The sequence below is a fragment of the Streptomyces sp. NPDC032822 genome (genome assembly GCF_055578825.1).
In genome coordinates this window covers 56239-113172 of record NZ_JBVIOL010000005.1, presented here as the reverse complement: position 1 = coordinate 113172, position 56934 = coordinate 56239, and the positions used below count along the sequence as shown (strand labels likewise).

The following is a 56934-nucleotide window of genomic DNA, read 5'->3' as shown; positions in this document are numbered from 1 at the left end:
CGCCGCCACCGCCGTTCCCACGGCCCTCACCGCACCCGCAGCGGCGGCCGCCGGCATCGTCAAACCGCTTCCCGACGAGTGGTTCACGGTCCGCGGCACCAATGCCGAAACGAGGTTCGCCTCCCTCGCCGGCACCGGCCACCACACGCCCGTCGACCACTTCTTCGTCCGCAACCACACCTCCACACCCGTGCTGGACGCCACCGACTGGGCCCTGACCGTCCACGGCGACGGGCTGACCCACGACCGGACCGTGGAGTTCACGCTCGACGACCTGAAGAGGCTGCCCGCCGTCACCCGCACCGCGTTCGTGGAGTGCGCCGGCAACGGCCGCAGCTTCTTCACCACCCAACAGGGCCGGACCGTCACCGGGACGGCCTGGACGCTCGGCGCGATCGGCACGGCGAGCTGGCGCGGCGTCCGTCTCGCCGACGTCCTCAGGCGCGCGGGCCTCGGGCGGCACGCCGTCGACGTGCTGCCCCGCGGACTCGACCCCGACTACGTCACCGCCGACGGCACCGACCTGGGCCGGGTCCGCCGCCCGCTGCCGCTGTCCAAAGCCCTCGACGACGTGCTGCTCGCCTACGAGATGAACGGCGAGCCGCTGCCGTACGACCACGGGCACCCCGTCCGTGTCCTCGTGCCCTCCTGGATCGGCATCGCGTCGATCAAGTGGGTCGGCGACATCGAGGTGTCGGCCCAGCCGCTGTACTCGCCCTGGAACACCGACTTCTACCGTCTGTTCGGCGACGCCCATCCCGCCGACGGGAGCGCCCCGCTGACCCGGCAGACGATCAAGAGCGCCTGGGAACTCGGCTGGGACGCACGCCTCGACGCCACCGGCGAGCACCGGCTCACCGGCCGTTCCTGGTCCGGGAGCGGCGGGATCGTCCGGGTCGACGTCAGCACCGACGGCGGGACGCACTGGAACCGGGCCAGACTCCACGACGCCCCGCGCCGGGGCGACTGGGTCCGCTGGTCCACCGACTGGCGACCGCCGGCGCCGGGGCCGTACACCCTGCTGGCGCGGGCCACCGACACCACGGGGCGCGTCCAGCCGGACACGACCACCCACAACACCCAGGGCTATCTCTTCGACGCCGTGGTGCGCCATCCCGTGCAGGCGGTGTGAGGGCGCCCCGCTGATGTGCGGGACGCACATGTGGGTGTCTCCCATGTGGCGCTCGCACAGGTGGAGATCGCACGCAGGCTCCCGCCGGTCGAGGTGTCGCCGGTGACGACGGGTGCCTCGAAGGCCGGCGGCGCCACAAAAGTGTGTGAAGCCGTCGGCCGAAGACCTTCGCGAAGCCACCACACCGGGGGACGGCTTGCACGGGGTTCCGACCCAAGCGCGTAGGAAATCGTGAGATGTGAGAGCGTGCAGCACGTGAGTGAGAGTGCGACGAACACCTTGCAATACCGGTTTGACGGGCCGGAAGAGGCTCCGGTCCTGATCCTGGGCCCCTCCCTGGGTACCACATGGCACATGTGGGACCGGCAGGTTCCCGAGCTGGTCAAGCAGTGGCGCGTCTTCCGGTACGACCTGCCGGGACACGGCGGCGCGCCCGCCTACCCGGCCGGCTCGGTCTCCGACCTGAGCGACCGGCTGCTGGCCACGCTCGACGCGCTCGGTGTGCAGCGCTTCGGCTACGCGGGCTGCGCCCTGGGCGGCGCGGTCGGTATCGAATTGGCCCTGCGCCACCCCGAGCGCGTCGCCTCCCTCGCGCTGATCGCCGCCTCACCGCGCTTCGGTACGGCCGACGAGTTCCGGCAGCGCGGCGTGATCGTGCGGACGAACGGGCTCGACCCCATCGCCCGCACCTCCCCCGACCGCTGGTTCACCAGCGGGTTCGCCGCCGCGCAGCCCGCGATCACCGAGTGGGCCGTGCAGATGGTGCGCACCACCGACCCCGGCTGCTACATCGCCGCCTGCGAGGCGCTCGCGTCGTTCGACGTACGGCCCGAACTCGGCCGTATCGGCGTCCCGACCCTCGTCCTGGTGGGCTCCGACGACCAGGTCACCGGGCCCGCCGAGGCCCGCACCCTGGTCGCGGGCATCCCGGACGCCCGGCTCGCCGTCGTCCCCGGCGCCTCCCACCTGGTGCCGGTCGAGCAGCCCGCCGCCGTCACCGACCTTCTGGTCAGACACTTCTCCACCGCCTGGCAGCCCGCCTTCGACTCCACCACCGGTCAGATGGCGGCGATCGTGGCGTCCCCGGTCAAGCCGGTGCTGTCCGCCGCTCCGCCGCAGCCGGCACCCCGTGCCGAGATCGCGCCCGCGAGCGCGGAACCCGAGATCCTGGGACGCCCCGACCCCTTCGACGCCGGCCTCAAGGTCCGCCGCGAGGTACTCGGCGACGCCCATGTCGACCGTGCCCTCGCGCAGGCCGACGAGTTCTCGGGCGACTTCCAGGAGTTCATCACCCGCTACGCCTGGGGCGAGATCTGGGACCGCCCAGGCCTCGACCGCCGCTCCCGCAGCTGTGTCACCCTCACCGCGCTGGTCGCCGGCGGACACCTGGAGGAGCTCGCCTTCCACGTCCGCGCCGCCCTGCGCAACGGCCTCACCCCGAGTGAGATCAAGGAGGTGCTCCTCCAGGCGGCCGTCTACTGCGGCGTCCCGGCGGCCAACAGCGCCTTCAAGGTGGCCCAGCAGGTCATCCGCGAGGAGACCACCCCGACGGAGTGAGGCGCTGATCCCCTTGCGACCCCCGTACGGCTCCGTTCCGGCTCCGGGGGGCAGGATGGAAGCCATGAAGCTCACCAAGAAGTCGCACGCCTGCGTCCGCCTGGAGAAGGACGGCCGCACGCTCGTCCTCGACCCCGGTGTGTTCACCGAGACGGACGCCGTGGCCGGCGCGGACGCCCTCCTGATCACGCACGAGCACCCCGACCACTTCGACGAGGCCAGGCTGCGGGCCGCCATGGACGCCAACCCGGCCGCCGAGATCTGGACCCTCGCGTCGGTCGCGGAGAAGCTCTCCGCCGCCTTCCCGGGACGCGTCCACACCGTCGGCCACGGCGACACCTTCACCGCCGCCGGCTTCGACGTCCAGGTGCACGGCGAACTGCACGCGGTGATCCACCCGGACATCCCGCGCATCACCAACGTCGGCTACCTCGTCGACGACGGCAGGGTCTTCCACCCCGGCGACGCCCTCACCGTCCCCGACCATGGCGTCGAGACGCTGATGCTCCCGGTGATGGCCCCCTGGAGCAAGATCTCCGAGGTCATCGACTACGTCCGCGAGGTGAGGCCGCAACGCGCCTACGACATCCACGACGCGCTCCTCACCGACCTCGCCCGCCCGATCTACGACAACCAGATCGGCGCCCTGGGCGGCACGGACCACCTGCGGCTCACGCCGGGGGAGTCGGCCGAGGTGTGAGCCCGGGGCGGCCAGGCCGCGTTGTCTGACCCGCCCGGTAGGTTGTCAGGCATGCGCATCGCGACCTGGAACGTGAACTCGATCACCGCCCGCCTGCCGAGGCTCCTGGCCTGGCTGGAGAGCAGCGGCACCGACGTGCTGTGCCTCCAGGAGGCCAAGGTCGCCGAGGAGCAGTTCCCGCTCGACCAGCTGCGCGAGCTGGGCTACGAGGCGGCGGTCCACGCCACCGGCCGGTGGAACGGCGTGGCAGTGCTCTCCCGCGTGGGCATCGAGGACGTCGTCAAGGGCCTGCCCGGGGACCCCGGCTACGACGGCGCCGCCGAGCCCCGTGCCATCGCGGCGACCTGCGGCCCGGTCCGCGTCTGGTCGGTGTACGTGCCGAACGGCCGCGAGGTGGACCACCCGCACTACGCGTACAAGCTCCAGTGGTTCGAGGCACTGAAGGCGGCCGTCGCAGGCGACGCGGCGGGCGGGCGCCCCTTCGCCGTCCTGGGCGACTACAACGTGGCACCGACCGACGACGACGTCTTCGACGTGGCCGCCTTCGAGGGCCTCACCCATGTCACCCCCGCCGAGCGCGCCGCCCTGGCGTCCCTGCGCGAGACGGGCCTGTCCGACGTCGTCCCGAGGCCCCTGAAGTACGCCCACCCGTTCACCTACTGGGACTACCGCCAGCTCGGCTTCCCCAAGAACCGCGGCATGCGCATCGACCTGGTGTACGGCAACGAGCCGTTCGCCAAGGCCGTCACCGACGCCTACGTGGACCGTGAGGAGCGCAAGGGCAAGGGCGCGTCCGACCACGCGCCGGTCGTGGTGGACCTGGACGTGTAGCGGCCGGGCCCCTCACCCGGCGAGCAGCCGCAGATCCACCGACCGCGCCAGCGCCGCCAGCCCGGTGTCCGAGGGATGCAGATGGTCGCCGCTGTCGTAGGAGGGCAGCAGCCGCGAGGGACGCGCGGGGTCACGCAGGACGCCGTCGAAGTCGAGTACGCCGTCGAAGTCGCCGCTGCCGCGCAGCCAGGCGTTCACCGCGACGCGCTCGGAGTCGACGGCGGCCGTGCAGCGGGCCTCGCCCTCGCACGGCAGGATCGTCGCCGCCAGCATCCGCAGCCCCCGCGCGTGTCCGCGCGCGGCGAGTTCCCGGAGCCCCGCGACCACCTGCTCCGCACTGGCACCCCATCGCACGTCGTTGACGCCCTCGAAGACGACCGCCGTGCGGGCGGAGGTCTGGGCGAGGACGTCCCGGTCGAACCGGTTCAGGGCGCTGACCCCGCCGGTGTCCGTGGAGACGCCGTCGCCGGGGTAGCGGTCGGCGACCACACGGTTCGCGGAGATTCCCTGGTTCAGGACCCCATAGCGCGGGACCACATGCTGGTTCCGGAGGCGGGCGGCCAGCACGTCGGGCCAGCGCCGGTTGGCGTCCACCGTGGACTTCTCCCCGTCGGTGATCGAGTCCCCGAGCAGCACCACGGACCCCGGCCCGCCCCCCACGTCCACCCCCGTCAGCAGCGGCCAGCTCGTCACCACGGAGGTGTACGCCGCCGCGGAGCCGACGCCCGTGTGGTCGCCCGGCTCGCTGACGTACGACCGCTGCGCCGCGAGCCGGTGCACGGGCGCCGCGGACACCGTGCCGGGCAGATGGAAGCTCACCAGCAGGTTGGCGTCGGCGGGCACCCTGAATGTGAGCGGATCGCTGAACGCCTGTGTCCCCGCCGGGATCCTGGCCCCCGCGGCGCCCCGGAAGGACAACGGCACCGGCACGTTCCGCGCCGCCGCGCCCTTCGCCTGCACCGCCACGGTCGCGCTCCCGATCCGCGCCGGTGCCGCCGCGAAGGTGTTGTCGAACCGCAGCCGTACCCGCGGCCCGCCCTTCGAGGTGTGCACCACGAGTCTGAGCGTCCGGTCCGACCACGGCCCCACGGCCGGATAGCCGGAGGTCGCCGCCGCCCAGCTGCCGGTCCAGCGGGTCGTGGCGGCCCGCACCGACAGCGCGAACACATGCAGGTCGGGTGCGTGCGGCAGCCCTACCGAGGCCACCCGGCGCCCCGGCTGGAGCGGCACGGTCACGACGTACAGCCGGGCCCGCTCGGTGAGTTGGCCGCCGGGGGTGTTGATGTGCGGCAGGGCCACCGCCTTGGTGGCGAGCGGGCCCACGCGCCAGTCGGGAGCGGCCAGTCGGTACGGGGAGCGGGTGCCGTCGGCGTAGGTGACCGTGCCCGTGCCGCTCACGGTGCCGCCCGCCGTGCCCGCGACCAGGAAGGCGAGCGCGTCACCGCGGCCGTCCAGCCGGACGTGCTGCCCGGCCGCCCGCACGTTGTCCGGCGTGCCCGCCTTCCGTTTCGGCCAGGTCAGCCGGGCACCCTGCACGGTGAGCGCACGGCCGGGCGTCCAGCCGGCGGCCGTGAGGTCCCGTGCGGAGAGGGAGGCGCCGTAGCCGTCGAAGTCCGCCGCGTCCGGGCGGGCGTCGGCGCTGACGGCCGTGTTGTCGAAGAGCCGCTCCAGCGGCAGCGGACCGGCATGCTCGGCGGCCCGCGCGGACGCGACCGGCACCAGCCCCGCGACCAGCGCGAGCACGACCCCCGTACCCCTGAGACCCATCCCCACGTCCCGCCCCTCTCCTGATGGAAGCTGACGTGATGTCAGGCGTGCCCGAAGGTAGGGACGGTACGGGCCGACGTCAACGAGGTTGGGGTGAACGCACCGCCAACTCACCCGTACGTGACGCCTCGCGACCTTGCCTCTTCGCGCATATCGATGGTCTGCGCGCCTGTGGTGCGCGCGGCGGTGTCAATGACACGCTGGGCATATGAAGATCCCTTTTCTGGGCAACCGGCGTGAGAAGCCCGGCGCCCCCGACCCCGAGGGCATCGCCGAACTCCTTTCCGAATGTGAGCTGCTGCGCTCCCAGGCGGCCCAGGAGGGTGTCCAACTCGACGACACCGCCGCCTCGTTGGAGGCCCTGGATCAACTGGTGCCGCGCTGGCGGGACGACGAGGAGATCCTGCCGTGGCTGGGCAACGACGCCGGGCTCTATCTCGGCACGGTCCTCGTGCGCACCGTTCCCGGCGCCGCGTGGGACCTGTGGCCCGGCGGCCAGCCCGTCATCCGGCTCGCCTCCGGCCGCGAGTTCGACGTCGTGACCTCGGGGCACGAGTGGGCCGTCAGCGGGGTGCCGGAACTCTCGCAGTTGTACGCCGAAGTCGCCGAGGCCTGACCCCAGTCGGGCCGCCCGCCCGGCCCTCCACTCCCCACCATCGCCTTAAATACGGCTAATGCCCGAAAAGTGCGTGTCGTGCCGTCGCTGCGATCTTGCCCGGATAGGTTGCGGCGACTACGACACCGTTGAGAGTGAGTAGGGCTGGGCATGGCCGTCGATCCGTTGATCGAACTGCGGGACGTCAACAAGTACTACGGGGAGTTGCATGTCCTCCAGGACATCGACCTCACCGTCGGCAAGGGGGAGGTGGTCGTGGTCATCGGGCCCTCGGGGTCCGGCAAGTCGACCCTGTGCAGGACGATCAACCGACTGGAGACCATCCACTCCGGTGCCATCACGCTGGACGGGCAGCCGCTGCCGCAGGAGGGCAAGGCCCTCGCCGGGCTCCGCGCCGAGGTCGGCATGGTCTTCCAGTCCTTCAACCTCTTCGCCCACAAGACGGTCCTGCAGAACGTCTCGCTGGCCCAGATCAAGGTCCGCAAGCGCAAGAAGGAGCAGGCCGACCGGCGCTCCCGCGAACTCCTGGACCGGGTCGGCCTCGCCGACCAGGCGGACAAGTTCCCCGCCCAGCTCTCCGGCGGCCAGCAGCAGCGCGTGGCCATCGCCCGCGCCCTGGCCATGGAGCCCAAGGCACTGCTGTTCGACGAGCCGACCTCGGCCCTCGACCCGGAGATGATCAACGAGGTCCTGGAGGTCATGCGGCAACTGGCCCACGAGGGCATGACCATGGTCGTCGTCACCCACGAGATGGGCTTCGCCCGCTCCGCAGCCAACCGCGTCGTGTTCATGGCCGACGGCCGCATCATCGAGGACCGCACCCCCGAGGAGTTCTTCACCGACCCGCGCAGCGACCGCGCCAAGGACTTCCTCTCCAAGATCCTCAAGCACTGAGCGGGGGAGTGCGACCGATGTTCCGAACCACCCGGGCGCGCCTCGCCCTGGCCGCGTTGCTGTGCACCGCGCTGCCCGCGACCGCCTGCGGCAAGGAGGGCAGCCCGCCCACCAAGGGACCGGCGGCCGACCGACTGCCCGACTACCGGGTGGCACGCGGCTTCGAACTGCCCGACTCGCCCACCTGGAAGCGGGCGAGGAGCCGCGGCCACTTCACCGTCGGCGCCAAGGAGGACCAGCCGTACCTGGGGGAGAAGGACCCGGCGGCCGGCACCTACTCGGGCTTCGACATCGAGATCGCCAGGATGATGTCGGCCTCCCTCGGCCTCGCCCCGAAGACGGTCCGCTTCCGCACCATCGCCTCCGCCAACCGCGAAACCGCCCTGCGGAACGGCCAGATCGACTACTACGTCGGCACGTACACCATCAACGACAACCGCAGGAGACTCGTCGGCTTCGCCGGCCCCTACTACCTGGCGGGCCAGTCCCTCCTGGTCCGCGCCGACGAGGACGACATCCACGGCCCTGAGGACCTGGCCGGCAAGCGCGTCTGCTCGGCGGCCGGCTCCACGCCGTACCAGCGCGTCAAGGCCGACCACCCCCGGGCCACGCTCGTCGCCTACGACACCTACTCGGTCTGCGTCGACAACCTGCTGACCTACCAGGTCGACGCCGTCACCACCGACGACGCCATCCTCATCGGCTACGCGGCGAAGGCCCCCGACGAACTCAAGGTCGTCGGCAGGCCGTTCTCCGAGGAGCCCTACGGCATCGGCGTCCCGCACGGCGACAACGCGCTGCGCCTCGCCCTCGACGACGCACTGGAGGCCCGCGAGAAGAACGGCGACTGGAAGAAGGCGTACGAGGCGACACTCGGTCTGTCCGGAGTGCCCGCCCCGAAGCCACCCGCGATCGACCGATACCGGGCCGGCTCATGAACGTACTGACCGACAACTTCTCCACCTACGGCGACGGCTTTCTCGGCACCCTCGAACTGACCGTGTACGCCTCACTGTTGGCGCTCGCGCTCGGATTCCTGATGGCGTCCTTCCGGGTCGCCCCGGTCGGCTCCCTGCGGGTCTTCGGCACGGCGTGGGTGACCGTCCTGCGCAACACCCCGCTCACCCTGCTGTTCTTCGCGGTGCTGCTCGGACTGCCGAGGTTCGGACTCGTCCTGCCCTTCGAGGTGTTCGCGGTCCTCGCCCTCGGCTGCTACACCTCGGCGTTCATCTGCGAGGCCCTGCGCTCCGGCATCAACACCGTGCCCACCGGGCAGGGCGAGGCGGCCCGTAGCCTCGGGATGACCTTCGGACAGACCCTCAGCCTGGTGGTGCTGCCCCAGGCGTTCAGGGCGGTGATCCCCCCGGTCGGCTCCACGCTCATCGCCCTCGCCAAGAACTCGGCCATCGCGGGCGCGTTCAGCGTCACCGAGCTGCTCGGTACGTACAAGACCCTCAGCGAACTCGGCTACGACATCGTCTGGACGTTCGTCTGGATCGCCCTCGGCTACCTGATCATCACCCTCGCCGTCAGCGCGCTGTTCCATGTGCTGGAGCGGAAGTGGGGAGTCGCCCGATGACCACCGCCACCGCGCTCTACGACCTTCCCGGTCCCAGGACCCGTCGGCGCCACCGCACGTACGGTGTCGTGTCCACCCTCGTGATCCTCGGAGTGCTCGGCTGGATCCTGTATCTCCTCTTCGACACCGGCCAGTTCACCGCCACGAAGTGGACGCCCTTCGCGTACGAGGGCATCCAGGAACTGCTGCTGCGCGGCCTCGGCAACACGCTCAAGGCGTTCGCCGTCGCGGCCGTGCTTTCGCTGGCCCTGGGCGGGATCCTCGCCGCGGGCAGGCTCTCGGACCACCGGGTGGTGCGCTGGTCGGCCACGCTGCTCGTCGAGTTCTTCCGTGCCATGCCCGTGCTGGTGATGATCTTCTTCATCTTCCTGGCGCTCAAGGTACAGCCGCTGCCCGCGCTGGTCGCGGGCCTGACGCTCTACAACGGCTCCGTGCTCGCCGAGGTGTTCCGCTCCGGCGTGAACAACGTCGATCGCGGTCAGAAGGAGGCCGCCCTCGCGCTCGGGATGCGCAAGACCCCCGTCATGGTCCACGTCCTGGCGCCCCAGGCCGTACGGGCCATGCTGCCCGCCATCATCAGCCAGTTGGTGGTGGCCCTTAAGGACACCTCCCTCGGCTATCTGATCACCTACGAGGAGTTCCTCCACGCCGGCAAGCTCATCGCGTCGAACCTCGACTACGATTTGCCGTTCATCCCCGTGGTGATGGTGATCTCACCGATCTACATCGGGATGTGCATGCTGCTCTCCTGGTTCGCCGGCTGGGTGTCCCGGCGGGAGCAGCGCAGTCCCAGGACCGGGGCCGCGTTCGTCGCCGCGGCGGAGCCGGGGACGCTGCTGCCGGGTGGGGATCCCCCCACGGCCCCGAAGAAACCGTAGGGGGGTAGCAGCCACAGAGCCATACCCGCCCGGCAGCAGCCGGAGATCACTGCTCGCGCAGCGGAATCGACACGTACGACGGGTCGGTGGCCGGCGAGGAGAAGGTCAGTTGCGCGCCGGACGGGTTGTGCTCGATGTAGAGCGGGTCGACCGTGTCGACCACCAGGGCCAGTCGATGCCCTGCCGGGACGTCGTAGGCCGTGGAGAACAGTTCCAGGTCGACGTCGAACGGCTTCCCGGGCGTCCGCCCGTGGAAGGTGTACGGCGCGTTGCTGACCAGCTTGCCGAGGCCGAGCGGCCCCACGTCGTACAACTGGGCGACGAGGGTGCCGCTCTCCTTGGTGGGAGTGAGTGTGGTGTGCAACTCGGCGGTGCCGCGCACCTGTTGGGTGGTGGCGTACTTCTCCGACTGCCATACGGCGGCCCAGCGGCGGGGCAGTAGCGGGATCGAGGCGACCGGGGGCAGGCGGGCGATCTGGTCGAGGATGCTGGACAGGAACACCACTCCGCCGTTCGCCCCCGAGTCGACGTTCGTGTGGATCGTGGTCGTGCCCGAGAGGGCCAGCTTCTTGCGCGTCGCACCGACCGACTTCCAGTCCGGATAGCCCTCGTAGCCGCCCGTGGAACGGGACTTGAGCCGGACCGGCTGTTCGCGGTCGACGCCGTTGTCGGCGCCCTTGAGGTAGTGGTCGAACCAGCGCTCGGTGTCCGTCCACACGTCGTTGGGAAGCCCGAGCAGGCCGGTGAGTTCGGCGGTCGCGTGGTCGCCGGGACGGAACTGCAGCCTCTTGGGGCCGGTCAGCCTCTCGTAGAAGTCCGCGTACTGGTTGGGCGCGAAGACCGTGTCGCCCCAGGTGTTGGCCATCATGACGGCGGCGCCGTTCTTGTTCAGCTGGTCGACATAGGTCGCGGCGGAACGTTTCTTCCCCCAGGCGATCATCTCCGGTTCCTTGCTCAGGTCGGAGGCGTAGAAGCCGTTGAAGACCTCCCGGAGTTCGGCGCTCTGGCGGCCGGTGACCAGGCTCGCTCCGTCCAGCAGCCCGGCGGCCTGGACGTGCTGGGTGCGGCCCGAGTAGATCGAGTCGATCAGGTCGGCCCAGCCGCTGAGGGCGGCGACCGCCTTCACGCGTTTGTCGTGCGCGGCGGTGATCAGACTGATCCCGGCGCCGTACGAGACGCCCGCCAGGCCGACCTTCTGGGCGTCGGCGGGGGTGTGGGCGAGCGCCCAGTCGATGACCTTGGAGGCGTCGGCCGTGTCGGGAGGGCCCGCCACTTCTATCTCGCCGCCGGACTGCCAGAAACCGCGCACGTTGTAACTGACCACGACATAGCCGGAGTTCGCGAGCTTCTGGGCCTGGGCGAGGTACTCGACCTGAGGCAGGCCCCAGCTCGTGGGCAGCACGAGCAGCGGGTAGCGGCGGGTGCCGTCGGCGCCGGCGGGTGTGACGACGTTGGCCTTGAGGACGGTACCGCCGTCGCCGAGGATGTCGACGAAACGGACGCCTGCCGACGCCGGAGCGGCCTGGGCGGCGGGGGCGAGCCCGAGGGCGCTGCCGGCGACCAGTGCCGCCGAGGCGGCACCCACGGCGGTCGTACGCAGGGCCTTGCGATGGTGTCCCACGGGCCACTCCTCGTCAGATCACTCGTGTCAGTGCAAAGTGACCAGACGGTAACCTCGACGCATTACCGGAAGTAACCCGTCGGTAAGTTACGTGGGAGTAACGATTGGTGGAATGTGCTGAAACCTAGGAGGCGCGGTGGGAGTTGCGCGGAACCGCCGAGGTGGGCAGGGGGGTTTGTGCCTCCCGGGTCACGTCCGCGATCAGTTCGACGACATCCGGGCCGTACGCCTGGGAGTTGACGACCTTCAGCAGTAGGACGAACGCGTTGGTGCCGTGCTTGCGGGACAGTCGTTCGTGGTGACGGGCGAGATAGCGGGTCGCCGCCTGGTTGGTGATGGCCCGCTGGCCGCAGAACAGGAACACCGGCCGCGCCAGGCCGGGTTGGCCGGCCGTCAGCCGGGCCAGCAGGACGTACTCGGCCAGCCCGGGCTCCATGCGGTAGCGCTCGCTGCCGATCTGGAACGCCAGCCGGTCCGGGCCCGGCTCCGAGTCCACGTTCACCCGCACCCCGGGCAGCATGGCGTGCATGTGGGCCGCCATGCGCCGGTTCGACCCCGGCCCGCCGACGCAGAACTCCGTCCGCTCCCCGAACCCCTGCCGCGCCTGGTCCTGGGTGATCACCTCGGCGTGCGCTCCGCAGTCCTTGATGAGTGCGGCGAGTTCGAGGAGCGCGAACACGTCGTAGCGGTGCACGGCGAGGTCCGGGCTGCTCGCGTCGCGGTTGACGACGAGCAGCGACTCGGAGTTGTCGGGCAGCCCGAAGAAGGCCTGCTTGCGGCGGAGCTTCCGCTTCCACAGATAGGTCCGGGCCAGCCAGCCGAGGGCGGCACTGATGCCGGCGGCCAGCACCCCCAGGACGATGTTGCGTACGTCGTCATTCATGGGCGCGCATGGTAGCGGGCGTACGCAAACCCGTGTTCGAGACGGGCCCGCCGAGGCCAGGCTGACGGGAGCATGGCGATCGCATAGGCTGCGCGAACGGTCTCTGACTGGAGGTTCGGATGCGTCGCCCTGTCGCACGGAAACTGTCGGTTCTGGCGGTCTCGGCCGCCGTGGTGTCGGTGGGGGCGGCAGCGCCACCCGCCGCTTCCGGCACAGCGGTCGCGAAGGTCCCCGTGGCGGTCGGCTACGGCGGTGCCGTAGCCAGCGTGGACGCGGACGCCTCCGCCGCCGGCATCGAGGTCCTGAGGAAGGGCGGCAACGCGGTGGACGCCGCCGTCGCCACGGCCGCCGCCCTCGGCGTCACCGAGCCCTACTCCTCCGGCATCGGAGGCGGCGGCTACTTCGTCTACTACGACGCCAAGTCCCGTACGGTGCACACCCTCGACGGCCGTGAGACCGCCCCGCTGACCGCCGACTCGGGACTCTTCCTGGAGAACGGCCAACCGCTCGCGTTCGCCGACGCCGTCACCAGCGGCCTCGCTGTCGGCACCCCGGGCACCCCCGCCACCTGGCAGAAGGCGCTCGACACCTGGGGCAGCAAGAGACTCGGCAGCGTCCTCAAACCCGCCGAGAAGCTCGCCCGCGACGGATTCGTCGTCGACGACACCTTCCGCTCGCAGACCGCCTCCAACGAGACCCGGTTCCGCTACTTCCCGGACACCGCGAAGCTGTTCCTCCCGAACGGACAGCTCCCCGTCGTCGGCTCGACCTTCAAGAACCCCGATCTCGCCCGCACCTACGCCGAGTTGGCGAAGAAGGGCGTCGGCGCGATCTACCGGGGCGACCTCGGCGAGGACATCGTCGACACCGTGAACGACCCGCCCGTGGACCCCGCTTCGGGCTGGAACGCCCGCCCCGGCGAGCTCTCGAAGAAGGACCTCGCGGCCTACCGCGCCAAGCTCCAGGCGCCCACGAAGACCTCGTACCGCGGCCTTGGCGTCTACTCCATCGCGCCCTCCTCCTCCGGCGGCACCACGGTCGGCGAGGCCCTCAACATCCTGGAGAACACGGACCTCTCGAAGGCGAGCGACGTCCAGTACCTGCACCGCTACATCGAGGCGAGCCGGATCGCGTTCGCGGACCGGGGGCGCTGGGTCGGCGACCCCGCCTTCGAGGACGTACCGACGAAGGAACTGCTGTCGCAGAAGTACGCCGACTCGCGGGCCTGCCTCATCAAGGACGACGCGGCACTCACCAGCCCCCTCGCGCCGGGCGACCCGCGGAACCCGGCGGCCTGCGCCACCGGGGGGACGGCGGCGCCGACGACGTACGAAGGGGAGAACACCACCCATCTGACGGCGGCCGACAGGTGGGGCAACGTCGTCTCCTACACGCTCACCATCGAGCAGACCGGCGGCAGCGGCATCACGGTCCCCGGCCGCGGGTTCATCCTCAACAACGAGCTGACGGACTTCTCCTTCGCCCCGGCCAACCCGGCCGTCCACGACCCGAACCTGCCCGGTCCCGGCAAGCGGCCGCGGTCGTCGATCTCCCCCACGATCGTGCTGGACCGGCACAACCAGCCGGTGGTGGCGCTCGGTTCGCCCGGCGGCGCGACCATCATCACCACCGTGCTGCAGACCCTCACCCAGTTCCTCGACCGCGGACTGCCCCTGGTCGACGCCATCGCCGCGCCGCGCGCCAGCCAGCGCAACGCCGCCCAGACCGAGGTCGAACCCGGCCTCTACGGCAGCGGGACGCAGAAGCGACTGGAGGCCCTCGGGCACTCCTTCAGGCTGAATCCGGAGATCGGCGCCGCGACGGCCGTACAGCGACTGTCGAACGGGAAGTGGCTGGCCGCCGCCGAGAAGGTACGACGCGGCGGTGGCTCGGCGATGGTCGTGCACCCGGCGCCGTAGTCAGTCCCGGGCGGGCGGCTCCGCGCGGAACGCGAGCCGCCCGTCCTCGACGTCCACCGACACTCCGCCGCCCCTCGGCGATCCGGCCGTCCGGGTGTCGAACTCGCGCCGGATGGTGCGGCGCGGGGTCGCGGCTGCGAGGCCGGTGGTTCCGCCGTCCGTGGTTCAGCGGGCGGTCAGGATGCGCGGTCCCGCGTCCGTGACGGCCACCGTGTGCTCCACGTGCGCCGCCCGGGAGCCGTCGTTCGTGCGCAGGGTCCAGCCGTCCGGGGCCTCGTGGTAGCCGTCCTTGCCGCCGGCGATCAGCATGGGTTCGAGCGCGAGGACCATGCCGTGCCGCAGCCGCATCCCGCGCCCGGGGCGGCCCTCGTTCGGCACCGGCGGGTCCTCGTGCATACGGCGGCCGATGCCGTGCCCGCCGAAGCCCTCCGGGATGCCGTACCCGGCCGCGCGGCACACCGTGCCGATCGCGTGCGCGATGTCGCCGATGCGGTTGCCCACCACCGCGGCCTCGACGCCCGCCGCGAGCGCCCGCTCGGCGGTCTCGATCAGCCGGAGGTCCTCCGGTCGCGGCGTGCCGACGACGAAGCTGATCGCGGAGTCGCCGGCCCAGCCGCCCAGTTCGGCGCCGAAGTCCATGGAGGCGAGGTCGCCGTCGCGCAGCCGGTACGAGGTCGGGATGCCGTGCACGATCGCGTCGTTCACGGAGGCGCACAGCACGGCCGGGAACGGGGTGGTCGCGAACGAGGGCCGGTAGCCGAGGAAGGGGGAGCCGGCGCCCGCCCCGCGCAGCACGTCGTGTGCCACCTCGTCCAGCTCCAGCAGGGAAACGCCGACGTCGGCGGCTTGCCGTACGGCTGTCAGGGCGCGCCCCACGACCTGGCCGGCCTCGTACATGGCGTCGATGTGTGTGTCCGTCTTCAGCTCTACCATGCCAATTACTATACCGGTATTACAATGACGGTATGGTGCGCACCCCTCTCACTCCCGAAGAACGCGAACGCGGTGAACGGTTCGGCCGGCTGCTGCGCGAGGCCCGCGGTGGCCGCAGCATGACGGAGGTCGCGGCCGAGGCCGGGATCTCCGCGGAAACCCTCCGCAAGATCGAGACCGGCCGGGCACCGACCCCGGCGTTCTTCACGGTGGCCGCGCTGGCCCGCGCGCTCGGTCTGTCGATGGACGAGCTGGCGGAGCGGTGCGCGTTGGCCGGGGTGTGACCCGGGTGCGCGGGGCGGGTCCGGGCGGTCGCCGCGCAGTGGCCCGCATCGCACAATGAGGTGCCCGCGCTGTCCCGGAAAACTCCCTGTAGCGTTCCCGTAACACGGTTGGTGTTGCCTACGGACCGGAGTGCTCCGGTCTGGCGGGAGTTGAGCGATGAGCCTGGATCAACTCCCCGGTCGTGTGCGGGAGTTCGCGAACTACCTGGACGGTCTGCTGGCGCGCCTGGAACAGGGCGCCGGCTGGTGCGGTGTGTTCTGGCAACGCGACCCCGACGGTATGCGGGCCTGCCTCGACGGCCGTGAGATACCGCCCTGGGACGTGGTCGAGGCGCTCCTCCAGGACCTCGCCACCGACTACGGCGCCGCCGTCGCCACCCCGGAGGCCGACCGGGCCCGCGCCCTGCACGCCGCCGCGCTCGTCGCCCACGACGCCCGGCCCGGCGGCCGGGACGCCCTCGGCGACCGCTTCGACGTGATGCTCCGCGAACAGCGCTACGCCGCCGAACGCCAGGCGGAGCTGGGCCGTCACCTCGCCTCCGCGGCCACCCGCGAGGAAGCCGACACCATCCGCCTCGACCTCGCCTGGGCCCGCGACGACCACGAACGCGCCACCCGGCGCTGCGCCGAACTCCGTGCACGGATGGCCGACTTGGACCGCCGGTCGGTGGACCGCCGGGCGGAGCCGATCCGGCCCGGCGACCGTGACGCGTACGGCAACGCATCGGGCGGCCAGGAGACCTACGGCAACTCCCCGGGCGGCCCTGAGCAGTACGGCACCGCGCCGGGCGGTCAGGAGGCGCACGCCTCCGCGCCGGGCGGACGTGATCAGTACCGGACGAGGTCGGGAGGCGCCGACCGGTACGGGGGGCAAGCGGCGAGCCGTGAGGCCAACGCCGCGCCCTCGGGCGGGGGCGGGTACGAGGAGTCGTACGGCACCGGATTCCCCGACATGCCGCGGCAGCGCCACGCGCGGTCCGGGAACGGGCAGGCCGGGCCCGCGGAGTACACCGCGTACGACCCCCGGCCCGCCGCCCCGGATCGGCCGGCCCCTGTCTCGCGGGAGCCACAGGAGCCGCGGGAGCACCCCGCCCCCGCCGCCAAGCAGCGCAAGCGCCGTCGCGGTGGTGCCCGCTTCGCAGGGATGGTCGAGGAGGAGGCCGCCCCCGTCGCCGTACCGCCGACCGCCGTACCGGACCTGCCCGCCGCACCCGTCGCCACCGGCCGTACCCGTCGCGGGGCGCGGTTCGCCGGGGTGGCGGAGGCTCCGGCGCGGCCGGAGCCGCAGCGTGAGGCGCTGGACGCGGAGGCGCGGCGCGAGGCCGCCGAGACCGTCGAGCGGCTGGTGCGGCTGCGCCGGGAGGGCCGTAGCGGCGACGCCCACGCGCTGCTCGCCGAGCTCGCGTACTGGCCGCCCGTCCGCTTCGCGGTGCTCGCCGCCGAGATGCGGCGCGCCGGCCTCGGCGCCGACTGGACGACCCTGCTGTGGGAGGCCGCCTCGCTGCCCCCCGACCGGCTGATCGCCGCGGCCGACGCCCTGGTCGGTGCGGGCCGGGTGGGCGACGGGGAGCAGATCCTCAGGCAGGGCGTGGTGCGCCCCGCCGCGGAGATGGGGCAGGCCGTGCTCGGACTGGTCACCGACGGGCGCCGCCGCGAGGCCCGCGCCCTCCTGGACGCCTACGTCCGGGTCCGTACCGCCGAAGAGGCCGCCCACAGCGTCGAGCCGGATCCGGTGACCCTCGTCCCGCTCCTGCTGGAGGCCGCGCGGGGCGTCTCGGAGCAGTGCCACCGGGAGCTGGTCCACGCCCTGAGGGTCGCAGGCCACAGCGCCTGAGAGGGCCCGGCCGGATGCGGCCGCTCACCCACAGGAGTGTGAAACGTGATCGACTCCGCGGGTTAACGACGATGGTCTTGGCAAGGCCGCCGGGGAGGCTTACGTTCGTGCCTCTACGGCCTGCGTCTACGGGCGTAGAGGCTCTGACGTCCCGCCGAAGGAGCAGCTCATGGCCAACGTCGTCCGCGCCGCCCTGGTCCAGGCCACCTGGACCGGCGACACCGACTCCATGGTGGCGAAACACGAGGAGCACGCCCGCGAGGCGGCCCGCCAGGGTGCCAAGATCATTGGTTTCCAGGAAGTCTTCAACGCCCCCTACTTCTGTCAGGTCCAGGATCCCGAGCACTACCGCTGGGCCGAACCGGTGCCCGACGGGCCGACCACCCGTCGTATGCAAGAACTCGCGCGCGAGACCGGCATGGTGATCGTCGTCCCCGTGTTCGAGATCGAGCAGTCCGGCTTCTACTACAACACCGCGGCCGTGATCGACGCCGACGGCAGCTTCCTCGGCAAGTACCGCAAGCACCACATCCCCCAGGTCAAGGGATTCTGGGAGAAGTACTACTTCAAACCGGGCAACGCCGGCTGGCCGGTCTTCGACACCGCCGTCGGCAGGATCGGCGTCTACATCTGCTACGACCGTCACTTCCCGGAGGGCTGGCGACAGCTCGGCCTGAACGGCGCCCAGCTCGTCTACAACCCGTCCGCCACCCACCGCGGCCTCTCCTCCCACCTGTGGCGCCTCGAACAGCCCGCCGCCGCGGTCGCCAACGAGTACTTCGTCGCCGCGATCAACCGGGTCGGCGTCGAGGAGTACGGCGACAACGACTTCTACGGGACCTCCTACTTCGTCGACCCGCGCGGCCAGTTCGTGGGCGACACCGCGAGCGACAAGGAAGAGGAACTCGTCGTCCGCGACCTGGACTTCGACCTCATCGACGAGGTGCGGCAGCAGTGGGCGTTCTACCGGGACCGCCGACCCGACGCGTACGAGGGGCTGGTGCGGCCGTGACCAAGGACCTGCTGGGCCGCCACCGCTCCGTCCTGCCCGACTGGCTCGCCCTCTACTACGAGGACCCGCTGGAGATCACCCACGGCGAGGGCCGGTACGTCTGGGACGCCGAGGGCAACAAGTACCTCGACTTCTTCGGCGGCATCCTGACGACGATGACCGCGCACGCCCTGCCCGAGGTCGCCAAGGCGGTGACCGAGCAGGCCGGCCGGATCATCCACTCGTCGACCCTGTACCTGAACCGGCCGATGGTCGAACTCGCCGAGCACGTCGCCCGGTTGAGCGGCATTCCGGACGCCCGCGTCTTCTTCACCACCTCCGGCACCGAGGCCAACGACACGGCCCTGATGCTGGCGACGACCTACCGCCGCAGCAACACGGTCCTGGCGATGCGCAACAGCTACCACGGCCGCTCCTTCAGCGCGGTCGGCATCACCGGCAACCGCGGCTGGTCCCCGACCTCGCTGTCACCGCTCCAGACGCTGTACGTCCACGGCGGCGTGCGCACGCGCGGCCCGTACGCCGCGCTGAGCGACGACGACTTCATCGCGGCCTGCGTCGACGACCTCGTCGACCTCCTCGGCCACACCCGTCCGCCCGCCGCCCTGATCGCCGAACCCGTCCAGGGCGTCGGCGGCTTCACCTCCCCGCCGGACGGCCTCTACGCCGCCTTCCGCGAGGTGCTCCAGGAGCGCGGCATCCTGTGGATCGCCGACGAGGTGCAGACCGGCTGGGGACGCACCGGCGACCACTTCTGGGGCTGGCAGGCACACGCGCGCAACGGCCCGCCGGACATCCTCACCTTCGCCAAGGGCATCGGCAACGGCATGTCCATCGGCGGGGTCGTCGCCCGCGGCGAGATCATGAACTGCCTCGACTCCCACAGCATTTCGACGTTCGGCGGCACCCAGATCACCATGGCGGCCGGTCTCGCCAACCTGACGTACCTGCTGGAACACGACCTCCAGGGCAACGCCCGGCGGGTCGGCGGACTGCTCATCGAGCGGCTGCGGGCCGTCGCGGCGCAGCTGCCGGGCGTCCGGGAGGTGCGCGGGCGCGGGCTGATGCTCGGCATCGAGCTGGTGAAACCCGGCACGGACGAAGCCGATCCGGCCGCCGCGTCCGCCGTGCTGGAGGCGGCCCGCGAGGGCGGCCTGCTCATCGGCAAGGGCGGCGGGCACGACACCAGCGCCCTGCGGGTGGCGCCACCCCTGTCCCTGACCGTCGCGGAGGCCGAGGAGGGCGCCGCGATTCTGGAGAACGCTCTGAGGAGCATTCGGTAGCAGCACGCTGAGCAAGGGAACACCGCCATGACCACCACCTCGGACCCCCTGGAACCGGCCCTCACGGTCCGTCAGGTCCTCACCCTGGAACGGGTTCTCGCCGGGGAGCCCGAGGTGGTGGCCGGCACCAGCCGGCTCGACCGTGCCGTGCGCTGGGTGCACGTGGCCGAGGCCGCCGACGTCGGTGTGATGCTCAGCGGCGGCGAGATGGTGCTCACCACCGGGGTGCTGCTCGCCGGTGACGAGGGCGCGCAGGTCGAGTACGTCCAGTCCCTGCACCGCGCGGAGGCGGCGGCCGTCGTCCTGGGCCTGGGCCGGGCGTTCCCGGCCACGCCGGACGCGATGCGCCGGGCCGCCGAGCGCTGCGGACTGCCGATGATCGTCCTGCACCGGCCCTTTCCCTTCGCCGAGCTGACCGAGGAGGTCCAAGCCCGGCTGGTGCGGCGGAAGTTCGCCGCCGTCAGCCTGTCCGAGTCGGTACGGACCGCGCTCACCGGGCTCATCACCGCGGGCGCGCCACTGCAACGCCTGCTCGACGAGGTCGCCCAGCACAGCGGCTGCCCCGTCGTCGTCACCAACCTCGCCCACCGCGTCCTCGCCACCGCGGGGGAGCGGCCCGCCGTCGACGACGTGCTGCGCGACTGGGAGCGCATCGCCCGCCAGGCCGGCGGCACCGAGGGGGACGGCTGGGTCCGCGCGGAACTCGTCGGACGGGGTGAGCGCTGGGGCCGGATCATGCTGTGCGGCCACCGCGGCGACACCACCACCGGCCGGCTGCTCGCCGACCGGGCCGCCGAGGCGCTGGTCCTGCACCGCATGCTCGGCGGGACCTCCGCGCACACCTGGGAGGAACAGTCCGCGGAGAGCCTGCTGACCGACCTCGTCAGCGGGGTCGTACCGGCCCGGCAGCTGCTGCCCCGGGCCCGCGCGGCCGGACTGCCCGTCAACCGGCGCACCTTCGTCCCGCTGGTGGTCCGTGACGGCGAACCGGCCCAACTCGACCGCGTGCTGCGGATGCTGGGCCTGCCCGGGATCGTCGCCGAACTCGCCGACGGGGCCGTCGCCGTCCTGCTGAGCCTGGCCCGCGACCAGGACGCCACCGCCCTCGCCGCCCACTTCGCCGCCCGGCTGCGGACCGAGTCGGGGTCCTCCAAGGCCGTGGTGGCCGCCGCCGACGAACGCACCGCCTGGGACGAGGTGCCCGCCGGGCTGCGCGAGGCCCAGCACGTCGCCGACGCCGTGGCGGACTCCTCCACCGTCCTGGACCTCCCGGCCGTCGTACGCCTCAAGGACGTCCATCTGCGCGGACTGATCCGGCTGCTGCGCGACGACCCGCATGTGCAGTCCTTCGCGGAACGCGAGCTGGACGGGCTGCTGTGCGCGTCCGGCGAGGACCTCCTCGCCGTCCTGCGCACCTATCTCGCCACCGGCCGCAACAAGTCCCGCACCGCCCAGCTCCACCACGTCTCCCGGCCCGCGCTCTACCGGCGCCTGGAGGCGATACAGACCCGGCTCGGCGTCGACCTCGACGACTTCGAGCAGGCCGCCTCGGTACACATCGCGCTCCTCGCGCACGACGCGCAACAGGGCTGAAACATGCCACGACCTGGGAAAACGGCGGTGAAACATGGTCCCACGACAGGGTGACACCGTGATACGCCACACGCCCGCAGACGTGACACCGTGCAACTCAAACCGGGCGGAAGGACTTCCTAGGCTCCTCGCACACCGAGTGACCGGAGGTCCCGATGAGCACAGTGGTCCGCGCCGCCATCTTCCAGACCGCCTGGACCGGCGACAAGGAGTCGATGATCCAGGTGCACGAGCAGGCGGCCCGAGACGCCGCCGCGCAGGGTGCCCAAGTCCTGTGCTTCCAGGAGCTGTTCTACGGACCGTACTTCTGCCAGGTGCAGGACAAGGCGTTCTACGAGTACGCCGAGCAGATCCCGAACGGCCCGATCGTCAAGCGCTTCCAGGCGCTCGCCAAGGAACTCGGCCTCGTTCTCGTGCTGCCGATGTACGAGGAGGAGCAGCCCGGCGTCCTCTACAACACGGCCGCCGTGATCGACGCGGACGGCTCGTACCTCGGCAAGTACCGCAAGCACCACATCCCGCAGGTCAACGGCTTCTGGGAGAAGTTCTACTTCCGCCCGGGGAACGCCGGCTGGCCGGTCTTCGACACCGCCGTCGGCAAGATCGGCGTGTACATCTGCTACGACCGGCACTTCCCGGAGGGCTGGCGGGCGCTGGGCCTCGAAGGCGCCGAGATCGTCTTCAACCCGTCGGCCACCTCGCGGGGCCTGTCGGCCTACCTGTGGCAGCTGGAGCAGCCGGCGGCGGCCGTCGCCAACGAGTACTTCGTCGGCGCGATCAACCGGGTGGGCGTCGAGGAGTTGGGCGACAACGACTTCTACGGCACCTCCTACTTCGTCGACCCGGAGGCCCAGTTCGTCGGCGAGGTGGCGAGCGACAAGGAGACCGAACTGGTCGTCCGCGATCTCGACCTGGCCAAGCTGCGCGAGGTCCGCGACCGCTGGCAGTTCTTCCGCGACCGCCGTCCCGACGCGTACGGCCCGCTGACCGCTCCGTAGCCGGGGCGGCACGTCCGCCGGTCCGGCGCACGGGGGGCCGGACCGGCGGCACCGACCGACCCGCACCAGTGTTGAACACGGTAGGAGAGGGAGCATGAGCAGCAGCCGTACCGTCATCCGTGGCGGTCTCGTCATCACCGCGTCCGACGAGATCCACGCCGACGTCCTGATCGAGGACGGCCGTATCGCCGCCCTCGCCGCCTCCGGCACGGCAGCCGCCGAGGCCTGGACGGCGGAGCGCACCATCGACGCCACCGGGAGGTACGTCATCCCGGGCGGCGTGGACGCCCACACCCACATGGAGCTGCCGTTCGGCGGCACCTTCGCCGCCGACACCTTCGAGACCGGCACCCGGGCCGCCGCCTGGGGCGGTACGACGACCATCGTCGACTTCGCCGTGCAGAGCGTCGGCCACTCCCTGCGCGAGGGCCTCGACACCTGGCACGCCAAGGCCGAGGGCAACTGCGCGATCGACTACGCCTTCCACATGATCGTCTCCGACGTGAACCAGGACACGCTCAAGGAGATGGACCTGCTGGTCGAGGAGGGCGTCACCTCCTTCAAGCAGTTCATGGCCTACCCCGGCGTCTTCTACAGCGACGACGGGCAGATCCTGCGCGCCATGCAGCGCTCCGCCGAGAACGGCGGCCTGATCATGATGCACGCCGAGAACGGCATCGCGATCGACGTGCTGGTCGAGCAGGCGCTGGCCCGCGGCGAGACCGACCCCCGCTACCACGGCGAGGTTCGCAAGGCCCTCCTGGAGGCCGAGGCGACCCACCGCGCCATCAAGCTCGCCCAGGTCGCGGGTGCCCCCCTGTACGTCGTGCACGTCTCGGCGATGGAGGCCGTCGCCGAGCTGGCCAGGGCGCGCGACGAGGGCCTCAACGTCTTCGGCGAGACCTGCCCGCAGTACCTGTTCCTGTCCACGGACAACCTCGCCGAGCCCGACTTCGAGGGCTCCAAGTACGTCTGCTCGACGCCGCTGCGGCCCAAGGAGCACCAGGCCCACCTGTGGCGGGGCCTGCGCACCAACGACCTCCAGGTCGTCTCCACGGACCACTGCCCCTTCTGCTTCGTGGGCCAGAAGGAGCTCGGCCGCGGCGACTTCTCCAAGATCCCCAACGGTCTGCCCGGCGTCGAGAACCGCATGGACCTCCTCCACCAGGCCGTCGTCGAGGGCCGCATCTCTCGCCGCCGCTGGATCGAGATCGCCTGCGCGACCCCGGCCCGGATGTTCGGCATGTACCCGAAGAAGGGCACCATCGCCCCCGGCGCCGACGCGGACGTCGTGATCTACGACCCGCTCGCCGAGCAGATCGTCTCCGCCGAGACGCACCACATGAACGTCGACTACTCGGCGTACGAGGGCAAGCGCCTCACCGGCCGCGTCGAGACCGTCCTCTCGCGCGGCGAACTCGTCATCACCGAGCGGGAGTACACCGGGCACGCCGGGCACGGCGTCTACACCCCCCGCTCCACCTGTCAGTACCTCAACTAGGAGTGGCGCCCATGGACTTCGGACTCGTCCTGCAGACGGACCCGCCGGCCTCGAAGGTCATCAGCCTGATGAAGCGGGCCGAGCGCAACGGCTTCACGTACGGCTGGACCTTCGACTCCGCCGTGCTCTGGCAGGAGCCGTTCGTGATCTACAGTCAGATCCTGTCGAACACCAGCAAGTTGACGGTCGGCCCGATGGTCACCAACCCGGGCACCCGTACCTGGGAGGTCACCGCCTCCACCTTCGCCACCCTCAACGACATGTTCGGCAACCGCACGGTCTGCGGCATCGGCCGCGGCGACTCCGCGATGCGCGTCGCGGGCCGTACCCCCAACACGCTGGCGCGCATCAGCGAGGCCATGAAGGTCATCAGGGCGCTCGGCTCGGGCAAGGAGGCCGACCTCGGCGGAACGGTCGTCAAGTTCCCCTGGATCAGGGAAGGCGCCGAACTCCCCGTCTGGATGGCCGCGTACGGCCCCAAGGCGCTCAAGATGACCGGCGAGGAGGCCGACGGCTTCATCCTCCAGCTCGCCGACCTCTACCTCACCGAGTACATGGTGAAGGCCGTCAAGGACGCGGCCGTCGCCGCCGGACGCGACCCGTCCGAGGTGAAGATCTGCGTCGCCGCCCCCGCCTACGTCACCGAGGACGACTCGCCCGAGGCGCTCGCCCACGCCCGCGAGCAGTGCCGCTGGTTCGGCGGGATGGTCGGCAACCACGTCGCCGACCTGGTGTCCAAGTACGGCGAGCACTCCGCCGCCGTCCCCGACGAACTCACCGACTACATCAAGGCCCGTGAGGGATACGACTACTCCCACCACGGGCGGGCCGACAACCCCGACACCGCGTTCGTGCCCGACGAGATCGTCGACCGGTTCTGCCTCATCGGCCCGGTCGAGAAGCACATCGAGAAGCTGAACGCCCTGCGCGAGCTGGGCGTCGACCAGTTCGCCGTCTACGACATGCACGACGCGCAGGAAGCCACCATCGACGCGTACGGCACGAAGGTCATCCCGGCCCTCAACGGCTAGCAGCACCGGGGCATGCGAAGCCCCGCCCCCCTTGAACGTCCCCTTCCCGCCGTCCCGGGGAGGGGGCCCGGGGCGCTCCCCGCGCTTCCCCCACCGGCACACCCGCCCGCACGGCCTTTCCCGTCCCACCTCCCTCTGATTGGCCTGCCCATGACCGACACCGCTCCCACGGCCATACCGCCGTCCACCCAAGTCACCCTCGCCGACGGCCGGGTGGAGCTCGCCCCGGGCGCCCCCGCCCCGAGCGGCCCCTACGCCAACGAGGACCTGCTGCCGGTTCCGGTGGAGAAGCGCACCTGGACCACGTACAACTTCTCCGCCCTGTGGGTCGGCATGGCCCACAACACGGCCTCCTGGACCCTGGCCTCGGGTCTGATCGCCGTCGGCATGGACTGGAAGCAGGCGGTGTTCACCATCGCCCTGGCCAATGTGATCGTGCTGGTCCCGATGCTGCTCACCGGGCACGCGGGACCGAAGTACGGCATTCCCTTCCCGGTCTTCGCCCGCGCCTCCTTCGGTATCCGCGGCGCCAACCTCCCCGCCGTCGTCCGGGCGTTGGTGGCCTGCGGCTGGTTCGGCATCCAGACCTGGATCGGCGGCGAGGCGATCTACTTCCTCGCCGGGAAGCTCATCGGGAACGGCTGGACGGAGGCCGGCCAGATCGGCGGGTACGCCTGGACGATGTGGCTGTCGTTCGCGATCTTCTGGGCGCTCCAGGTCGCGATCATCTACCGGGGCATGGAGACGATCCGCCGCTTCGAGAACTGGGCGGCGCCCTTCGTGATCGTCGGCGCCCTCGTGATGCTGATCTGGATGAGCAACAAGGCAGGCGGCTTCGGTCCGCTGCTCGACCAGCCCTCCAAGCTCGGCTGGGGCGGCGACTTCTGGAAGCTCTTCTGGCCGGCCCTCATGGGCATGATCGGCTTCTGGTCCACGCTGTCCCTGAACATCCCGGACTTCACCCGGTACGGCAAGAGCCAGAAGGCCCAGACATGGGGCCAGGCCCTCGGTCTGCCCACCACCATGACGCTGTTCGCCCTGCTGTCGGTGATGGTCACCTCCGGTTCGCAGGCGGTCTACGGCGAGACGATCTGGGACCCGGTACAGCTCGCCGCCAAGACGGACAACGTCGTGGGCCTGCTCTTCGCGCTGGTCACCGTGCTGGTGGCGACCCTGTCCGTGAACGTCGCGGCCAACCTGGTCTCCCCGGCCTTCGACTTCTCCAACATCGCGCCCCGGAAGATCACCTTCCGTACCGGTGCCCTCGTCACCTGCGTCCTCGGTGTGCTGATCTTCCCGTGGAAGCTGTACTCCGACCCGCAGGGCTACATCTTCACCTGGCTCGGCCTGGTCGGCGGACTCCTCGGCACGGTCGCCGGCATCCTCATCGCCGACTACTGGATCCTGCGCCGCGGCAAGCTCGACCTGACCGACCTCTACCGCACGGGCGGCCGTTACTGGTACGAGGGCGGCTGGAACTGGCGGGCCGTCGTGGCCTTCGTCACCGGTGGTGTCCTCGCCGTCGGCGGCGCCAACTTCAGCCCGCTGATCGACGGACGCCCCGTCCCGGCACTGGAGCCGCTGGCCGACTACGGCTGGGCGGTGGGCCTGGGCACGTCGATGGTCCTGTACGTGGTGCTCATGCTGGCGCGCGGACGGGACCGTCTCGAAGTGTGATCCATCCGGACCACCCGGTCCACCTCGGTCCTCGGAGGACGGTCAGCCCTGCCGGCCGTCCTCCAGCGCCGCGACCGCCTCCTTGGCGGCCTTGATGGCACCCTTGTTGATCTCGTCCGTACCGGGCGCCTTCTTCGACTCGAAGTCACTGCCGTTGTACGTGATCGTCACCAGCGCGTTGGACGCCCGCACCAGCACCACACCCTCGCGGGTCTGCTGCTTGTCCTCGGTGGTGAGGTTCACCACCGAGTACGCCGAGTCGCCGAGACCCGGCACGTCCCCGCCGCCGCTCTTCTCCTTGGTGTTCTCCTGGTACGACTCCCGCGCCGACTCGTCCGAGTCCGTGATCTCGAAGGACACGTCGAGCCAGCGGTAGTCGTACCCCTTCAGCGCGTTCCAGGAGCAGGTGCGACGCAGCTTCGTGTCCGTCGAGGGGATCTCCTTGCCGGCCGTCTTGGCACCCGGCACGAGCGACGTGATCGTCTTCTTGGCGACGCTGCCGCACGGCGAGGGCGCGTCGGCGTACGCCTTCGACGCGGCGGCCGTCGCCGGAGCCGAGGCCGACTGCGTGCCGGTCTTCTGCCCCTCCTTGTCCGCGGCGGCCGGCGAGGCGGCGGGACCGGAGGAGAGCGCCCAGCCCGCTGCGGCGAGCACGACGACGGGCGACAGACGCGCGGTGAGGGCGAGCGGCAGGGAGAGAGAACGCACGGCGCACTTTTCGTGGGGGACGGTGCGGAGAGGGTCCGCACAGCGGACGGGGCGCCAGTTTCACACGACTCCCTGTGCGACGGAAGTGCCAACTCGCTCCGTACCGGTGCGGTCACAGCGCCCCACGGTCGATACGTCATGTATCCCGCTATGTCCGGGCGATGGGCCGGTTGAGCGCCGATTCCACCCGGTCCACGGCAACGAACGCGCCGTACGCCACGAGCCGCACCAGACAGCGGTCGGTGTGCTCCGGCCGCCGCCAGGCCGCCACGTCCTCGTCCGTGATGCGATACGGCGCCAGCGCGGCCAGCAGCGCGAGGCGCGCCCCGGGCCGCTCCCGCCGGTCGGGGAACCCGCCGAGGGAGAGCGACGGATGCGTCCCGTCCCAGTCCTGAAGGGTCTGCTCGACGAGGTCGTGGTCGTCGGCGTCGAGGAGACCGGCACCCGTCATGGCCGCCCTGAGCAGCGCCGCGTACGCGAGGCCGACGGCCGTGCCGCCCGCCCACGCGGGGGCCTCGCCCGGGTCGACGCCGTCGAGCAGCCCGAGGGACTCGCCGGGCCGGGCGGGACGGCGTACGGTCCGGGCGAGCGCGCGGCCGGCGAGGCTGCGTACCGGCCGGAACCGCTGGGCGTTGCCCGGCAGCAGGTTCTCGGTCACCAGGGCGGACACGATCCGGTTGATGAAGTGGAAGGCGAACGCGGTGCCGAGGTAACCGGGGGCGTGCTCCCGCGGGAAGGGACAGGACTCGGTGTCGAGGGCGCCCGGTACACGGGTGCGCCTGCCCCACTCCAGCACGCGCGCGTGCTGCTCGTTCTCCGGCCGCTCCCCTCTCGCCAGACGTTCCGCGAGTGCGTGGTCGCCGGTGGCGTGCAGCAGCATGGTGTGCGCGTCCACACAGAACGGGCAGTTGTTGGCGAGCGACACCCCGAGCGCCGCCAGCTCCTTGCCGGTCCGGCTGCCGGGGCCCGCGATCAGCGACTCGCGCATCAGCGCCCAGGCGGGCGCGAGGATCTCGGGCGCGGAGGAGAGGACCACGAAGGTGACGGGCCGGTCGATTCCGAAGTCCCGGGAGAGCTGCGCGTAGACGTCGGCGACGCGACCGGTGGCCGCCTTCGGCGGCGGAGGTTCGGTGTAGCGGAAAGGTGTGGGCATGGGCAGCAGCGTGCGCCTCGGGGGCGGGCCCGGTCGTCGTACGGCCGAAGACAGTCGGCGCTGCGCCGACGGGGCGGCTCGGGCCCCGCGACTACCGCGTCGGGAGTAGTCCCGGAGTTGTCCACAGGGCTGACGCGGGCGTCGGCGCCCGAAGCTACTGTGCCTGCATGAGCGGGCACTCGACTGCACGGAGGACACTCGCCGACGCGGCCCTCGCGGTCGTGATCGGCGCCCTCGTCGTGACCACGGCCGCGTTCGACGTGGACACCACGGGCGCCGACTACGCGTTGATCGCGCTGGGTTCGGCCGCCCTGGCCTTCTACCGCCCCTTCCCGCTGCCGGTCCTGGCCGTGTCCACGGCGGCCGGCGCGGCCTACGTCCTGCACGCCCACCCCGGCCTGCTCGCCGCCCTCCCCGTCCTCGCCGCCGTGCACACCGCGGCCCGGGTGGGACATCGCGGTCTGGCCGGCGCGGCGAGCGCGGTCTACCTGGGGGCGTACGTGGCGACGGGCCCGACGACGGGGGAGGTGGTGGAGAAGGCCGCGCTGCTCACCGGCTGGTTCCTGTGCGCCGTCGTGACCGGCCTCGCCGACCGCAACTGGCAGGCCTACCTGCGCCAGACCGAACAGCGCGCCCTGGAGGCCGAACGCACCCGCGAGGAAGCGGCCCTGCGCCGCGCCGGCGAGGAACGCCTGCGCATCGCGAGGGAGTTGCACGACTCCCTCACCCACAGCATCTCGATCGTCAAGCTCCAGGCGGGCGTCGCGGTCCACCTCGCCCGCAAACGCGGCGAGGAGGTGCCACCCGCCCTGCTCGCCATCCAGGAGGCCGGCGGCGAGGCGATGCGCGAACTCCGCGCCACCCTGGAGATCCTGCGCACCGACGAACCGACCGGCACGCCCGCCGTGCTCGTGGAACGCGCGCGGGCCGCCGGTCTCGCGGTCGAACTGACCGTGACCGGCGAGGAGCGCCCCCTGCCCGCGACCCTCGACCGCGCCCTGTACCGCATCGTCCAGGAGGCGCTGACGAACGCCGCCCGGCACGCGGGTCCGGCGAGGATCGACGTCCGACTCGGCTACCGCGCGCGGGAGTTGGTGGTAGAGGTGGACGACGACGGCACGGCGACACCGGAGCGCCCCGCGCCCCCCGGCATCGGCCTCACCGGGATGCGCGAACGCGTCACGGCCCTCGGCGGCGCCCTGCACACGGGCCCGCGCGCGGAGGGCGGCTTCTCGGTGCGGGCCGAACTGCCCCTGGAGGTCGCCGGATGATCCGGGTGGCACTCGTCGACGACCAGGCGCTGATGCGCGCGGGGTTCCGCGCCCTGCTCGACGCGGAGGACGGCATCGAGGTGGTGGGGGAGGCGGCGGACGGCGAACAGGGCCTGGCCCTGGTGCGCGCCCGCAGACCCGACATCGCGCTGATCGACGTACAGATGCCGGTGATGACGGGCATCGAGGCGACCCGCCACATCGCCGCCGACCCGTCCCTGGCCGCCGTACGCGTCGTCATCCTCACCAACTACGGCTTCGACGCATATGTCTTCGAGGCCCTGCGTGCGGGCGCCAGCGGCTTCCTCCTGAAGGACACCGAACCGGCCGACCTCCTCCAGGGCATCGAGGTGGTGGCGCGGGGCGAGGCCCTGCTCTCCCCCTCGGTGACCCGCACCCTGATCGGCGAGTTCGTCTCCCGCCCACCCGACCGCGCCACCGCCCCCGGCCTCGAACACCTCACCCGCCGCGAACGCGAGGTCACCGCCCTCGCCGCCCGCGGCCTCACCAACGAGGAGATCGCCGCACACATGGTCATCAGCCCGTTCACGGCGAAGACGCATGTGAGCCGGGCGATGGGGAAGCTGGGGGCGCGGGACCGGGCGCAGTTGGTGGTGTTCGCGTACGAGTCCGGGCTGGTGGCGGCACGCGGCACCTGACCGACGCGGTCACATTCCGTTGCGGGCCCTGCCCTGCCCGCCGCGGACGCCGCCTACGACGTGGTGCTGCTGCTCGGCCCGCTGTACCACCTTCCCGAACGGCCGGACCGGGTACGGGCACTGGCCGAGGCGCACCGGTGGTCCGGCCGGCCGGGCTGATCGTCGCGGCCACCGTCAACCGCTTCGCCGGACTGCACGACCCGGAGCGTCGCGAAGCCGTCCTGGCGGCGACCAGGTGTGTCGAGTCCGAGCCGACGCTCCTCGGAGCGGGCGGGCACCTGGTCACGGCGGGCAGGCGTCCGCGCCGACTGCGTACGATCGACCGACCCGCAGCCGTGCACCGAGGAGCCCACCCGTGTTCACCACCCGTCCCACCCTCCAGGGCACTTTCGGCATGGTGTCGTCCACCCACTGGCTGGCCTCGCAGTCGGCGATGGCGGTGCTGGAGGACGGGGGGAACGCGTACGACGCGGCGGTGGCCGGGGCGTTCGTGCTGCATGTCGTCGAGCCGCATCTCAACGGGCCCGCGGGCGAGGTGCCGATCCTGCTCGCGCCGGCCGGGGGCGAGGTGCGGGTGCTGTGCGGGCAGGGCGTCGCACCGGGCGGGGCGACCGTGGCGCACTACCGGGGCCTCGGGCTCGACCTCGTGCCCGGTACCGGACCGCTCGCCGCCGCCGTCCCCGGTGCCTTCGACGCCTGGATGCTGCTGCTGCGGGACCACGGGACCAGATCCCTCGCCGAGGTGCTGAAGTACGCCATCGGGTACGCCGAACACGGGCACGCGCCCGTGGAGAACATCGGGGCGACCGTCGAGTCCGTGCGGGAGTTGTTCGAGACGGAGTGGACGTCGTCGGCCGAGGTGTACCTGCCGGGCGGACAGCCGCCCCGGCCGGGGCGCCTCTTCCGCAACCCCACGCTCGCCGCCACCTGGCTGCGCCTCCTCGAAGAGGTCGCCGGCGCCGGCGACCGGGTCGCCGAGATCGACGCGGCCCGGGAGGTGTGGCGGTCCGGGTTCATCGCCGAGGCCCTCGTGCGGCAGGCCGGGCGGCCCACCATGGACACCAGCGGCGAACGGCACACCGGTACGCTCACGGCCGCCGACCTCGCCGGCTGGTCCGCGACCTACGAGGCGCCGGCGACGTACGACTGGAACGGCTGGACCCTCTGCAAGGCCGGCCCCTGGAGCCAGGGCCCGGTGCTGCTGCAACAGCTCGCCCTGCTGCCTCCCGAACTGCCCCGCTACGGGTCCGCCGCCTACGTCCACCTGCTCATCGAGGGCTGCAAGCTCGCCATGGCCGACCGGGAGGCCTGGTACGGCGACGCCGCCGAGGTGCCGCTGGGCGCGCTGCTGTCGGACGAGTACAACGAGGGGCGGCGCAAGCTCGTCGGGGACCGGGCCTCCTGGGAGCTGCGGCCCGGCAGTCCGCAGGGCCGTGCACCGCGGCTGTACGCCCACCCGGGGACGCGGGAGGAGCCGGGGTTCGCGGCGCCGGGCGCCGGCGAGCCCACGGTCGCCCAGCACTCCACCTCCCCGATGCCCGGCGAGCCCGAGGTCCGTCCCGACGGGCTCACCCGCGGCGACACCTGCCACCTCGACATCGTCGACCGGTGGGGCAACATGGTCGCCGCCACCCCCAGCGGGGGCTGGCTGCAGTCCAACCCCGTCGTGGCCGAACTGGGCTTTCCGCTCGGTACGCGGCTCCAGATGGCCTGGCTGGAGGAGGGGCTGCCGAACTCCCTCACCCCGGGCCGCCGCCCCCGCACCACCCTCACACCCTCGATCGCGCTGCGCGAGGGGGTACCCGTCATGGCGTTCGGGACACCCGGCGGGGACCAGCAGGACCAGTGGCAGCTGCACTTCTTCCTCGCGGTCGCGCTGAAGGAGCAGGTCAGAGGCGGGTTCGACCTTCAGGGTGCGATCGACGCCCCGAACTGGCACAACGACAGCTTCCCCAGCTCCTTCTACCCGCGCGGCACGCTCCCCGGCAGCGTCACCGTCGAGGGCGGGACGGACGAGGACGTGGTGGCGGAGCTGCGGCGACGGGGGCACGACGTGACCGTCGGCGGCCCCTGGTCGGAGGGGCGGCTGTGCGCGGTCGCACGGGATCCCCAGACCGGGATCCTGTCGGCGGCGGCGAATCCGCGGGGCATGCAGGGGTACGCGGTGGGGCGCTGACCCCTCCCGTACGCCGCGCACCCCACGCACCCCGCGCACGCCTCCCGCGTTCGGGACATCCCGGTATTCAGGCCGAATCCACCCGGGATACACCGGCCCGGTGGGGATTGTCAGTGGCGCGTGCTCTCATGGAGTCATGATCGAACACATGGAAACCATCGACGAGTTTCTCGCCCGGCACGCGGCCGACGTGGAAGAAGCGGTACGCAAGGCGGCCTCGGCCGAGATCATGCCCCGCTTCCGTCGCCTCGCCGCGCACGAGGTCGACGAGAAGAGCGGGCCGCACGACCTCGTCACGGACGCCGACCGCAAGGCCGAGCTGTACCTCACCGAGGCGCTCGGCGCCCTGCTGCCCGGCTCGGTCGTGGTCGGCGAGGAGGCGGTGCACGCCAACCCGGCGTCGTACGAGGCGATACAGGGCGACACCCCGGTCTGGATCGTCGACCCGGTCGACGGGACACGGCAGTTCGTGCACGGCGACCCCGGATTCTGCACGCTGGTCGCGCTCGCGCAGGGCGGCGTCCTGCGCGCCTCGTGGACCTACGCGCCCGTCCCCGACCGGCTGGCCACGGCCGTGCGCGGCCAGGGAGCCTTCCTCGACGGCGAGCGACTGCGCTCCGGCGCCCCGGAACAGGGCCGCGACCTGCGCATAGCCACCTCGCACCCGGACTACACGACCGACGAGCAGAAGCGCGAGCTGCTGGGGCTGTGGACCGAGGGCGTCGCACCGCGCCCCTGCGGATCGGCCGGACTGGAGTATCTCGCCGTCGCCCGCGGCGAGTTGGACGCCACGGCCTTCTCCTGGGAGGCGGCCTGGGACCACGCGGCGGGCCTGCTCCTGGTCGAGGAGGCGGGCGGCGCGCACCTGACCCTCAGCGGCGAGCCGTTCCGCGTCACCGGCCACAACGCGCTCCCGTTCACCGCGGCCCGGGACGCGGCCACGGCCCGTCGGGTGGTGGGGCTGCTGGGGGCCTCGTAGCCCCGGGGACCCGATGGATCGCCGCGGGGGTCCGTGGCCGTCGCGGCGCCCCGCACACGGGCACCGCGGCCTCGCACACCGGCTCTGTCGCCCCGCGCATCGGCGCTGTCGGTCCTGCGTCCTATCCTGATCCCACAGGCCACCGGCTGACGAAGGGGTCCGAAGGTGCCGTCGATGCTCGATGTCGTTGTGGTGGGTGCGGGACCGAACGGACTGACCGCCGCCGTGGAGTTGGCCCGCCGCGGCTTCTCGGTGGCCCTTTTCGAGGCCCGGGACACCGTCGGCGGGGGAGCCAGGACCGAGGAACTCACCCTCCCCGGCTTCCGGCACGACCCGTGCTCCGCGGCCCATCCCCTGGGAATCAACTCACCCGCGTTCCGCGCCCTGCCCCTGGAGCGCTACGGCCTTCAGTGGCTGCACTCCGACCTGGCCATGGCGAACCCGTTCACCGACGGCACCGCCGCCGTGCTGGCGCGGTCGGTCGGCGAGACGGCCGCCTCCCTCGGACCGCGTGACGCGGGGACGTACCGCAGGCTCGTCGAGCCCTTCCTGCCCCGGTGGGACACCCTGGTCCGCGACTTCATGTCGCTGCCGCTCACCGCACTGCCCCGCGACCCGGTCACCCTCGCCCGGTTCGGCCTGGCGGGCCTGCCCCCGTCGACCTGGCTGCTGCGCCGCTTCCGGGACGAGCGGGCCAGGACCCTGTTCGCCGGCCTGGTCGCCCATGTGATGGCCCCGCTCGGCGGCTTCGCCACCAGCGCGATCGGCCTGGTCTTCGCCCTCGCCGCCCACGCCCGCGGCTGGCCGGTGGCCCGCGGCGGCTCCCAGTCGATCTCCGACGCGCTGGCCGCGTACCTGAAGGACCTCGGCGGCACCATCCACACGGACTTCGAGGTCAAGCGGCTCGACGACCTGCCGCCCGCGCGCGCGTACGTCTTCGACACCTCGCCCACCGCCCTGGCCCGTATCGCGGGCCTCGGCCGCTTCTACGAGGGCTATCGGTACGGCCCGGGGGTCTTCAAGATCGACTACGCCCTGGACGGCCCCGTCCCGTGGACCGCGCCGGAGGCACGCCGCGCCACCACCGTGCAGATCGGCGCGGACAGCACGGAGATCGGCGCCGCCCTGCGCGCCGCGTCGCGGGAGGGCCGCGCACCCGAGCGACCTTTCATGATCACCGTGCAGCCCAGCCTCGTCGACCCCACCCGGGCCCCGGCCGGCCGGCACGTCTTCTGGGCGTACGGCCATGTCCCCAGCGGCTGGACCGGCGACCTCACCGACGCCATGGAGCGCCAACTGGAGCGCTTCGCCCCGGGATTCCGCGACCGCGTGCTGGCCCGCGCGATGGCGGGCCCGGCCGAACTCGCCGCCCGCAACGCCAACTACGTGGGCGGTGACATCGGCTCCGGCGCGGTCACCGGACTCCAGATCCTGCTGCGGCCCAAGCTGTCCCTGTCCCCGTACGGCACCCCGCACCCGGCCGTCTTCCTCTGCTCCTCGTCCACCCCGCCGGGTCCCGGCGTGCACGGCATGTCGGGACACAACGCGGCGAAGGCGGTGTGGCGGAGGCTGCGGCAGGCGTGATCACGGCCGTGGCCCCGAGGGGGCGCGACAGCCATGGCAGCGCCCCTCGGTGCCCCTGTGCCCGGTTCGAAAGGAGACCCCGCCGGACATGACCACCATCCACCTCGTCCAGGGCGACATCACCCGGCAGCGCGTCGACGCGATCGTCAACGCGGCCAACTCCTCGCTGCTGGGCGGCAGCGGGGTCGACGGTGCCATCCACCGCCGCGGCGGCCCCGCGATCCTGGAGGACTGCCGCAGACTCCGCGCCTCGCACTACGGCAAGGGCCTGGCGACCGGCCAGGCCGTCGCGACGACCGCCGGTGAGCTGGACGCGCGCTGGGTGATCCACACCGTGGGCCCGCGGTACTCCGCCGAGGAGGACCGGTCGTCGCTGCTGGCCTCCTGCTACCGGGAATCGCTTCGGGTCGCCGACGAGTTGGACGCCCGCACGGTGGCCTTCCCGGCGGTTTCCGCGGGCATCTACGGATGGCCGATGGACGACGCGGCCCGGATCGCGGTGGAGACCGTCCGTGCGACGGACACGGCGGTCACCGAGGTCGGGTTCGTCCTCTTCGACGAGCCGGCCTACACGGCGTTCGCCGCGCGACTCGGCTGACGGTTCCACGGCCGCTCACTCGGAGACCGGCACTTCCTGTCCCCCATGGTCGAACCACCGCTCGTCCGACGGGTTGCCGTTCTCGTCGTAGGCGAAGGTCTTGCGGCTGTAGGGAAAGCCGCGATCGGGTGTGCGCCCGGCGTCGGTGACGATTTCCTCGACCGTCGCCCGGCCCAGTGAGTCGTAGTGCACCACGCGGGCCGTCGCCTCACCGGGATATCGCATCGTCTTCGTCGCGCGCACACCGGTCCGGGGATCGTAGGCGTAATACCAGACGTCATCGACGACAGCCCAGCCTCCGGAGCCGTCCGGAGAGTACATCCTGTTCGCGACGACTCGACCCTGCTCGTCGTACTCGAATTCCTTGTAGTGGGCCAGGACGCCATTGTTGTGGACATCGACGCGCGAGACGGTTCCCGCCGTCCACGCCATGTGGTAGCTCATTCCGAGCGACGCCTTCTGGGAGGTCGGCCCGACGCCGACGGGCTGGCCCAGGTTGGAGATATTGAGCCCCTTGTACCAGCGGGAACCGTCGTAGCCGCCGTCCACCCCGCGGACCTTGTCCACCAGGTGCTTCACATTCCGCGCGTAGGTATTTCTCCTGGTGAAGTCGAGGCGGTGCAGGTGGGCGATGCGGCCCGGCACCTCCTCCGTCAGCGACTGTACGACGACCGGGAGGACATAACTCTCGCGCTGGTCGAGCACCATGCGGGAGAATGCCTGCTCGAATTCGATCTCCCGCACGTAATACGAGGCCAGGGCGGCTGGCGACAGCGCAATGCAGAAGAATCGGCTGTCCTTGATGCCCTGCTCGATGGACTTGTGAACCGAATCGCCGACGGTGAGTTCGATGGTGTCGAGCCAGACGTCGAGGCCGTGGTCCATGAGATCACCGGCCAGGCGGTTGACGAATCGCGCGTTGCGCCTGGAATAGGAAAGGAAGAGATCGTGCACTGACGGCATCCTCTGTCTCGCGGACAAGCCCCGGGTCACGCGTGAGTTCCTGGCCGGAGCCTACTGGCGGGGACCGGCCGGTGTGGGCCATCGGTCGTCGCCGCCGCCCGCCGGGCAGGCTCAGCCGGACGCCTTCAACAGGACCCAACAAAGTCCGACAGGGATATTGCTTCGATTGTGTGCGAGTCCTAGGGTTCCCCTGGCCCGGTAGTTGCCTTTGTCGCCAGTAGTCACGTTCTGCCCCACTGCCCCTGACCTCCTGCCCCCTGACGCACCCTCAGTCCGCGCACCCCACAGTCGCACCGAGGAAGGCCAAGGTCATGCCGCACCCGCACCAGCCCTCGCACCAGCCCCCGCACGTGTTCAGTCGCCGCCGGCTCCTGGAAGGGGGAGCGGCCGTTCTCGGCGCGCTCACCCTGTCCGCCACGTCGCGCGGCGCGGCGGCGGCCGACCTGCCGGCCGAACTGCCTCAGTGGAACGGCAACATGGCCGTCTTCCGGCTGGGCACCGAGCCCCCGCACACCACCCTCATGCCGTACGCCGACGTCAGGCAGGCCCTGACCGGCGACCGCACGCGCTCGCCGTACCGGCAGAGCCTCGACGGCAGGTGGCGCTTCGCCCACGTGGACCGGCCCGACGACCGGGACGTCGACTTCCACCGCACCGACCTCGACGACAGCGACTGGGCCACCCTCCCCGTCCCCTCGGCCTGGCAACTGCACGGCTACGACAGCCCGATCTACGTCAACATCACCTACCCCTGGTGGGGGCCCAACGGGCAGGGCCAGGACGCACAGCCACCGGCCGCACCCACCCGGTACAACCCCGTCGGCCAGTACCGCCGTACCTTCACCGTCCCCCGCGACTGGTCGGGCCGGCTCACGTTCCTGCACTTCGAGGGCGTCAAGTCGGCCCACTACGTGTGGATCAACGGGAAGTTGGTGGGCTACCACGAGGACTCCTACGTCCCCGCCGAGTACGACATCACCGAACACCTCAAACCCGGCACCAACCAGATCGCCGTCGAGGTGTACCGCTACTCGGACGGCGACTGGCTGGAGGACCAGGACATGATCCGGCTGAGCGGCATCTTCCGCTCGGTCTACCTCTACTCCACCCCGGCCGTGCACCTGCGGGACTTCAAGCTCGACACCCCGCTGAGCGACGACCACACGGCCGCCGAACTGTCCGTCACCGCGAGCGTGCGGGACTACGGGGGCGACGACGCCGGCCAGTACGCCGTGGAGACCCAGCTTTACGACGCGCGTGGCCACGCCGTCTGGTCACGCCCGCTGCGCCGGAGCGTGACCGTCGGCGCCGGCCAGGAGGCGACCGTACAGGCCGCCAGAGCCGTACCCGATCCCGAGCTGTGGTCGGCGGAGAAGCCCACGCTCTACACCGCCGTGCTGCGGCTGCGCGACCCGGCGGGCAAGGTGATCGAGACCCTCTCGCACCGGGTCGGCCTGCGGGAATTCGCGATCACGGACGGGCTGATGCGGATCAACGGCCGGCCCGTCTCGCTGCGCGGCACCAACCGGCACGAGATGCACCCCGACCGCGGCACCGCGCTCACCCGCGCGGACCTGGTCGAGGACATCGGGATCATCAAGCGACTCAACATCAACACCGTCCGCACCTCGCACTACCCCAACAACCCGCTCTGGTACGAACTCGCCGACGAGTACGGCCTCTACCTCGTCGACGAGACCGACCTCGAAACGCACGGCATCCGGGACGAGTACCCGGGCGACCACGCCGACTGGAGCCAGGCGTGCGTGGCCCGCGCACAGAACATGGTCCACCGCGACAAGAACCACGCCTCGGTGGTCATCTGGTCGCTCGGCAACGAGGCGGGCGGCGGCAGCACGTTCGTCGCCATGCACGACTGGATCCGCTCCTACGACCCGACCCGCGTCATCCAGTACGAAGGCGACGACCGGCCCACGATCAGCGACATCCGCTCCGAGATGTACGAGAGCCCCGCACGCGTCGAACAGCGCGCCAGGGACACCGCCGACACGCGCCCCTACGTGATGATCGAGTACTCCCACGCGATGGGGAACTCCAGCGGCAACTTCCGCACGTACTGGGACGTCATCCGGCGCCACGACGTCCTCCAGGGCGGCTGGATATGGGACTTCGTCGACCAGGCCCTCACCTGGCCCACCCCGGCCCGCACCCTGCTCACCGAGTCGGGACCCGCCGGACTGCGCGGCGAACTCGTCGCCCCCAGCGGCTCCTTCGACCGCACGGAAGGCGTGTCCGGCGGCACGGTCTTCGCCCGCGACCCGAGCCTCGACCTCACCGGCTCGCTGACCCTGGAAGCGTGGATCACCCCGCACTTCACGGGCAACCACCAGCCGATCATCGCCAAGGGCGACACCCAGTACGCCCTGAAACAGTCCGACCGGAACCTGGAGTTCTTCCTCTACGGCGGCGGCCAGTGGATCGCCACCACCTGGGCCCTGCCGGACGACTGGACCGGCAGCGAACACCACGTCGCGGGTGTCTTCGACGCCGCCGCCGGCACCCTCACCCTGCACGTCGACGGCGTCGCACGGGCCACCCGGACCACCACCCGGCGGCCCGACACCAACACCGCGCCCCTCGCTCTCGCCACCGACGTCGACAACCCGACCCGGGAGTTCAGCGGCACGATCCGGCGGGCCCGGGTCTACGCCCGCGCCCTGAGCGCGACCGAACTGGCCTCGGCGGGCCGCGGCCCGGGCGACGACGGCGTGCGGTTCTGGTTCGACGCCTCCTCCGTCGGGCTCACCAGGAAACGGCCCCGCGACCGGACGTTCCTCGCCTACGGCGGCGACTGGGGCGACAACCCCAACGACGGGGCCTTCTCCGGCGACGGCATCGTCACCGCCGACCGCGGCAGCACCGGCAAGGCCGTGGAGGTGAAGCAGGTCTATCAGGCGATCAACGCCGCCCCGGCCTCCGGCAGCGCCGTCACCTCGGGACGCGTCACCCTCACCAACGAGTACCTGTTCACCAACCTCCGCGCCTTCGACGGCCGTTGGACCCTCGTCGCCGACGGCAAGGCCGTACGGCAGGGCACGCTCGGCCGCGACCAGCTGGACGTCGCGCCGCTGAGCGCCAAGGACATCACCGTGCCCGTACGGCTGCCGGACCGCCCGGCGCCCGGCACGGAGTACTTCCTGCGGCTCTCCTTCACCACCAGGGAATCCACGAAGTGGGCGAAGGCCGGCTTCGAGGTCGCCCGGCAGCAACTCCCCGTCGCCGCGGCCGGCCCCGCCGTGACGCCCCGGCCGCTGAAGAGCGTGCCGACCCTGCGGCACCAGGACGGCGAGGACACCGTCACCGTCCGGGGCGACGGCTTCTCCGTCACCGTCGACAAGAGCAGCGGGACCATCACGTCGTACCGGGCCGAAGGCGTCCGTCTGATCACCTCGGGGCCGGTGCCCAACTTCTGGCGGGCGCCGACCGACAACGACCGGGGCAACGGCCAGCACACCCGCAACCAGACCTGGCGCGACGCCGGGACCCGCCGCAAGGTGACGGACGTGAGCGTGCGCGTCCTGCGGGACCGGGCCGTCGAGATCAAGGTCGCGGGCACGCTCCCCACCACCGTCGAGTCCACGTACACCACCACGTACACGGTCTTCGGCAACGCCGAGATCAAGGTCGACAACACCCTGCACCCGGGGGCGGCGAGCCTGCCCTACCTCCCCGAGGTCGGCACCCTGCTGCTGTTGCCCGGCCGCCTGGAACACCTGCACTACTACGGCCGCGGCCCCGACGAGAACCACTGGGACCGCAACAACGGCACCGACGTGGGCCTGTACTCCGGCACCGTGTCCGGGCAGTGGACCCCCTACCTGCGCCCCCAGGAGAACGGCAACAGGACCGACATCCGGTGGGTCGCCCTGACCGACCGCCACGGCACCGGCCTGCTGGTCTCCGCGGAACCCCTCCTGGAGGTCAACGCCTCCCACTTCACCCCCGAGGACCTGTCGGTCGGGGCACGCCACGACTACCAGCTCACCCCGCGCGAGGAGATCGTCCTGCGCCTCAACCACCGGCAGATGGGCGTGGGCGGCGACAACAGCTGGGGCGCGCACACCCACGACGAGTACAAGCTCTTCGCCGACCGCGACTACACGTACACCTACCGGCTGCGCCCCCTGACGGACCCCGACGAGGCGACGGCGGCCTCCCGGAGGCCGACAGCCACGGAATGACGCGGTAGCGGGCCGGTCCGGGGCAGCTGAGGTCGATGTCGGATTCTCGCCAGCCCCGGTCCGGCCGGTGGACGATGCTGGACCCATGCAGATGGGGATGCACACCGACACCGAGCGCTGTGTGCGGGCCGTCCGGTCCAAGGACGCCCGCTTCGACGGCTGGTTCTTCACCGCCGTCCTGACCACCCGGATCTACTGCCGGCCGAGCTGCCCGGTGGTGCCGCCCAAGCCCGAGAACATGGTCTTCCACCCGAGCGCGGCGGCCTGCCAGCAGGCGGGGTTCCGGGCCTGCAAGCGGTGCCGGCCGGACACCAGCCCCGGCTCCCCGGAGTGGAACCGGCGCGCCGACCTCGTCGCCCGGGCCATGCGTCTGGTCGCCGACGGCGTCGTCGACCGCGAGGGCGTGCCGGGGCTCGCCGCCCGGCTCGGCTACAGCACCCGGCAGGTCGAACGCCAGCTGCTCGCCGAGCTGGGCGCGGGTCCGCTGGCCCTCGCCCGCGCGCAGCGCGCCCAGACGGCCCGGATCCTCATCGAGACGACCCCGCTCCCGATGGCGGAGATCGCCTTCGCGTCCGGTTTCGCGTCGATCCGTACCTTCAACGACACCGTGCGTGAGGTCTTCGCCCTGTCGCCCGGCGAACTGCGCGCCCGGCTCCCGAAACGGGCCCGGCCCGCCGCCGGGAGCCGGGGCGGCGGCGACTCCGGGGCGCGTCCCTCGGACACCCCCGGTGCCCTCACCCTCCGCCTCCCCTTCCGTACCCCCCTCAACCCCGACAACCTCTTCGGACACCTGGCCGCGACCGCCGTACCGGGCGTCGAGGAGTGGCGGGACGGCGCCTACCGCCGCACGCTGCGACTGCCGTACGGCCACGGCATCGTGGCCCTCGCCCCGCGCCCCGACCACATCGCCTGCCGGCTCACCCTCACCGATCTGCGCGACCTGACCGTCGCCATCAGCCGCTGCCGTCGCCTGCTCGACCTGGACGCCGACCCCGTCGCCGTGGACGACCAGCTGCGCACGGATCCGTTGCTCGCGGCCCTGGTGGACAAGGCCCCCGGCCGGCGCGTCCCGCGGACCGTCGACGAGGCCGAGTTCGCCGTCCGCGCGGTCCTGGGCCAGCAGGTCTCCACGGCGGCGGCCCGTACCCACGCGGCCCGCCTGGTGACCGCGCACGGCGACCCGGTCGACGACCCCGAGGGCGGCCTCACCCACCTCTTCCCGACCCCCGAGGCGCTCGCCGCGGTGGACCCCGCCACGCTGGCCATGCCCCGCACCCGCCGCGCGACCTTCACCACCCTCGTCGGTCAACTCGCCGACGGCACCCTCAATATGGGCGTCGAGAGCGACTGGTCCCAGACCCGCGCCCGGCTGCTCGCGCTGCCCGGATTCGGCCCCTGGACCGTCGACGTCATCGCGATGCGCGCCCTCGGCGACCCCGACGCGTTTCTCCCCACGGACCTCGGAATCCGGCGCGCCGCCCAGGAGTTGGGCCTGCCGTCCACCCCGGCGGCACTCACCGCCCGCGCTGCGGCCTGGCGCCCCTGGCGGGCGTACGCGGTCCAATACCTGTGGGCGACCGACAGTCACCCGATCAACTTCCTCCCCGCATGAGGAAGTTCACACGCCGATCCAAGGACATCGAAGGACATCGGATGAAGCGGCACACCCTGATCGACAGCCCCTACGGCCCTCTCACCCTCGTCGCCGACGACGGCATCCTGTGCGGTCTCTACATGACCGGCCAACGCCACCGCCCACCGGAGGAGTCCTTCGGCGAGCGTGCCGACCTGCCGGCCTTCGGCGAGGCCACCGACCAGCTGAAGGCCTACTTCGCGGGCGAGTTGAAGGAGTTCACCCTCGAACTCCGCCTGCACGGAACCCCGTTCCGGCGCACGGTCTGGGAACAGCTCCAGAGGATCCCGTACGGCGAGACCCGCTCCTACGGCGAACTGGCCGACGCCCTCGGCAACCCCGCCGCCTCCCGCGCGGTCGGCCTGGCCAACGGCAGGAACCCGGTCGGCATCATCGTGCCGTGCCACCGCGTCGTCGGCGCGAACGGCGGCCTCACCGGGTACGGCGGCGGCCTGGACCGCAAACAGCGGCTCCTGGACTTCGAGAGCGGCCCGGCGCTCTTCTAGATCCGCCCGCTCAGCCGGCCAGCTCCGCCGCGCTGCGCTCCACACAGAACTCGTTGCCCTCCGGGTCGGCGAGGACCACCCAGCCCGTGCCGTCCGGCCTCCGACGGTCGTCGACGAGTGTGGCGCCGACGGCGAGGAGGCGCTCGACCTCCTCCTCCCGGGTACGGTCCTGCGGCTGGAGGTCGAGATGCACCCGGTTCTTCACCGTCTTGGGCTCGTCGACGGTGACGAACAACAGCCCGGCGGCCTGGATCAGTGCCTCCGGGTCACCGGGCTGGTCGTCGTCGTGCAGGGGGTGGCCCAGTACCTCGGCCCAGAAGCTGCCGAGTCGGTAGGCGTCGGCGGAGTCGATGGTCGTATGGCGAATCGCTGAGGTCATGGCAGGGATTGTGATCCAGTCGCCGACTTCCCGCACCAGGTTTTCCGGCGCGGCGCCGACGGGTTCCCGCATCACCCGACCTGCCGGTTCGCCGCGCTTCCGCCGTACACCGCCGCCCGCCGACAGCCGTCGACCCACATGCCCGACCGCTGACGCCCCGGAGCGTCGGCCTTCAGCCGCCCCGTCCCTCTTCGAGGGGTGGGGCGGCCTGCCGCTCGGCCGACGCCCCCTGCGCCGTCGGCGAAGCGGCACTCTCAGTCGGTGCGCTCCGCGCAACCGAACCCGGCCGGTCGGCCGTCCCCTTCGCCCCTCAGCTCCTGGAGGAGCTTCGGCAGCGCGGTGCCGATGGGCTCCCGGACGACCTGATCGGCCCGTTCGTCGTACGGCGTCGGCTCGGCGTTCACGATGACCAGGCGGGCCCCGTGGTCGGCGGCGACACCGGCCAGCCCGGCGGCGGGCTGCACCTGGAGACTGCTGCCGACGGCGATGAACACCTGGCAGGCCTTGGTGACGGCGACCGCCTCACCGAGCACCACGGGATCGAGCCGCTCGCCGAACATCACCGTCGCCGACTTCAGGATCCCGCCGCACTCCCGACACCGCGGATCGCTCTCCCCGGCCTCGACCCGCGCCAGCGCGTCCTCCATCGGCCCCCGCACACGGCACCGGGTGCACACCACACTCCGGGCGCTCCCGTGCAGCTCCAGCACCTTGCGGGCCGGCATCCCGGCGAGCTGGTGCAGCCCGTCCACGTTCTGTGTGATCACCCTGACCGGCACCCCGGACCGCTCCAACTCGACCACCGCCAGGTGCGCGGGGTTCGGTTCGGCCCGCAGCGTGCGGTTCTCCCGCCGCATCTGCCAGGAGCGCCGCCGGATCTCCGGATCACCCATGTAGTACTCGTAGGTCACCAGCTTCTCGGCCTCGGGATCGCGCCGCCACAGCCCGTTCGGCCCGCGGTAGTCGGGGATCCCGGAATCGGTCGAGATGCCTGCGCCACTGAGCAGGGCGACGAGCGGCTTGTTCATGCGGCCGAGGGTAGGTCGCCACGGTGCCGTGGGCCAACGGAATTGCGGGCGAGGGGGAGGAGAGGGAGGAAGGCGCCGGAAAACCAGGGGGACGGTCACCGGCCCGGCTGACAGGCTGGGGCGCATGACCACGCCCATGACCGCGGCACAACGACTGGCCGCGCTGCACCGCCACGCGGCCGTGCGCGGTGAGGACTTCACCGGCCTGAACCTGTCCTCCGCTCGTGCGTCACACCTGTGGTTCACCCGCTGCTCGTTCGCCGGCGCCGATCTGCGCCACGCCACCCTGGACGGATGCCGGTTCAAGCTCTGCGACCTCAGCGGCGCGAACCTGCGGGGGGCCTCACTGCGCGGGATCAGCCTGGCCGGATGCGATCTCCGGGGTGCCGACCTGCGCGACACCGACCTGACCGACGCCGGGTTCGGAAGCGTGAACACGGGCACACCCCTGCTGGGTCCGACCGACGTCACCGGCGCCCGGTTCGAGGGAGCGTCCCTGCGCCACGTTCAGGCGGACGGCGTCATCGGATGGCCACCCGGGCGGGCCGCTACCCTTCCCGCGTGTACGCGTACGAGGAACTGACGTCGGCCGAGCGGGAGTTGTGGGACGCGTTTCCCACCGGGCGCACCGCGGACCTGCGGACCGGCGATGACGACGACCTGGCGGACGGGGCCCACTGGGATGCTGGGCGGAGCGTCCGCGCGGGTGTCGTGGCCGCTCTGTTGCTCGGCGGAAACCCGGGACAGGCGGGGGCCGTTCCCGCGCTGCGGCTCACGGGGGCCCGGATCAGCGGCGCGCTCGATCTCGGCGGCGCCGAGATCGGACACGGCATGTGGTTCGAGCGATGCTGGTTCGAGCAACCGGTCGGCCTCTACGGCGCCGCCACCCGAACGGTGTCGATCAAGGGCAGCAGCGTTCCGGGCGTCGACCTGACCATGGCCCGGGTGGAGGGCCGCGTCGAGCTGCGCAGGTCGGTGGTGCGGGGCAGGCTGTCGCTGCTGAACGCCCGCATCACGGGGGAGCTGGGCCTCACCGACGCGGCGCTGTCCCACCCCGGCGACTGGGCGGTCTTCGCGGGCGGGCTCGTGGTGGAAGGCGGAGTCTTCTGCCGCCGGGCCACGGTGGACGGAGGGATCCGCCTCCTGGGAGCGCACCTGTCCGGCGGCCTCCACATGGAGGGCGCGCGGCTGCACCATCCCGACGCCGTCGCCCTCCTCGCCGATCACACGTCCGTGACCAGCGTGGCGTTGACGCGGGGCTTCACCGCGCACGGGACGATCAGCCTGCGCGGCGCGCAGATATCGGATCAGCTGTCCCTCGACGGGGCCGTCCTCACCGCCCGGGACACGGCCCTTGACTGCGCCCGGATGCAGGCGGGCGTCTTCGTCTTCACACCGGCCGGGGCGCCGTCCGGACTGGTGGACCTCCAGGACGCCCAGGCGGTGTCGCTCCACGACCGGGAGGGCGTCTGGCCGGACGCCGTCCGGCTGCAGGGATTCACCTACGGCTCCCTGCACGCGAAGGACGCGTTCCCGGCGAGCTCCGTGGCGTCCCGAGTGGCCTGGGTCGAGCGCGATCCCGGCTATGCCGCGCAGCCGTACGAGCAACTGGCGGGCTGGTACCGGAAGATCGGCCACGACGACGACGTACGCCGGGTGCTGCTCGCCAAGCAGCGCCGCCGCAGGAGAACCCTGGGCCTGCCCGCCCGGCTGTGGGGCCACCTGCTCGACGCCACCGTCGGCTACGGCTACCGCCCCTGGCTCGCCGGCGTATGGCTCGCGGCCCTCGTCCTGCTCGGATCGACCGTCTTCGGCACCCACACCCCCCGGGCGACCGACCCCGGCCGGGTGCCGCCGTTCAACGCCTTCGTGTACACCCTCGACCTGCTGGTCCCCATCGGCGGCTTCGGCCAACGCACGTCCTGGTACTGGCAGGGCGGCCCGGTCGCCTGGCTGGCCTACGCGCTCGTCGCGGCGGGCTGGATCCTGACGACGGCGGTGCTGGCGGGCATCACACGAACCCTGAACAGGAACTGAGCCGGAACCGGACGGGAACGGTTCGGACCTCGGACATCGGGCCGCGGACCTCGGCGTCGGGTTCCCCGAGGGCCGTACTCCGTACTCCGCACCGCGCGCGGGAGCCGCGTCAGGCCACCCGGTGGCCGTTCTCCAGCTCCGCCGTCCCCGCGCCCTGCGCGATCACGTCGAGGGCGGTCAGGACCCGGTGACCCAGCGAGCCGGGCAGGTACTCGGCGAGTTCCTCGCGCGGGACCATCCGCCAGGACAGCAACTCCTCCTCCTGGAGACGGATCGCCTTGAAGTCGTCCTCGCCGAGGACACCGCCGTCGTAGAGATACGCCACCAGCGGCGGGCGGGCCGTCCCGTGCACCCAGTCCACCGTGAGCAGCCGGCCGAGTTCACGGTCCAGCCCGATCTCCTCGAAGGTCTCCCGGCGCGCGCCCTGGCGCGGGGTCTCACCCTCGTCCGACTCGATCGTGCCGCCCGGCAGCGCCCAGCCCTCCCGGTAGTTGGGCTCGACGAGCAGCACCCGCCCCTCCGCGTCGCGGAAGAGGGCGGCGGCGCCGGCGAGGACACGGGGGAGACCCGCGATGTACGTGGCGAAGTCTTCACTGGTGGTCATCAAGGAAGCCTAACCAGCTCTCGCGACCTCACTCCCCCCTTCACCGCCGCCCCGGCCCCCGAGGCAGCGGTGGGGAACCCGCGCTCGGTGCCCACAGGGGCCATGGCCGCCGAGGTACCCGATTCCGGGCGGTACCCGTGCGGCGGCGGTCCGCACAGGGACCGCCCAGGGTTGTCCCAGGGTCCGGTCGGGGCATGACGGCGGAGGCGTCCGCCGGTTAAGGTCGCAGCGGCGCGACTGGCCTTGACGTGCGTGGGGCCTGGAGAGCAAGGGGTTGACAAGGTGGCGGACGCTGCAGGCAACGATGGCCGGGCGAGGGCGCGGGTACTCATCGCCGCGGACAAGTTCAAGGGCTCGCTGACGGCCGTACAGGTCGCGGAGCGGGTGACGGCAGGGCTGCGCCGGGTCGTACCGGACCTCGACGTGGAGTCGCTGCCCGTGGCCGACGGCGGCGACGGGACGGTGGACGCGGCGGTCGCGGCCGGATTCGAACGCCGGGAGGTGCGGGTCGCCGGCCCGCTCGGGCAGGAGGTGACGGCCGCGTTCGCGCTGCGCGGCGACACCGCGGTCGTGGAGATGGCGGAGGCGAGCGGGCTGCAGCGGCTGCCCGCGGGCGTCTTCGCACCGCTCTCGGCGTCCACGTACGGCTCCGGGGAGCTGCTGCGGGCCGCGCTGGACGCGGGGGCCGCCACGATCGTGTTCGGGGTCGGCGGCAGCGCCACCACGGACGGCGGCGCCGGCATGCTGTCGGCGCTCGGCGCGCGGTTCACGGACGCGGCGGGGGAGCCGGTCGCCCCGGGCGGCGGCGGCCTCGCCGAGCTGGACTCGGCCGATCTGACCGGCCTGGACCCACGGCTCGCCTCCGTCGACCTCGTCCTCGCGAGCGACGTCGACAACCCGCTCACCGGCCCGAAGGGCGCACCGGCCGTCTACGGCCCGCAGAAGGGCGCCGCCCCGGACGACGTGGCGACGCTGGACGCGGCGCTCGCGCACTACGCGAAGGTGCTGGAGCGGGCGGTCGGCGCGAAGGCCGCCGAGTACGCGGCCTCGCCGGGTGCGGGCGCGGCCGGCGGCATCGGCTACGGGGCGCTGCTCCTGGGAGCCCGTTTCCGCCCCGGCATCGAGGTCATGCTCGACGTCCTCGGTTTCGGGCCCGCCCTGGCGAAGGCCACCCTGGTGATCACCGGCGAGGGCTCCCTCGACGAGCAGACCCTGCACGGCAAGGCCCCGGCGGGCGTCGCGGCGGCGGCCCGCGCGGCGGACAAGGAGGTCATCGCGGTGTGCGGCCGGCTCGCCCTGCAGCCGGAGGCGCTGGGTCGGGCCGGCATCCGCCGCGCCTACCCGTTGACGGCGGCGGAGCCGGACGTGGCGAAGTGCATCGCCGAGGCGGGTCCGATCCTGGAGCGGGTGGCGGAGTCCATCGCCCGGGACTTCCTGACCTGACCTGACCTGAGCCGGTTTCCCGGACTTCCGGAGCAACGTCGAAGGGCCCCGAGCCAAGCGGCTCGGGGCCCTTCGAGGTGTCGTACGACGGCTACGGCAGCTGTGCCGCACGCGCCTCACGCCGGTTGCCCCGGAAGTTGTTCACCCGGCGGGCCGTGGCGAACAGCGGGATGACCGCGCCCATGACCAGCTGGAGCGCACAGCCCGTCTGCAGGAGCAGCTGGCCGCCGGGGGCATCGAACGCCCAGGCCGCCAGGAGGCCCATGCCGGAGACGATCCAGGCGACCATCGCCACCGCGAGGGGGCCCCGCGGCTTCGGGTACTCGACCCTGCTCACCATGAGCCAGGCGGTGCCGACGATGGCCATGAGCGTGGCCACGAACGGCAGTTCCAGGAGCACGATCGAGACGACCGTCAGGGCGCCGAAGGGACTCGGCATGCCCTGGAAGGTGCCGTCCTTCACCGTCACACACGAGAATCTGGCGAGCCTCAGCACCACGGCGAGCAGCACGACGATCGCGCCGACCGCCGCCACCTTCTGGTACGCGTCGTCCGCGACCATGCCGTACACCAGCACGAAGTACGCCGGCGCGAGGCCGAAGCTGATCAGGTCGGAGAGGTTGTCCAGCTCGGCGCCCATGGGGGAGGAGCGCAGCTTGCGTGCCACCAGGCCGTCGAACAGGTCGAAGACCGCCGCGCACAGCATCAGGATGACCGCGGTGGCCGCGCTGTTGCGCGCCATGCCGGATTCCTGGCTGTTGGTGAGATGCGGGATGAGGATGCCGGTGGTGGTGAAGTACACCGCCATGAAGCCGCAGGTGGCGTTGCCGAGGGTGAGGGTGTCCGCTATTGAGAGGCGGAGAGAGAGGGGCATCTCCTCCTCTTCGTCCACCTCGTCGGCCTCGGGCACCCAGCCCGTCTGAGTCTCCGGATCAATCACGGTCAATGCGAGTCACCCCAGCCACGGTCTTCTGGCCGACCTCGACCGCTACCTCGACGCCCTCCGGCAGGTAGATGTCGACCCGCGAACCGAAACGGATCAGGCCGATCCGCTCGCCCTGCTCGACCTTCGTGCCCTGCGGCACGTAGGGAACGATACGACGGGCCACCGCGCCGGCGATCTGGATCATCTCGATGTCACCGAGTTCGGTGTCGAAGTGCCAGACGACGCGCTCGTTGTTCTCGCTCTCCTTGTTGAAGGCCGGAACGAACCCACCCGGGATGTGCTCGACCGACGTCACCGTGCCGGAGAGAGGCGCGCGGTTGACGTGGACGTTCAGCGGGCTCATGAAGATCGCGACGCGGGTGCGACCGTCCTTCCACGGCATGATGCTCTGCACCACGCCGTCGGCGGGCGAGATGACCCGGCCCTGGGTGATCTCGCGCTCGGGGTCGCGGAAGAACCACAGCATGCCCGCCGCGAGCGCGGTGGCGGGCACGGCGACGGCCTTGGCGACGCCGGAGCGGCGAGCGCGGACCAGGCTGACTGCTGCGGTGGCGACGGTCGGGAGAAGCCACGGCGATGCTCCGCGCGCGAGGCGTACGCCGACCTGGCTGTCGCGAGGTGCAGAGGTTTGGCTGTGGGGCATGGATGACCTTCGTAGCGGATGATGCCGCGCTGCGGGAGGGGGACGGCGGCTTTCCCGGGATCGTACCGGTCGTGGGCCACAACTGGGTAAGCCAGGAAGCCGAGTCGGCGGCTGAAGCGTGTTGACGGGGTGTGATCTTCTTCTCGAAGAAAACCCCCCAACCAGGACATCTAGCCTTGGAACCGATACTCTTCGAGCAGCCTGCGACCGATGATCATTTTCTGGATCTCGGCGGTACCTTCACCGATCAGCAGCATCGGGGCCTCGCGGTAGAGGCGCTCGATCTCGTACTCCTTGGAGAAGCCGTAGCCGCCGTGGATCCGGAAAGCGTCCTCCACGACCTCTTTGCAGTACTCGGAGGCGAGGTACTTCGCCATCCCCGCTTCAAGGTCGTTTCGTTCCCCTGAATCCTTTTTGCGTGCCGCATTCACCATCATCGCATGGGCGGCCTCGACCTTGGTAGCCATCTCGGCCAGTTTGAACTGGATCGCCTGGTGCTGGGCGATCGGCTTGCCGAAGGTGTGGCGCTGCTGGGCGTAGGAGACACCCAGTTCGAAGGCACGCTGAGCTACACCGCAGCCACGCGCGGCCACATTGACGCGGCCCACTTCCACGCCGTCCATCATTTGGTAAAAACCTCGGCCGGTGGTCCCGCCGAGCACGCGATCGGCCGGAAGCCGCAGGCCATCCATGATCAACTCGGTGGTGTCGACGCCCTTGTAGCCCATCTTGTCGATCTTCCCGGGGATGGTGAGGCCGGGGCGGACCTCTCCGAAGCCGGGCTCCTTCTCGATCAGGAAGGTCGTCATCGACTTGTGGGGCGCGGTGCCCTCAGGGTGTCCTTCGTCACTTCGGACGAGAACGGCGACCAGACTTGACGTCCCACCGTTCGTCAGCCACATCTTCTGGCCGTTCAGGACGTATGCGTCACCGTCCTTGACCGCCTTCGACGAGATCGCCGAGACGTCCGAACCCAGAGCCGGCTCCGACATCGAGAACGCGCCCCGGATGTCACCGGCCGCCATCCTCGGCAGGAAGTGGTCCTTCTGCTCCTGCGTGCCGTGCTGCTTGAGCATGTACGCCACGATGAAGTGGGTGTTGATGATGCCGGACACCGACATCCAGCCGCGGGCGATCTCCTCCACGCACAGCGCGTAGGTGAGGAGCGACTCGCCCAGACCGCCGTACTCCTCGGGGATCATCAGCCCGAACAGGCCCAACTCCTTGAGCCCGTCCACGATCTGCTGTGGGTACTCGTCGCGGTGCTCCAGCTCGGTCGCGACCGGGAGGATCTCCTTGTCCACGAAGTCGCGGACGGTGGACAGGATCTCCTGCTGGATGTCGGTCAGACCGGCGGTCTGGGCGAGTCGCGCCATGGCTACTTCTCCTGCTCCTTGAGCTGGGGCCGGCCGGGCTGTTCGCCGCCGCGCTCCTTGATGTACGTCTCGGTCGGCACCAGCACCTTGCGGCGGAACACGCAGACCAGCGTGCCGTCCTGCTTGTAGCCCTTGGTCTCCACGTACACGATCCCGCGGTCGTTCTTCGACTTGGACGGCCACTTGTCGAGCACGGTCGTCTCGCCGTAGAGCGTGTCGCCGTGGAAGGTCGGCGCCACGTGCTTGAGCGACTCGATCTCCAGGTTCGCGATCGCCTTGCCGGAGACGTCCGGCACCGACATGCCGAGCAGCAGGGAGTAGATGTAGTTCCCGACCACGACGTTCTTGCCGAAGTCCGTCGTCTTCTCGGCGTAGTTGACGTCCATGTGGAGCGGGTGGTGGTTCATGGTGAGGAGACAGAAGAGGTGGTCGTCGTACTCCGTGACGGTCTTCCCGGGCCAGTGCTTGTAGACAGCCCCGACCTCGAACTCCTCGTAGGTGCGTCCGAACTGCATGGCCCTACGCCTCCGGAATCTCGAACTTCGACGTGCGCTGCATGCCGGCGGCCCGTCCCTTGCCGGAGATGACCAGCGCCATCTTGCGGCTGGCCTCGTCGATCATCTCGTCACCGATCATCGCGGAGCCCTTCTTGCCGCCCGCCTCGGACGTGAAGTACTCGTACGCGTCCAGGATCAGCTCGGCGTGGTCGTAGTCCTCCTGCGAGGGCGAGAAGATCTCGTTGGAGGCCTCGACCTGGCCCGGGTGCAGCACCCACTTGCCGTCGAAGCCGAGGGCCGCGGCGCGCTGGGCGACCTCGCGGTAACCGTCCACGTTGCGGATCTGCAGGTAGGGGCCGTCGATCGCCTGGAGGTTGTTGGCGCGGGCGGCCATCAGGATCTTCATCAGGATGTAGTGGTAGGCGTCCGCCGGGTAGCCGGGCGGCTGCTCGCCCACGACCAGCGACTTCATGTTGATCGACGCCATGAAGTCGGCCGGGCCGAAGATGATCGTCTCGACGCGCGGCGAGGCCTGCGCGATCTCGTTGACGTTGTTGAGGCCCTGCGCGTTCTCGATCTGCGCCTCGATGCCGATCTTGCCGACCTCGAAGCCCATCGTCTTCTCGATCTGCGTCAGCAGCAGGTCGAGGGCGACGACCTGCTGGGCCGTCTGCACCTTCGGCAGCATGATGCAGTCGAGGTTCTGGCCCGCGCCCTCGACGACCGTGACGACGTCGCGGTACGTCCACTCGGTCGTCCAGTCGTTGACGCGCACGACCCTCGTCTTGCCCGTCCAGTCACCCTCGTTGAGGAACTTGACGATGGTGTGCCGCGCCTCGGGCTTGGCGAGCGGCGCGCACGCGTCCTCCAGGTCCAGGAAGACCTGGTCGGCCGGGAGGCCCTGCGCCTTCTCCAGGAAACGCGGGTTCGAGCCCGGTACCGCCAGGCAGGAGCGCCGCGGACGAAGACGGTTGACGGTCATGCGGGGACCTCCAGGGGGTCGAGCTTGTTCGCTTTGCGGATCTCGTCGACGATACGGCCGATGATCCCGGTGATGTCGAAGTCCTTCGGGGTGAAGACCGCGGCCACTCCGGCCGCCCTGAGCTGCTCGGCGTCCGCGTTCGGGATGATCCCGCCGGCGATCACCGGGATGTCGGGCGCACCGGCCTCGCGCAGCCGGTCCAGCACGTCCGGCACCAACTGGGCGTGCGAGCCGGAGAGGATCGACAGGCCGACCGCGTGCACGTCCTCTTCGAGGGCCGCGTCCACGATCTGCTCCGGGGTGAGCCGGATGCCCTGGTAGACCACCTCGAACCCGGCGTCACGGGCCCGCACGGCGATCTGCTCGGCGCCGTTGGAATGCCCGTCCAGGCCCGGCTTGCCGACCAGGAAGCGCAGCTTGCCGACGCCGAGGTCCCGAGCCGTCAGGTCGACCTTGCGGCGCACCCCGGCCATCGCGGAGCCCTCCTCGGCGGGGACCGCCACCGGGGCCGAGGAGACGCCGGTCGGTGCCCGGAACTCGCCGAACACCTCGCGCAGCGCCCCGGCCCACTCACCGGTCGTGACCCCGGCACGGGCGCACTCCAGGGTGGCCTCCATGAGGTTGGCGGTGCCCTTGGCCGCCTCCTTCAGCCTCTCCAGCGCCTTGCACGGGCGCGGGTGGTTGAAGGGCGGTTGGTAGCGGGTGTCGCGCCAGTGCTGGAGTCCCGCGATCACCCGGGCCTCGACGGCCGGGTCGACCGTCTGGATGGCCGTGTCGAGGTCGGCCGTCAGCGGGTTGGGCTCGGTCGTCTCGAAGACGTTGACGCCGATGATCTTCTCCTGGCCGGACTCGATCCGGGCCCGCCGCTCGGCGTGCGAGGCGACCAGCTGGGACTTGAGGTAGCCCGACTCGACGGCCGCCATCGCGCCGCCCATCTCCTGGATCCGCCCGATCTCCGCGAGGGACTCCTCGACCAGCTCGGCCACCTTGGTCTCGATGACCTTCGAGCCCTCGAAGATGTCCTCGTACTCCAGCAGGTCGCTCTCATGGGCGAGCACCTGCTGGATGCGCAGCGACCACTGCTGGTCCCAGGGGCGGGGCAGGCCGAGCGCCTCGTTCCAGGCCGGCAGCTGCACGGCACGCGCGCGGGCGTCCTTCGACAGCGTCACGGCCAGCATCTCCAGCACGATCCGCTGGACGTTGTTCTCCGGCTGCGCCTCGGTCAGACCGAGGGAGTTGACCTGGACGCCGTAGCGGAAGCGGCGCTGCTTGGCGTTCTCGATGCCGTAGCGCTCGCGTGTGACCTGGTCCCAGATGCGGCCGAACGCCCGCATCTTGCACATCTCCTCGACGAAGCGGACGCCCGCGTTCACGAAGAAGGAGATGCGCGCGACGACGTCGCCGAACTTCTCCGGGGGCACCTGCCCGGAGTCCCGGACGGCGTCCAGCACGGCGATCGCCGTGGACATCGCGTACGCGATCTCCTGGACCGGTGTGGCGCCCGCCTCCTGCAGGTGGTAGCTGCAGATGTTGATCGGGTTCCACTTCGGCAGGTGGGAGACCGTGTACGCGATCATGTCCGTCGTCAGCCGGAGTGAGGGCACCGGGGGGAACACGTGGGTGCCCCGCGACAGGTACTCCTTGACGATGTCGTTCTGGGTCGTGCCCTGGAGCCGGGTGATGTCCGCACCCTGCTCCTCGGCGACGACCTGGTAGAGCGCCAGCAGCCACATGGCGGTGGCGTTGATGGTCATCGAGGTGTTCATCTGCTCCAGGGGGATGTCCTGGAACAGCCGGCGCATGTCACCGAGGTGCGCGATCGGCACACCGACCCGGCCCACCTCGCCGCGGGCGAGGATGTGGTCGGAGTCGTAGCCGGTCTGCGTCGGCAGGTCGAACGCCACCGACAGACCGGTCTGGCCCTTGGCGAGGTTGCGCCGGTACAACTCGTTGGACGCCTCGGCCGTGGAGTGACCGGCATAGGTCCGCATGAGCCACGGCCGGTCCTTCTGACGCTCAGTCATGTGCGGGACCTCAGCTCAGATGTTCCGGAAGCGGTTGATGGCGTCGATGTGCTGCGCGCGCTTCTCCGCGTCGCGGACGCCGAGGCCCTCCTCGGGGGCCAGGCACAGGACGCCGACCTTGCCCTGGTGGACGTTGCGGTGCACGTCGTGCGCGGCCTGCCCGGTCTCCTCCAGGGAGTACACCTTGGACAGGGTCGGGTGGATCTTGCCCTTCGCGACGAGCCGGTTGGCCTCCCAGGCCTCGCGGTAGTTGGCGAAGTGCGAGCCGATGATCCGCTTCAGGGACATCCACAGGTACCGGTTGTCGTACTCGTGGTTGAACCCGGAGGTCGAGGCGCAGGTGACGATCGTGCCGCCCTTGCGCGTGACGTACACGCTGGCGCCGAAGGTCTCGCGGCCCGGGTGCTCGAAGACGATGTCGACGTCCTCGCCGCCGGTGAGCTCACGGATCCGCTTGCCGAAGCGCTTCCACTCGCGCGGGTCCTGGTGGTGCTCGTCCTTCCAGAACTTGTAGTCCTCGGCGGTGCGGTCGATGATCGCCTCGGCGCCCATCCGCCGGCAGATGTCGGCCTTCTGCTCGCTGGAGACGACACAGATCGGGTTGGCTCCGCCGGCCAGCGCGAACTGCGTGGCGTACGAGCCCAGTCCGCCGCTGGCGCCCCAGATCAGGACGTTGTCACCCTGCTTCATGGCGGCACCGTTGCGGGAGACCAGCTGCCGGTACGCGGTGGAGTTGACCAGCCCGGGGGCGGCGGCCTCCTCCCAGCTGAGGTGGTCCGGCTTCGGCATCAGCTGGTTGGACTTGACGAGCGCGACCTCGGCGAGACCGCCGAAGTTGGTCTCGAAGCCCCAGATGCGCTGCTCGGGGTCGAGCATCGTGTCGTTGTGCCCGTCGCTGGACTCCAGTTCCACGGACAGACAGTGCGCGACGACCTCGTCACCGGGCCGCCAGGCGTTCACGCCGGGGCCGGTGCGCAGGACGACGCCCGCCAGGTCGGAGCCGATGATGTGGTACGGCAGGTCGTGGCGCCTGGTCAGTTCCGAGACCTTGCCGTAGCGCTCCAGGAACCCGAACGTCGACAGCGGCTCGAAGATCGAGGTCCACACGGAGTTGTAGTTGACCGAGGAGGCCATCACGGCCACCAGGGCCTCGCCCGGGCCCAGTTCGGGCAGCGGCACCTCGTCCAGGTGCAGCGACTTGCGCGGGTCCTTCTCGCGGGTCTGCATGCCCGCGAACATCTCCGTCTCGTCCTTGTGCACGGTGATCGCGCGGTACGAGTCGGGGAGCGGCAGAGCGGCGAAGTCGTCCGGCGTCGAGTCCGGCGACTGGATCGCGTCCAGGATGTCCTTCACGGTCACGGTATTGCCTCCGGCGAATGGCGTCTTGAGGGGAGACGCTGAGGGTTGCGTCGGTGCTGCTGAGGTGGGCTGGGAACGGCCGTCGGTTCGGCGGTGGTGCTGTTCGGCAGCGCTTTGTGGCGCGGGAGGTTGCCTGTGACGCAGGCGTCCGGGCGGGACAAGCCGATGACTTGTTGGGACAGCCGACGTACGTATGGTCTCTGCACGCCGGCCGCCCGGACATCTTCAACGTATGACACCGCGTGTCACCTCGCAAGGCACTGAGTGCCAGAACTTGCTCTCAGGTGAAATCTTTACGTAACAAATGAGCGATGATCGATCGAACGGGGCGGGAAAGCCGCCTGAAAAGCGCCCCTGACATGCCAAAACGGCCACCCCGAGGGGTGGCCGTCGTCACAGCGACAGAGGGGGCTCGGCGCGCTCAGCGGTCCCGGAGTGCCTCTTCGATGGTCCGCATGACCTGGTCGAGCGGGGCGTCCGTGCGGGCGACCGTCACCAGTACCTCGCCGTGGGTGGAGACCGTCGCGGCGGCCGGCTTCGGGGTCGTGCCGCGCCCGGCCCCGATGCCCGACCCGAAGGTCTTGCGGACGATCGAGAAGGCGTGGTCGAGCTGGCTCTCGACGTCACCCTGCCCGCCGGCCCTGAGCCAGCGCCGCAGCAC

49 protein-coding genes and 1 pseudogene (2 of these 50 cut by a window edge) are annotated in these 56934 nt (G+C 71.1%); 32 read left to right on the top strand and 18 right to left on the bottom strand.

Features of this window, described 5'->3' with window-relative positions; genetic code table 11:
- The 4 genes from ACZ5VD_RS16135 to ACZ5VD_RS16120 form a co-directional block, all read left to right on the top strand.
- Window positions 1-1132, top strand: the 3' portion of a protein-coding gene (locus ACZ5VD_RS16135; RefSeq protein WP_468682539.1) for a sulfite oxidase. Its footprint begins 119 nt before the window's first position; only the last 1132 of its 1251 coding nucleotides appear in the window; its start codon lies off the left edge, out of view; its stop codon occupies window positions 1130-1132.
- A 255-nt stretch (window positions 1133-1387) separates the two neighbouring features.
- Window positions 1388-2689 carry a bifunctional 3-oxoadipate enol-lactonase/4-carboxymuconolactone decarboxylase PcaDC gene (pcaDC, locus tag ACZ5VD_RS16130; RefSeq protein WP_468547950.1) on the top strand — a complete coding sequence of 434 codons (1302 nt, stop codon included), beginning with the start codon at window positions 1388-1390 and terminating at the stop codon, window positions 2687-2689.
- 64 nt (window positions 2690-2753) lie between these two features.
- Window positions 2754-3389, top strand: coding sequence for an MBL fold metallo-hydrolase (locus ACZ5VD_RS16125; protein ID WP_468547949.1), 636 nt, complete (start codon window positions 2754-2756; stop codon window positions 3387-3389).
- Between the two features lie 51 nt (window positions 3390-3440).
- Complete coding sequence (locus ACZ5VD_RS16120) at window positions 3441-4220, top strand: exodeoxyribonuclease III (RefSeq protein ID WP_468547948.1); 780 nt, start codon at window positions 3441-3443, stop codon at window positions 4218-4220.
- 12 nt (window positions 4221-4232) lie between these two features.
- On the opposite strand, the gene ACZ5VD_RS16115 is transcribed toward ACZ5VD_RS16120, so the two are convergent.
- On the bottom strand, window positions 4233-5987 hold the full coding sequence (locus ACZ5VD_RS16115) for a GDSL-type esterase/lipase family protein (RefSeq protein ID WP_468682538.1): 1755 nt from the start codon (window positions 5985-5987) through the stop codon (window positions 4233-4235).
- Window positions 5988-6195: 208 nt separating this feature from the next.
- On the opposite strand from ACZ5VD_RS16115, the gene ACZ5VD_RS16110 reads away from it, so the two are divergent.
- The 5 genes from ACZ5VD_RS16110 to ACZ5VD_RS16090 all read left to right on the top strand — a co-directional run bounded on the left by ACZ5VD_RS16110 (window position 6196) and on the right by ACZ5VD_RS16090 (window position 9954).
- Window positions 6196-6603 (top strand): DUF6278 family protein, encoded by a 408-nt coding sequence (locus tag ACZ5VD_RS16110; RefSeq protein WP_468547946.1) that lies wholly within the window; start codon window positions 6196-6198, stop codon window positions 6601-6603.
- Between the two features lie 150 nt (window positions 6604-6753).
- A complete protein-coding gene (locus tag ACZ5VD_RS16105) occupies window positions 6754-7497 on the top strand; it encodes an amino acid ABC transporter ATP-binding protein (protein ID WP_468682537.1) in 744 nt (247 codons plus the stop codon).
- 17 nt (window positions 7498-7514) lie between these two features.
- Window positions 7515-8435, top strand: a complete 921-nt coding sequence (locus tag ACZ5VD_RS16100; RefSeq protein WP_468547944.1) for a glutamate ABC transporter substrate-binding protein — start codon at window positions 7515-7517, stop codon at window positions 8433-8435.
- Window positions 8432-9076, top strand: coding sequence for an amino acid ABC transporter permease (locus ACZ5VD_RS16095; protein WP_468682536.1), 645 nt, complete (start codon window positions 8432-8434; stop codon window positions 9074-9076). The genes ACZ5VD_RS16100 and ACZ5VD_RS16095 overlap by 4 nt, the downstream gene beginning before the upstream one ends.
- Window positions 9073-9954, top strand: a complete 882-nt coding sequence (locus ACZ5VD_RS16090) for an amino acid ABC transporter permease (RefSeq protein ID WP_468547942.1) — start codon at window positions 9073-9075, stop codon at window positions 9952-9954. Before ACZ5VD_RS16095 ends, ACZ5VD_RS16090 begins: the two co-directional genes overlap by 4 nt.
- Before the next feature lie 46 nt (window positions 9955-10000).
- Here the strand turns inward: ACZ5VD_RS16090 and ACZ5VD_RS16085 are convergent, their stop codons facing one another.
- A complete protein-coding gene (locus ACZ5VD_RS16085) occupies window positions 10001-11575 on the bottom strand; it encodes an alpha/beta fold hydrolase (RefSeq protein ID WP_468547941.1) in 1575 nt (524 codons plus the stop codon).
- 124 nt (window positions 11576-11699) lie between these two features.
- On the bottom strand, window positions 11700-12458 hold the full coding sequence (locus ACZ5VD_RS16080; RefSeq protein WP_468547940.1) for a hypothetical protein: 759 nt from the start codon (window positions 12456-12458) through the stop codon (window positions 11700-11702).
- 119 nt (window positions 12459-12577) lie between these two features.
- Between ACZ5VD_RS16080 and ggt the strand changes: the two genes are divergently transcribed.
- Complete coding sequence (gene ggt, locus ACZ5VD_RS16075) at window positions 12578-14377, top strand: gamma-glutamyltransferase (protein WP_468547939.1); 1800 nt, start codon at window positions 12578-12580, stop codon at window positions 14375-14377.
- Between the two features lie 165 nt (window positions 14378-14542).
- On the opposite strand, the gene map is transcribed toward ggt, so the two are convergent.
- On the bottom strand, window positions 14543-15310 hold the full coding sequence (gene map, locus ACZ5VD_RS16070) for a type I methionyl aminopeptidase (RefSeq protein ID WP_468547938.1): 768 nt from the start codon (window positions 15308-15310) through the stop codon (window positions 14543-14545).
- A gap of 32 nt (window positions 15311-15342) precedes the next feature.
- Here map and ACZ5VD_RS16065 point away from each other — a divergent pair, with 32 nt between their 5' ends.
- From ACZ5VD_RS16065 to ACZ5VD_RS16025, 9 genes are all read left to right on the top strand, one after another.
- The gene (locus tag ACZ5VD_RS16065) at window positions 15343-15594 is read left to right on the top strand and encodes a helix-turn-helix domain-containing protein (protein WP_468547937.1); all 252 of its coding nucleotides are present in this window, start codon (window positions 15343-15345) and stop codon (window positions 15592-15594) included.
- A gap of 157 nt (window positions 15595-15751) precedes the next feature.
- Window positions 15752-17428 (top strand): hypothetical protein, encoded by a 1677-nt coding sequence (locus ACZ5VD_RS16060; RefSeq protein WP_468682535.1) that lies wholly within the window; start codon window positions 15752-15754, stop codon window positions 17426-17428.
- Between the two features lie 169 nt (window positions 17429-17597).
- Window positions 17598-18440: a nitrilase-related carbon-nitrogen hydrolase gene (locus ACZ5VD_RS16055; RefSeq protein WP_468547935.1), complete on the top strand. Its 843-nt coding sequence runs from the start codon at window positions 17598-17600 to the stop codon at window positions 18438-18440.
- On the top strand, window positions 18437-19723 hold the full coding sequence (locus tag ACZ5VD_RS16050) for an aspartate aminotransferase family protein (RefSeq protein ID WP_468547934.1): 1287 nt from the start codon (window positions 18437-18439) through the stop codon (window positions 19721-19723). The genes ACZ5VD_RS16055 and ACZ5VD_RS16050 overlap by 4 nt, the downstream gene beginning before the upstream one ends.
- Before the next feature lie 27 nt (window positions 19724-19750).
- On the top strand, window positions 19751-21316 hold the full coding sequence (locus ACZ5VD_RS16045) for a PucR family transcriptional regulator (RefSeq protein WP_468547933.1): 1566 nt from the start codon (window positions 19751-19753) through the stop codon (window positions 21314-21316).
- Window positions 21317-21471: 155 nt separating this feature from the next.
- The gene (locus ACZ5VD_RS16040; RefSeq protein WP_468547932.1) at window positions 21472-22314 is read left to right on the top strand and encodes a nitrilase-related carbon-nitrogen hydrolase; all 843 of its coding nucleotides are present in this window, start codon (window positions 21472-21474) and stop codon (window positions 22312-22314) included.
- A gap of 94 nt (window positions 22315-22408) precedes the next feature.
- Window positions 22409-23815: a dihydropyrimidinase gene (hydA, locus tag ACZ5VD_RS16035; RefSeq protein WP_468547931.1), complete on the top strand. Its 1407-nt coding sequence runs from the start codon at window positions 22409-22411 to the stop codon at window positions 23813-23815.
- Between the two features lie 11 nt (window positions 23816-23826).
- A complete protein-coding gene (locus tag ACZ5VD_RS16030) occupies window positions 23827-24846 on the top strand; it encodes a TIGR03842 family LLM class F420-dependent oxidoreductase (protein WP_468547930.1) in 1020 nt (339 codons plus the stop codon).
- 150 nt (window positions 24847-24996) lie between these two features.
- Window positions 24997-26523: an NCS1 family nucleobase:cation symporter-1 gene (locus tag ACZ5VD_RS16025; protein WP_468547929.1), complete on the top strand. Its 1527-nt coding sequence runs from the start codon at window positions 24997-24999 to the stop codon at window positions 26521-26523.
- A 42-nt stretch (window positions 26524-26565) separates the two neighbouring features.
- On the opposite strand, the gene ACZ5VD_RS16020 is transcribed toward ACZ5VD_RS16025, so the two are convergent.
- Together ACZ5VD_RS16020 and ACZ5VD_RS16015 are read right to left on the bottom strand one after the other, a co-directional pair.
- Window positions 26566-27231, bottom strand: a complete 666-nt coding sequence (locus ACZ5VD_RS16020; protein ID WP_468547928.1) for a hypothetical protein — start codon at window positions 27229-27231, stop codon at window positions 26566-26568.
- 148 nt (window positions 27232-27379) lie between these two features.
- Window positions 27380-28384, bottom strand: a complete 1005-nt coding sequence (locus ACZ5VD_RS16015; protein WP_468547927.1) for a carboxymuconolactone decarboxylase family protein — start codon at window positions 28382-28384, stop codon at window positions 27380-27382.
- Between the two features lie 167 nt (window positions 28385-28551).
- On the opposite strand from ACZ5VD_RS16015, the gene ACZ5VD_RS16010 reads away from it, so the two are divergent.
- The 7 genes and pseudogenes from ACZ5VD_RS16010 (at window position 28552) to ACZ5VD_RS15980 (ending at window position 35651) form a co-directional block, all read left to right on the top strand.
- Complete coding sequence (locus tag ACZ5VD_RS16010) at window positions 28552-29655, top strand: sensor histidine kinase (RefSeq protein ID WP_468547926.1); 1104 nt, start codon at window positions 28552-28554, stop codon at window positions 29653-29655.
- Window positions 29652-30314 carry a response regulator gene (locus tag ACZ5VD_RS16005; RefSeq protein ID WP_468547925.1) on the top strand — a complete coding sequence of 221 codons (663 nt, stop codon included), beginning with the start codon at window positions 29652-29654 and terminating at the stop codon, window positions 30312-30314. Before ACZ5VD_RS16010 ends, ACZ5VD_RS16005 begins: the two co-directional genes overlap by 4 nt.
- 30 nt (window positions 30315-30344) lie before the next feature.
- A pseudogene (locus ACZ5VD_RS16000) lies at window positions 30345-30613 on the top strand (methyltransferase domain-containing protein); the annotation flags it as partial.
- 56 nt (window positions 30614-30669) lie between these two features.
- The gene (locus tag ACZ5VD_RS15995; RefSeq protein ID WP_468547924.1) at window positions 30670-32490 is read left to right on the top strand and encodes a gamma-glutamyltransferase family protein; all 1821 of its coding nucleotides are present in this window, start codon (window positions 30670-30672) and stop codon (window positions 32488-32490) included.
- Between the two features lie 136 nt (window positions 32491-32626).
- Entirely contained in the window at window positions 32627-33469 is an 843-nt protein-coding gene (locus tag ACZ5VD_RS15990; protein ID WP_468547923.1) for an inositol monophosphatase family protein, read from the top strand.
- A 174-nt stretch (window positions 33470-33643) separates the two neighbouring features.
- The gene (locus ACZ5VD_RS15985; RefSeq protein ID WP_468547922.1) at window positions 33644-35053 is read left to right on the top strand and encodes a phytoene desaturase family protein; all 1410 of its coding nucleotides are present in this window, start codon (window positions 33644-33646) and stop codon (window positions 35051-35053) included.
- 88 nt (window positions 35054-35141) lie between these two features.
- On the top strand, window positions 35142-35651 hold the full coding sequence (locus tag ACZ5VD_RS15980) for an O-acetyl-ADP-ribose deacetylase (protein WP_468682534.1): 510 nt from the start codon (window positions 35142-35144) through the stop codon (window positions 35649-35651).
- A gap of 15 nt (window positions 35652-35666) precedes the next feature.
- On the opposite strand, the gene ACZ5VD_RS15975 is transcribed toward ACZ5VD_RS15980, so the two are convergent.
- Window positions 35667-36605: a toll/interleukin-1 receptor domain-containing protein gene (locus tag ACZ5VD_RS15975; RefSeq protein WP_468682533.1), complete on the bottom strand. Its 939-nt coding sequence runs from the start codon at window positions 36603-36605 to the stop codon at window positions 35667-35669.
- Window positions 36606-36925: 320 nt separating this feature from the next.
- On the opposite strand from ACZ5VD_RS15975, the gene ACZ5VD_RS15970 reads away from it, so the two are divergent.
- The 3 genes from ACZ5VD_RS15970 (at window position 36926) to ACZ5VD_RS15960 (ending at window position 42955) form a co-directional block, all read left to right on the top strand.
- On the top strand, window positions 36926-40816 hold the full coding sequence (locus tag ACZ5VD_RS15970; protein ID WP_468682532.1) for a glycoside hydrolase family 2 TIM barrel-domain containing protein: 3891 nt from the start codon (window positions 36926-36928) through the stop codon (window positions 40814-40816).
- 85 nt (window positions 40817-40901) lie between these two features.
- Complete coding sequence (locus ACZ5VD_RS15965; protein ID WP_468682531.1) at window positions 40902-42428, top strand: AlkA N-terminal domain-containing protein; 1527 nt, start codon at window positions 40902-40904, stop codon at window positions 42426-42428.
- 41 nt (window positions 42429-42469) lie between these two features.
- Entirely contained in the window at window positions 42470-42955 is a 486-nt protein-coding gene (locus ACZ5VD_RS15960) for a methylated-DNA--[protein]-cysteine S-methyltransferase (protein WP_468682530.1), read from the top strand.
- Between the two features lie 10 nt (window positions 42956-42965).
- On the opposite strand, the gene ACZ5VD_RS15955 is transcribed toward ACZ5VD_RS15960, so the two are convergent.
- On the bottom strand, window positions 42966-43334 hold the full coding sequence (locus tag ACZ5VD_RS15955) for a VOC family protein (RefSeq protein WP_468547916.1): 369 nt from the start codon (window positions 43332-43334) through the stop codon (window positions 42966-42968).
- A 254-nt stretch (window positions 43335-43588) separates the two neighbouring features.
- The gene (locus ACZ5VD_RS15950; RefSeq protein ID WP_468682529.1) at window positions 43589-44362 is read right to left on the bottom strand and encodes an SIR2 family NAD-dependent protein deacylase; all 774 of its coding nucleotides are present in this window, start codon (window positions 44360-44362) and stop codon (window positions 43589-43591) included.
- Window positions 44363-44486: 124 nt separating this feature from the next.
- Between ACZ5VD_RS15950 and ACZ5VD_RS15945 the strand changes: the two genes are divergently transcribed.
- Together ACZ5VD_RS15945 and ACZ5VD_RS15940 are read left to right on the top strand one after the other, a co-directional pair.
- Entirely contained in the window at window positions 44487-44945 is a 459-nt protein-coding gene (locus tag ACZ5VD_RS15945; RefSeq protein WP_468682528.1) for a pentapeptide repeat-containing protein, read from the top strand.
- Complete coding sequence (locus tag ACZ5VD_RS15940; protein WP_468682527.1) at window positions 44924-46399, top strand: oxidoreductase; 1476 nt, start codon at window positions 44924-44926, stop codon at window positions 46397-46399. Before ACZ5VD_RS15945 ends, ACZ5VD_RS15940 begins: the two co-directional genes overlap by 22 nt.
- A gap of 109 nt (window positions 46400-46508) precedes the next feature.
- Here ACZ5VD_RS15940 and ACZ5VD_RS15935 read toward each other — a convergent pair whose 3' ends face one another.
- Complete coding sequence (locus ACZ5VD_RS15935; protein WP_468547912.1) at window positions 46509-47003, bottom strand: NUDIX domain-containing protein; 495 nt, start codon at window positions 47001-47003, stop codon at window positions 46509-46511.
- A gap of 282 nt (window positions 47004-47285) precedes the next feature.
- Between ACZ5VD_RS15935 and ACZ5VD_RS15930 the strand changes: the two genes are divergently transcribed.
- Window positions 47286-48446: a glycerate kinase gene (locus ACZ5VD_RS15930; RefSeq protein WP_468547911.1), complete on the top strand. Its 1161-nt coding sequence runs from the start codon at window positions 47286-47288 to the stop codon at window positions 48444-48446.
- A gap of 91 nt (window positions 48447-48537) precedes the next feature.
- On the opposite strand, the gene pssA is transcribed toward ACZ5VD_RS15930, so the two are convergent.
- From pssA to ACZ5VD_RS15890, 8 genes are all read right to left on the bottom strand, one after another.
- Window positions 48538-49356, bottom strand: a complete 819-nt coding sequence (gene pssA / locus ACZ5VD_RS15925) for a CDP-diacylglycerol--serine O-phosphatidyltransferase (RefSeq protein WP_468548310.1) — start codon at window positions 49354-49356, stop codon at window positions 48538-48540.
- A gap of 22 nt (window positions 49357-49378) precedes the next feature.
- Complete coding sequence (locus tag ACZ5VD_RS15920; protein WP_468547910.1) at window positions 49379-50035, bottom strand: phosphatidylserine decarboxylase; 657 nt, start codon at window positions 50033-50035, stop codon at window positions 49379-49381.
- Window positions 50036-50205: 170 nt separating this feature from the next.
- Window positions 50206-51411, bottom strand: a complete 1206-nt coding sequence (locus tag ACZ5VD_RS15915) for an acyl-CoA dehydrogenase family protein (RefSeq protein ID WP_468547909.1) — start codon at window positions 51409-51411, stop codon at window positions 50206-50208.
- Between the two features lie 2 nt (window positions 51412-51413).
- The gene (locus ACZ5VD_RS15910; RefSeq protein WP_328751601.1) at window positions 51414-51926 is read right to left on the bottom strand and encodes a MaoC family dehydratase; all 513 of its coding nucleotides are present in this window, start codon (window positions 51924-51926) and stop codon (window positions 51414-51416) included.
- A gap of 4 nt (window positions 51927-51930) precedes the next feature.
- Window positions 51931-52890 carry an HpcH/HpaI aldolase/citrate lyase family protein gene (locus tag ACZ5VD_RS15905; RefSeq protein ID WP_468547908.1) on the bottom strand — a complete coding sequence of 320 codons (960 nt, stop codon included), beginning with the start codon at window positions 52888-52890 and terminating at the stop codon, window positions 51931-51933.
- A complete protein-coding gene (locus ACZ5VD_RS15900; RefSeq protein ID WP_468547907.1) occupies window positions 52887-54914 on the bottom strand; it encodes a protein meaA in 2028 nt (675 codons plus the stop codon). The genes ACZ5VD_RS15905 and ACZ5VD_RS15900 overlap by 4 nt, the downstream gene beginning before the upstream one ends.
- Before the next feature lie 15 nt (window positions 54915-54929).
- Window positions 54930-56267, bottom strand: coding sequence for a crotonyl-CoA carboxylase/reductase (gene ccrA / locus ACZ5VD_RS15895; protein WP_468682679.1), 1338 nt, complete (start codon window positions 56265-56267; stop codon window positions 54930-54932).
- Window positions 56268-56694: 427 nt separating this feature from the next.
- Window positions 56695-56934, bottom strand: the end of a protein-coding gene (locus ACZ5VD_RS15890) for a TetR family transcriptional regulator (RefSeq protein WP_468547906.1). The gene runs 570 nt beyond the window's last position; the window shows 240 of its 810 coding nt (coding positions 571-810); its start codon lies off the right edge, out of view; its stop codon occupies window positions 56695-56697.

What these genes read in the sequence shown, in the direction of transcription:
- ACZ5VD_RS16125 (WP_468547949.1), top strand. Translation starts at nt 2,754, where the DNA reads ATGAAGCTCACCAAGAAGTCGCACGCCTGCGTCCGCCTGGAGAAGGAC.
- ACZ5VD_RS16120 (WP_468547948.1), top strand. Translation starts at nt 3,441, where the DNA reads ATGCGCATCGCGACCTGGAACGTGAACTCGATCACCGCCCGCCTGCCG.
- ACZ5VD_RS16115 (WP_468682538.1), bottom strand. Translation starts at nt 5,987, where the DNA reads ATGGGTCTCAGGGGTACGGGGGTCGTGCTCGCGCTGGTCGCGGGGCTG.
- ACZ5VD_RS16110 (WP_468547946.1), top strand. Translation starts at nt 6,196, where the DNA reads ATGAAGATCCCTTTTCTGGGCAACCGGCGTGAGAAGCCCGGCGCCCCC.
- ACZ5VD_RS16105 (WP_468682537.1), top strand. Translation starts at nt 6,754, where the DNA reads ATGGCCGTCGATCCGTTGATCGAACTGCGGGACGTCAACAAGTACTAC.
- ACZ5VD_RS16100 (WP_468547944.1), top strand. Translation starts at nt 7,515, where the DNA reads ATGTTCCGAACCACCCGGGCGCGCCTCGCCCTGGCCGCGTTGCTGTGC.
- ACZ5VD_RS16095 (WP_468682536.1), top strand. Translation starts at nt 8,432, where the DNA reads ATGAACGTACTGACCGACAACTTCTCCACCTACGGCGACGGCTTTCTC.
- ACZ5VD_RS16090 (WP_468547942.1), top strand. Translation starts at nt 9,073, where the DNA reads ATGACCACCGCCACCGCGCTCTACGACCTTCCCGGTCCCAGGACCCGT.
- ACZ5VD_RS16080 (WP_468547940.1), bottom strand. Translation starts at nt 12,458, where the DNA reads ATGAATGACGACGTACGCAACATCGTCCTGGGGGTGCTGGCCGCCGGC.
- ggt (WP_468547939.1), top strand. Translation starts at nt 12,578, where the DNA reads ATGCGTCGCCCTGTCGCACGGAAACTGTCGGTTCTGGCGGTCTCGGCC.
- map (WP_468547938.1), bottom strand. Translation starts at nt 15,310, where the DNA reads ATGGTAGAGCTGAAGACGGACACACACATCGACGCCATGTACGAGGCC.
- ACZ5VD_RS16065 (WP_468547937.1), top strand. Translation starts at nt 15,343, where the DNA reads ATGGTGCGCACCCCTCTCACTCCCGAAGAACGCGAACGCGGTGAACGG.
- ACZ5VD_RS16060 (WP_468682535.1), top strand. Translation starts at nt 15,752, where the DNA reads ATGAGCCTGGATCAACTCCCCGGTCGTGTGCGGGAGTTCGCGAACTAC.
- ACZ5VD_RS16055 (WP_468547935.1), top strand. Translation starts at nt 17,598, where the DNA reads ATGGCCAACGTCGTCCGCGCCGCCCTGGTCCAGGCCACCTGGACCGGC.
- ACZ5VD_RS16045 (WP_468547933.1), top strand. Translation starts at nt 19,751, where the DNA reads ATGACCACCACCTCGGACCCCCTGGAACCGGCCCTCACGGTCCGTCAG.
- ACZ5VD_RS16040 (WP_468547932.1), top strand. Translation starts at nt 21,472, where the DNA reads ATGAGCACAGTGGTCCGCGCCGCCATCTTCCAGACCGCCTGGACCGGC.
- hydA (WP_468547931.1), top strand. Translation starts at nt 22,409, where the DNA reads ATGAGCAGCAGCCGTACCGTCATCCGTGGCGGTCTCGTCATCACCGCG.
- ACZ5VD_RS16030 (WP_468547930.1), top strand. Translation starts at nt 23,827, where the DNA reads ATGGACTTCGGACTCGTCCTGCAGACGGACCCGCCGGCCTCGAAGGTC.
- ACZ5VD_RS16025 (WP_468547929.1), top strand. Translation starts at nt 24,997, where the DNA reads ATGACCGACACCGCTCCCACGGCCATACCGCCGTCCACCCAAGTCACC.
- ACZ5VD_RS16015 (WP_468547927.1), bottom strand. Translation starts at nt 28,384, where the DNA reads ATGCCCACACCTTTCCGCTACACCGAACCTCCGCCGCCGAAGGCGGCC.
- ACZ5VD_RS16010 (WP_468547926.1), top strand. Translation starts at nt 28,552, where the DNA reads ATGAGCGGGCACTCGACTGCACGGAGGACACTCGCCGACGCGGCCCTC.
- ACZ5VD_RS16005 (WP_468547925.1), top strand. Translation starts at nt 29,652, where the DNA reads ATGATCCGGGTGGCACTCGTCGACGACCAGGCGCTGATGCGCGCGGGG.
- ACZ5VD_RS15990 (WP_468547923.1), top strand. Translation starts at nt 32,627, where the DNA reads ATGATCGAACACATGGAAACCATCGACGAGTTTCTCGCCCGGCACGCG.
- ACZ5VD_RS15985 (WP_468547922.1), top strand. Translation starts at nt 33,644, where the DNA reads ATGCTCGATGTCGTTGTGGTGGGTGCGGGACCGAACGGACTGACCGCC.
- ACZ5VD_RS15980 (WP_468682534.1), top strand. Translation starts at nt 35,142, where the DNA reads ATGACCACCATCCACCTCGTCCAGGGCGACATCACCCGGCAGCGCGTC.
- ACZ5VD_RS15970 (WP_468682532.1), top strand. Translation starts at nt 36,926, where the DNA reads ATGCCGCACCCGCACCAGCCCTCGCACCAGCCCCCGCACGTGTTCAGT.
- ACZ5VD_RS15965 (WP_468682531.1), top strand. Translation starts at nt 40,902, where the DNA reads ATGCAGATGGGGATGCACACCGACACCGAGCGCTGTGTGCGGGCCGTC.
- ACZ5VD_RS15960 (WP_468682530.1), top strand. Translation starts at nt 42,470, where the DNA reads ATGAAGCGGCACACCCTGATCGACAGCCCCTACGGCCCTCTCACCCTC.
- ACZ5VD_RS15955 (WP_468547916.1), bottom strand. Translation starts at nt 43,334, where the DNA reads ATGACCTCAGCGATTCGCCATACGACCATCGACTCCGCCGACGCCTAC.
- ACZ5VD_RS15950 (WP_468682529.1), bottom strand. Translation starts at nt 44,362, where the DNA reads ATGAACAAGCCGCTCGTCGCCCTGCTCAGTGGCGCAGGCATCTCGACC.
- ACZ5VD_RS15945 (WP_468682528.1), top strand. Translation starts at nt 44,487, where the DNA reads ATGACCACGCCCATGACCGCGGCACAACGACTGGCCGCGCTGCACCGC.
- ACZ5VD_RS15935 (WP_468547912.1), bottom strand. Translation starts at nt 47,003, where the DNA reads ATGACCACCAGTGAAGACTTCGCCACGTACATCGCGGGTCTCCCCCGT.
- ACZ5VD_RS15920 (WP_468547910.1), bottom strand. Translation starts at nt 50,035, where the DNA reads ATGCCCCACAGCCAAACCTCTGCACCTCGCGACAGCCAGGTCGGCGTA.
- ACZ5VD_RS15915 (WP_468547909.1), bottom strand. Translation starts at nt 51,411, where the DNA reads ATGGCGCGACTCGCCCAGACCGCCGGTCTGACCGACATCCAGCAGGAG.
- ACZ5VD_RS15910 (WP_328751601.1), bottom strand. Translation starts at nt 51,926, where the DNA reads ATGCAGTTCGGACGCACCTACGAGGAGTTCGAGGTCGGGGCTGTCTAC.
- ACZ5VD_RS15905 (WP_468547908.1), bottom strand. Translation starts at nt 52,890, where the DNA reads ATGACCGTCAACCGTCTTCGTCCGCGGCGCTCCTGCCTGGCGGTACCG.
- ACZ5VD_RS15900 (WP_468547907.1), bottom strand. Translation starts at nt 54,914, where the DNA reads ATGACTGAGCGTCAGAAGGACCGGCCGTGGCTCATGCGGACCTATGCC.